Below are 55,706 nucleotides of genomic sequence, written 5' to 3'. Positions count from 1 at the left end.
CGATGGCACAAGAAAAGCAACCATTCGTCGATTTAATCCAAATAAAGGCTTGTTGGGCGCGCTGAAATTTGCCAGTCAAGGACACCAAGATATTGCAGTCTTGCATGAAGGTAAGCCGATATTAATCGTGTTTCCTAGTATCCAGCGAGTACTGCTGACAGTCAGTGCCAATGAGTTGGAGAAATTGTGTAAGAACGATAACTTGGCTGTCGTGTGTAAGGCTGTTCCTGATAATCCTCAATGGAAAGAAAAAGCCAAAGTCACCATTATGTCATGCTTGTGGCAAATGGCTATTTGGACTGCATCAGGCCGTCTGATTTATCCGATGACGCCGCAAACTGTTTTTACACTCAAGCGGTGGCCAAACTTAACCCGTTTAGCACATGTTCCGGAATCTATGCGTCTGTCGGCATTTCTGACAAAAACGTCTGTTAATCTGAACATCCTCTATAAAGTTATGCCTTTAGAAATGCCTGATATTTTAAATTATTTATCGGCAACATATATGACAGGCTTTTTGGCAACAGATACAGAGTTTGCAACTGATGCGAACAATACGCCTTCGTTGAATGAACAGATTGATGTGAATAGCAAAGACGTACCTGAAACAGCAATGAGCAAAGAGGCTCAAAAAATTGCCGGTCCGTCGAAAGAACAACCTCGCGGCCTGTTGCAACGCCTGATGCGTAAGTTGCTGGGCAAATCGTAAAGGACACGTCATGAAAGAAAATAAAATTATCTTTACCGGTCCTGTTGGCGTAGGTAAAACCACCGCAATTTCAGCTTTATCTGATGAACCACCGGTTCAAACAGATGCATCCGCATCCGATATGACACTTGTCCGCAAGGGGTACACGACTGTGGCGATGGACTACGGTGTCATTCATTTGGATGAGGAAACCAAGGTTCATCTGTATGGTACGCCTGGTCAGGAGCGTTTTAATTTCATGTGGGAAATTCTGAGCCAAGGCAGTATGGGCTTGGTGCTTCTTTTGGATAATACAAGAAGCAATCCATTGAAAGACCTGCAATTCTTCTTGGATGCATTTCGGGAGTTGCTGAAAAAAGCGCCTCTGGTTGTAGGGGTAACAAAGATGGATATCCGATCCTTACCAAGCGTGGATGTTTATCAAAAATATTTAGCACAGAATAATTTTAATGTACCGGTTTTTGAGATTGATGCGCGTCGAGAAGACGATGTAAAACAATTGGTTACTGCCATGTTGTTCTCAATTGACCCCGGATTAGAGGTATAAGATGGAAGCGACACTTTCTTTACAAGCAAATTTATATCCTAAGATTACACCGGCGGGTGCGTATTATGCTGTTTCAAATGATACGCCCAGTGCCAGCAGAACTTTATTGTATGGCCTGTTGCGTGCAGAGCCGTCTGAAACCATCAGCAGCGAAAAAATCTTGGCATGGGCGGATACCAGCGACATCAATACCGCTTTGAACCTACTGTATCGCCTCCAACGCTTGGAATTTTTGTATGGTGATGAAGAAATCAGCACAGACGATATCCATTTGACTGACGAGCAATTGCCTACATTGTTGGAACAGTTGTCTAATTCTGGCAAAGCTTTATTGGCTGATGAAAACGGTTTGTATTTTGCCAATGCTAATTTCCATCACGAGGCTGCGGAAGAGTTGGGCCTTTTGGCGAGTGAAGTGGCCAAAATGGAAGACAAACACCGTCTTTTGATTCGCAATAACCTGCATATCAATAATAGTGCATGGGGTATTTGTGATCCTTCAGGCCAAAGTGAATTGACCTTTTTCCCCCTGTATATTGGCATGACCAAGCTGATTTTGGTAATTGGCGGAATGCCTGACTTAAATAAAGAGGCTTTTGTTACTTTGGTTAAAGTGCTGTACCACCGATACGGCAGCCGTTGATTTTTGCCTGACCGATATTTATTTTAGAATGGAGCGACTATGCAACAACTATTAATCTCTGTATTAAGCGATTTGAACAATACCTCTGCTGATATCACTGCTTCTGCAGTTATTTCTACAGATGGCCTGCCGATCGCAACCATGCTGCCTTCCCACCTGAATGCAGACCGTGTAGGTGCGATGTCGGCAACGCTTTTGGCATTGGGTAATCGTTCCGTACATGAGTTGGCTTGCGGTGAGTTGGATCAGGTAATGGTTAAAGGTAAAAATGGCTATATTCTGTTGAGTCAAGCAGGTGAAAATGCAGTGTTGGTATTGATGGCAAAAGAAAGCGGTAAATTGGGCTTGATTTTGTTGGATGCGAAACGTGCGGCCAAACAAATTGCTGAAATCTTATAAAGTTTTATAAATTAAAAAGATATAAAATATTTTTGTTTTTATATAGATTGTTGCTTGACAAGTTTCTGATATTTTCTATATAATTCCATCTTTAATTCCCCGATAGCTCAGTCGGTAGAGCGACGGACTGTTAATCCGCAGGTCCCTGGTTCGAGCCCAGGTCGGGGAGCCAAATTTTAAAACCACCATCTTGTATGGTGGTTTTTATTTTATCTATTTATTGGTATTTTAAACATATTAATAATGCGTGGTGAGATGGTTGCAGTTAATGCTTCAATTTTCAGACGGCCTACCAGCATATTTAAATATCTCATTTATTTTTTAAGCTATACATAATATTTATAGAAGAAATAATATCTTATTGTTATCTATGGAAAACGCACATACATTACATTCTTCACCACGCTTTCGGTTCGCATTAAAAAATGCGGCATGGCATTTGTTGATTAGTCTGATTTTGGCAGGATTGGCCGCTTTGTTGGTATTTGGAGTTTGGTATCCTTATCCGTATGCCGAACTGACAGGCGGATTGGCTTTATATAAACTGGTCATTTCAGTAGATATTGTTTGCGGCCCGTTGCTGACTTTGATTCTTGCCAGCCCGAGCAAGAAACTTAAAGAGAGGATTATTGATTTTTCCTTAATCGGCATGATTCAGCTGGTTGCTTTAATTTATGGTTTGTACAACGTATCTTTGGCGCGTCCAGTGGTTTCCGCATTCGAAACCGATAGGATAAATGTGGTAACTGCTGCAGAAATTGATGTCAATGACTTGAGCCATGCTCCGAAGGATTTGCAGGGTTTATCTTGGTTTGGCGTGCGTCGTGTTGGGTTACGTGAAGCAATGAGTCCAGATGAGGCTAACCAAAGTCTTGATTTGTCTTTGAAAGGTATTGAACCGAGTATGAGGCCTTCTTGGTGGTTGCCAGATTCGCAACAGGAACGTGAGAAAATTCGTAAGGTAATGAAACCGTTGTCTGTCTTGGTAAAAGCCCGTGGCATGAGTGAGGAATCAATTTTTAAACAGGCTTCATTGGAAAACAATGGGAAAGAGTTGTATTTCTTGCCGTTTACCAGTGCGCGAAGTAAAGAATGGGTTGTGATATTGAATGATCAGGCAGATTTCTTGGGTTATGCGCCGATTGATGGTTTTATCAAGTAAGAAAAGGCCGTCTGAAAGCTGGTAAGTGATGGTATAGACTGTTTTTAAAAGAAAATATGCTGTCAGACTTTGCCTTTCTTTCGTCAAACTGATAAACTGTTTGCCATTATTGTTGACCGAGGCATAAAATTTTCATGAAAGACGCAGAGCAGAGTAGTTGTTATACCGCTTCTTTCCCTTTATCTATGCCCGAAATTTGGCAGTCTGTCCGTTTTAAGCGGAACGGCTGCCTTTTTGTATTTTAAAGGAACGCTATCATTATGGATTTCAGTTGGTTGGCCGAGCCGCATACTTGGATAGGCTTTGCCACGCTTCTGGTTTTGGAAGTTGTTTTAGGTATTGATAACCTTGTTTTCGTAGCGATTTTGGCAAACAAGGTTAAACCGTCGCAACGTGATAAGGCACGGATAACGGGCTTGGGTTTGGCCGTAGTTATTCGGATTTTTATGCTGGGCTTTATGGCGCACATCATGACGCTGACTCGACCTTTGTTTGAGTTGGGCGGCTTGGAGATTTCCGGTAAAGACATGATTATGTTTGCCGGCGGTATTTTCCTGCTTTATAAAGCGACTACTGAGCTGCACGAACGCCTTGAGGGCCACAATCAATTTGCGGTTGCTGAAGGACAGAAGAAGCATTCTTCTTTTTGGGGCGTTGTGGCGCAAATCTTGATTTTGGATGCAGTTTTCTCTATCGATTCTGTTATTACGGCAGTGGCGATGGTGGATCATATTGTGGTGGCAATGGGTGCGGTTGTTGTGGCGATGACGGTGATGATTTCTGCCAGCAAACCGTTGACTGCCTTTGTGGACAAGCATCCGACCGTTGTGATGTTGTGTTTGGGTTTCTTGTTGATGATTGGTTTCAGCCTGATTGCGGAAGCCTTCCATTTCCATATTCCGAAAGGCTATTTGTATGCGGCGATCGGTTTCTCGATTTTGATCGAGCTGTTTAATCAGGTTTCGCAAAAGAATGCCCGCAAAAATGACTACATCAGTACTTCTTGGCGTAAGCGCACCGCTGAAAATGTGTTGGGTATGATGGGTATCCGCGAAAGCATTTTGGCAAAAGCAGGAGATAACGGCGGCGATGACGAGCATTTTGAAGAAAACGAAAAATCCATGATTCGCAGCGTGCTGACTTTGGCGGAGCGTCCGATTATGGGCGTGATGATTCCGCGTCGGGAAATCGAGAAATTGGATATTTCCCAAAGTCGGGAAGAACAAAATGCGCAGTTGAAAAATACGCCGTATAGCCGTTTGTTGGTTGTTGGTAAGGCAGGTGTAGATGAGCCTTTGGGCTATATCAGTAAAAAAGATTTACTGAACCAGCTGCTTGAATCGGGAGAAATCAATATTCAGACGGCCTTGCGCCAACCATTGATTTTGCCGGACAGTACGACGGCGTTGAATGCGATTGAATTGTTCCGTCAAAGCAGCGCGGATTATGCCTTGGTGGTGGATGAGTTTGGTGCGGTGTTAGGCATGGTAACCATGAAAGATTTATTGGAAACCATTGCCGGTGAGTTCCCCGAAGAGTTTGAGCGTGAGGAAGAAGAAGCTGCTCCAGCCAGTCAGGATGAAACGCTGTCTGTGGATGGTGCATTGGAGTATGTGGAATTGGCTTCACAGTTAAATCTGCCTGCTCAAGAGGAAGACGCGGACTTTCATACCGTTGCCGGTTTGATTATGGAAGAATTGCAAAGTATTCCTGATGTGGGCGATTTTATCAATTACCATGGCTGGCGTTTTGAAGTGGTTGAAAAAGACGGACAACGGATTGCCCGTGTGAAAATCAACCGTTTGCCAGAAGAGGAATAAGTGAAGAGTTAGTATGGTAAAGGCCGTCTGAAAATGTTCAGACGGCCTTTTTATTTATCCGACTTTAGTTGCCGTAATGTCCCGAGCCTAAAATTCGGTGTGAATGTGCGCCCGTCGCATGGTAGGGATTGCTTGGAACTTGATTGCACCAACAGGCTGCAAGCCAGGCAAAAGCGGCGGCTTCGACCCATTGCGGGTCAAGATGGAGCTTGGCTGTACTGTGCAATTTGGTGTCGGGAGAAAACAGGGTTTCCAAGTCTTGCATCAATACCGGATTGCGGATGCCGCCGCCGCAGATATAAAGATGATGAATCTCCGGAGTAGCTTGTTTGGTCGCGTCAAAAATGGTTTGTGCGGTATAAAAGACCAATGTGCGTATCACATCTTCCGGCTTTTCATTACCTTTCAGACGGCCTTGAAGCCAGTTTAGGGAAAACAACTCTCGGCCTGTACTTTTCGGATAGGGGCGGCTGAAGTAAGGATGGTCGAGCAGGGAAGCGAGCAGGTCAGGGAGGATTTCGCCTTGTGCGGCTTTTTCCCCGTTTTTGTCGTAAGGCTGTTGCCAGATATGTTGCATCCATGCATCCATCAACATATTGCCGGGGCCGGTATCGAAACCGAAAGAAGGGCTGTCGGGCGGGAGGATACTGATATTGGAAATGCCGCCAATGTTGAGTACGGCACGGGTTTCATTCGCATCTCGAAACAGCGCTTCGTGAAAAGCGGGGACGAGGGGCGCACCTTGGCCGTTGCAGGCAAGGTCGCGGCTGCGGAAGTCGCCGACAGTGAAAATGCCGGTCAGTTCAGCTAACAGGGAGAGGTTGACCAGTTGAATGCTGTAACCGTGTTCAGGTGCATGGCGGATGGTTTGTCCGTGGCAGCCGATTGCGGCAATGTCTTTGGCCGACAGGTTTTGCTCTGCCAACAGTTGTTGGACGGTTTGGGCGTATAGGCGGCTGAGTGTTTGTGCCAGAATATTGCTTCTGTGCAATTCATTTTCGCCTATGTCTTGCAGTGCCAACAATTCTTGGCGCAGGCCGTCTGAATAGGGTAGAAAGCTGTGGGCGACAGCACGTTGCCATTGCTTGCCCTGCATTTGAATCAGTACGGCATCGGCACCGTCCATGCTGGTTCCGGACATGATGCCGATATAGTATTGGGGTTGCATTTCGGTTACAGAAAGAGAAGGTAAAATGACATTTTAACGCCTTTTGACGTTTTTACGGGAATTTCGGCATTTAATGTAAATAGTTGGTGCAAGAAAGATTACAAAGAGGTTAAAATAACGTGACTCAACATGTTTTCCAAAAGGAAACTTTCCATGGCTCAAACTCAGTCGAGTGCGAACTTGAAGCTGATTAATACGGCTTTTGCCGCCATGCTTGTGGGCATGGTCGGCTATTTTATTTATTGGGGCTTGGGTTATACCCATTACAACCACTCAGTCCTGTTTATTCTTGCTACCTTTTTCGGCGTCTTTATGGCGTTTAATGTGGGTGGTAACGATATTGCCAACTCTTTCGGTACAAGTGTCGGCTCCGGCACATTGACCATTCCGCAAGCTTTGCTGATTGCGGCAGTATTTGAAGTCAGCGGCGCAGTGATTGCCGGTGGCGAGGTAACAGATACCATCCGTAAGGGTATTGTCGATTTGAATGGCATGCATCTGGATCCGATGCAGTTTGTCTTTATTATGATGTCTGCGCTTTTGGCTGCGGCATTGTGGCTGCTTTTCGCATCACGCAAAGGTCTGCCGGTTTCCACTACACATGCCATTATCGGCGGTATCGTCGGTAGTGCCTTGTGTATGGCGGCATTGAACGGTGTGGATTCCGTTGCGCTGATTCAATGGGACAAGTTGGGCGAAATTGCCTTGTCTTGGATTTTGTCTCCGGTATTGGGTGGTATCGTTTCCTATCTGTTGTTTTCACGAATTAAGAAAAACGTTTTGGACTACAACTCTTGGGCCGATAATACGCTCAAAGGCATCAAGCTGGAGAAGAAAGCCTATAAAGAAGAACACCGCCTGTTTTTTGAAGCCTTGAGTGAATCTGAAAAAGTCGAATACGCCACCAAAATGGCGCACGATGCCCAAATTTATGATGAGCCGGACTTTGATCCTGAAGAATTGCAGTCTGAGTATTATCGCGGTCTGCACCGCTTTGACAGCCGTAAGGGCGAAGTAGATTCTTACAAAGCCCTGCACTCTTGGGTGCCGTTTATCGCTTCTGTCGGCGGCATGATGATTGCGGCCATGTTGATTTTCAAAGGTCTGAAAAATCTGCATTTGGGCATGAGCAACGTCAACAGCTTCCTGACCATTTTCATGATCGGTGCGGCTATTTGGATGGGTACGTTTGTATTTGCCAAAAGTTTAAAACGCAAAGATTTGGATAAATCGACTTTCCAAATGTTCTCATGGATGCAGGTATTTACCGCTTGCGGTTTCGCATTCAGCCATGGTGCGAACGATATTGCCAATGCGATTGGTCCGTTTGCCGCGATTATGGATGTGTTGCGTACCAACAGCATTACCGCTCAAAACGCCGTGCCGCCAATTGCCATGTTGACTTTCGGTATCGCTTTGATCGTCGGCTTATGGTTTGTCGGTAAAGAAGTGATTAAAACCGTAGGCACCAGCTTGGCAGAAATGCATCCCGCGTCAGGTTTTTCTGCAGAGCTTTCTGCCGCCGCCGTCGTGATGGCCGCATCATTTATGGGCTTACCTGTTTCTAGTACCCATATCTTGGTGGGTGCAGTTTTGGGTATCGGCTTGGTTAACCGCAATGCCAACTGGAAGTTGATGAAACCGATCGGCCTTGCTTGGGTTATTACCTTGCCTGCCGCTGCCGTTTTGTCTGTTGTCAGCTATTTGGTTTTACAAGCCGTGTTTTAATTGGCTATTTGATTTCAAAAGGCCGTCTGAAAGATAGATTTCAGACGGCCTTTATTTATTTTTGTAAGGGGTAGATTTGAGTTTGTTTTAGCGATGTATAAATCATGCTGTTCAATGTTTGAACTGATACAAGAGTAATCAAGGTAATAGAGAAATACCTTATTGGGAATATTTTAGAAAAGATTTTGGTTCGTAGTGAGGGCAAATAAAGCTATTTTTAATCAGCCCACTATAAGGTTAAGGTAATAAAAAAGCCCCAATTCATCGACGTTAAAGATGTCGTATTGAATTGGGGTCTCTATTTATTTAGTGCAAGCCTTAGCAGGCCGTCTGAACATTATTCAGCAGCTTCGTTGGTCTCAGCTTGTGCAGGAGCCGCTTCTGCTTCAGCGGTAGCCTTAGCGGCTTGGCGTTCGGCTTGTGCAGCCAATGCCTGTTGAACGGCTGGGTGCTGTTGGGCGATGGTTTGTTCTTCTGCGCTGACTTCGCCTTTGAAGCGGTTGTTCAAGTCAAAACGTTTACCGCCGCGAGCCAGGGCTTTCAGATAGCGCGGACGGCGGCAGTGGTTGGCCAGTACGCGTGCAATCAGTGCAGGGTCGTATTGGGGTAGGGCGGCAACCAAGTCTTGGTCGATGCCGACGGCCAACGGTTTGAATCGTTTGAATACATCATATTTGCCGTAAATGTGGTCGGCAATCATGTCTGTCTGTTTTTTCTTGCTCATAGTTTGGACGGCAGATTTCAGCGCAGCGCCCAAAGCGGTTTCTTGTGCCATTGCGGTTGTATTCCTCTAATATAAATCCGTATTTTCGTCATACGGCAATAAGGTGCTATTGTAGTATAAAGACTGTGATTTGGCTAAATTTTTCTGAGAATATTCAGAAATAAACGGTTATTTTTCCAATTTGGCAATGTCTGGTGTATTAACCTGAACATCGGCATTTTGCGCGCGATGGCGTAAGGCGTGGTCAATCAATACCAAGGCCAGCATGGCTTCTGCAATCGGAGCGGCGCGTAATCCGACGCAGGGGTCGTGGCGGCCGTGTGTGGCAAGTTCGACAGGGTTGCCTTCTATATCAATACTGCGGCGCGGTGTGGCGATGGAACTGGTCGGTTTGATGGCAATATTCACATGAATGTCTTGTCCGGTGCTGATGCCGCCCAAGATGCCGCCTGAGTGGTTGGACAGGAAACCTTGAGGCGTGAGCTCATCGCCATGCTCACTGCCGCGTTGCGTTACGCTATTAAAACCTGCACCGATTTCTACGCCTTTGACGGCATTGATGCCCATCATGGCGTAGGCAATTTCTGCATCGAGGCGGTCAAAAACCGGTTCGCCCAAGCCGACAGGGACGTTAACCGCTTCGATATGCAGTTTTGCGCCGACGGAATCCAATGCTTTGCGCACGCTGTCCATATAGTTTTCCAAGTCCTCAATTTGGCTTTGGTTGGCGGCAAAAAAAGGATTTTGGGAAATATATTCGTAACCTTCAAACTGGATTTCTTTTTCACCGACTTGGGTGACGTAGGCGGTAATTTCCGTGCCGAATTTTTCTTTCAGCCATTTTTTAGCGACTGCTCCGGCAGCAACGCGGGCAGCGGTTTCGCGGGCGGAACTTCTACCGCCGCCGCGATAGTCGCGTGTACCGTATTTGTGCCAGTAGGTGTAATCGGCGTGACCAGGGCGGAAACTGGTGGCGATATTGCCATAGTCTTTGCTGCGTTGGTCGGTATTACGGATCAGGAGGGCGATGGGGGTGCCGGTGGTTTTGCCTTCGAATACGCCGGAGAGGATTTCGACTTGGTCGGCTTCGCGGCGTTGGGTAACGTGGCGGCTGGTGCCGGGTTTGCGGCGGTCAAGGTCAAACTGGATATCCGCTTCGCTCAATTCTAATCCGGGCGGGCAGCCGTCAATGATGCAGCCCAAGCCTGCGCCGTGGCTTTCGCCGAAAGTGGTAACGGTAAAGATTTGTCCGAAAGTATTGCCTGCCATAGGGATACTCTTTTGAAATTGGATTTGGAAATTTTTTGTTTGGATAATTCTCAGGCCGTCTGAACAGACGTGAGAACGAAATCAAAGATTCTCGTTTCACTGTTCAGACGGCCTTTTGAATTGACTGCTTAGTTCAATTTACCGTGGCACTGTTTGTATTTCAGGCCGCTGCCGCAAGGGCAAGGATCGTTGCGGTGAACAATCAGGCCGTTTTGTGCAAGCGCTTCAGGGCTGAAGTCGGTACCGTCAGGATCGAATGCTTCGGTTACCAAATCGGTTTGCGATTGGCCGAGCAATTCTTCCATATCGGGCGCGTCGGAGTGGACGGTTTGAACATCGCTGACGCTTTGTGCGGCAGTGTGGTCGTATTCACTGTTGCGCTCGATTTGAACGGCAGTCAGCAAAGCGGCAATGTTTTGTTTGATGCTGCGCCACAGGTTTTCAAACATGATGAAAGCTTCACGTTTGTATTCTTGTTTCGGATTTTTCTGAGCATAGCTGCGCAGATGGATGCCTTGGCGCAGGTAGTCCATGGCGGCGAGGTGTTCGCGCCATTGGTTGTCGATAACTTGCAGCATAACGTTGCGTTCGAAATCCGACATGGCTTGTTTGCCGACCAATTCAACTTTCTCGGCATATTCGTCTTCGATGCGTTTGATGAGGCGCTCTTTAATGTCTTGGTTGTCCAAAGTACTGTCTTCTTTCAGCCAGCCTTTAATATCGACATGCAGGCGGAAATCGGCGGCAAGTTGGTGCTCAAGTGCCGGAATGTCCCATTGCTCTTCCATGCTGTCAGGCGGGATGTGGTAGTCAACCAAGTCGCTGATAACGTCGGCGCGGATTTCGCGGGTCAAATCGCTGACGTCTTTGCTGGTCAGGATTTCGTTGCGTTGATGGTAAATCACTTTACGTTGGTCGTTGGCAACGTCATCGTATTCCAAAACCTGTTTACGCATATCGAAGTTGCGGCCTTCGACTTTACGTTGCGCGCCTTCGATTTGACGGGTCAGCAGGCCGTGTTCGATGGCAACGCCGCGCTCGGGTGCCAGGCGGTTGAGGATGGCGGCGGCACGGTCGAGTGCAAAGAGGCGCAGCAATGGGTCTTCAAATGACAGGTAGAAACGGCTGGAGCCTGGGTCGCCCTGACGGCCTGCACGACCGCGCAATTGGTTGTCGATACGGCGGCTTTCGTGGCGTTCCGTACCGATAATGTGCAAACCGCCTGCGGCCACAACTTGGTCGTGTTCGGTTTGCCAGCCGCTTTCAAGGGCGGAAATTTGCGCTTGTTTTTGCTGTTCGCTCAGGGTTTCATCGGCGTGGATGGCTTCGATTTGATGTTTGAGGTTGCCGCCCAAGACAATGTCGGTACCGCGGCCTGCCATGTTGGTGGCAACGGTAATCGCGCCGACTTTACCGGCTTGGGCCACAATCAATGCCTCGCGCTCGTGTTCTTTGGCGTTCAGAACGTTGTGCGGCAGACCGGCTTCGTGTAACAAACGGGAAACCAGTTCGGAGTTTTCGATGCTGGTGGTACCGACCAAAACCGGTTGGCCGTTTTTGTGGCATTCGGCGATGTCTTTGACAACGGCTTCAAATTTTTCTTCGGCCGAGCGGAAGATTTGGTCGTTGAAGTCTTTGCGTTGTACCGGACGGTTGGTCGGGATGATGACGGTTTCGAGGTTGTAAATGCTTTGGAACTCGAAGGCTTCGGTGTCGGCCGTACCGGTCATGCCGGACAGTTTGCTGTACAGGCGGAAGTAGTTTTGGAAGGTAATGGAGGCAAGCGTTTGGTTTTCGCGTTTGATTTCTACGCCTTCTTTGGCTTCAACGGCTTGGTGCAAGCCTTCGGACCAACGGCGGCCGGCCATCAGACGGCCTGTGAACTCGTCCACAATCACGATTTCGCCGTCTTGAATGACGTAGTGTTGGTCTTTGTGGAACAGAGTGTGCGCACGCAATGCCGCCATGAGGTGGTGCATCAGGGAAATATTGGCGGCAGAGTAGAGCGAGTCGTTTTCCTGTAACAAGCCCATTTGGGTCAGGATTTGCTCGGCGTGTTCGTGACCGGCTTCGCTCAGAATAACTTGGTGTGCTTTTTCGTCCACCCAGTAATCGCCTTCGCCTTCTTCGGTTTCTTGGCGGATAAGGTGGGCCGGAACGGCATCCATTACGCGGTAGAGCTGGATGTTGTCATCTGCCTGGCCGGAAATAATCAGCGGCGTACGCGCTTCGTCGATCAGAATGGAGTCCACTTCGTCGACAACGGCAAAGTTCAATTCGCGCTGAACTTTGTCGTATTGGTCGGTAACCATATTGTCGCGCAGGTAGTCGAAGCCGAATTCGTTGTTGGTGCCGTAAGTAATGTCGGCACCGTAAGCGGTTTGGCGTTCGAAAGGTTGCAAATCGGCTACGATCACGCCGACGCTCAAGCCTAAGAAATTGTACAATGGCTCCATAATGCCTGCGTCACGGGAGGCGAGGTAGTCGTTGACGGTAACGACGTGTACACCTTTTCCTGACAATGCATTCAGGTAAACGGCAAGGGTGGCCACCAATGTCTTACCTTCACCGGTACGCATTTCGGCGATTTTGCCGTTGTGCAGGACCATACCGCCGATCAGCTGTACATCGAAGTGGCGCATGCCCAATACGCGGCGGGATGCCTCGCGGCAGACGGCAAAGGCTTCAACCAAAATATCATCTAGCGTTTGTCCGTCAGCGAGGCGTTGTTTGAATTCGGCGGTTTTGGCCTGTAAATCTGCGTCGCTCAACGCTTTCATCTGTTCTTCGAGTGCATTGATTTTAGCAACGGATTTACGATATTGTTTCAGCAGGCGGTCGTTGCGGCTGCCGAAGATTTTCTTAGCAATGTTTGTCAGCATGAATAATTCCTGCGCCTTGATATAATAGTGGGCGAAATTGGGATTTTAACACAAGCGCTTGTATAACGCGGTAATGCTGTTTGAAATAAAGGCGGTTTTGCTGTATTTCAATTGTAATTGTTTGGTTAATTTACTGAGAGGCCGTCTGAAACATATGGATTTAGCACAATTAGGCAAGCGCGATCATTTATTGGCGGGCTTGTTGCAACAATCGCAACAATGGCGGAAATTGGATGCAAAAATCAAAACGGTTTTGCCGGTCAACCTGCATCCGCATTTTCAGACGGCCTGCGTAGAAGACGGAAGGCTGGTTTTGCTGGCCGCCAACAATATGGCTGCTTCGCGTTTGAAAATGATCCTGCCCGCCATGTTGCCCAAGTTGCAAGCATTGCATGACGGAATACGGGAAGTGGTGGTCAGGGTAATTCCCAAGCCTCCGACTCAGCCGAAAACCAATAGTTTGCGATTGAGCGAGGCAGCTTTAGACAGTTTCGATGAGGCGGCAGCCAAATTGGAAGGCAAACATCCCGAATTGGCGGCGGCATTGGCAGAATTGGTGCGCAAGCACAGCAGTTAAAATCATCCCAGATGAGATTAATGTTAATAAATGTTAAAAATTATATCGTTCGGCTGATAGCATCTAATACTAAAGAAATACGACCTAAAAAGTATCTGTTTTCTTTTAGGTAAACTGATGTAAACTTGGCTTGAAACTTTGATTTCGTGTGAAGTTTGTAGCAAAATAACGCCTGAATTTCACATCACGCTATGCGGATAAATTTTAGTTTGGCGTTTGCCTTTTATTAATATATTCGCGTAGTGCTATTAATAGAACTTAACAAAACTCTCATCATTAGGAGATACATCAATGAAAGCTTATCTGGCTCTGATTTCCGCTGCCGTTATCGGCTTGGCTGCATGCTCTCAAGAAGCTGCAAAACCTGCTGAAGCCCCTGCTGCTTCTGCCGCTTCCGAAGCTGCGCCTGCAGAAACTACTGCGCCTGCTGATGCAGCCCCTGCTTCTGAAGCCGCTCCGGCAGACGCAGCCGCTGCTCCTGCAGCCGGCAACTGCGTGACTACTGTTGAAGCCAACGACGCTATGCAGTTCAATACTAAAGAAATCCAAGTAAGCAAAGCTTGTAAAGAATTCACCATCACCCTGAAACACACCGGTACCCAACCTAAAGCCAGCATGGGTCACAACATTGTGATCGGTAAAACTGAAGACATGGACGGTATTTTCAAAGATGGCGTTGGCGCAGCTGACACTGACTACGTTAAACCTGACGACGCACGCGTTGTTGCCCACACCAAACTGATCGGTGGCGGTGAAGAATCTTCTTTGACTCTGGATCCTGCCAAACTGGCTGACGGCGAATACAAATTCGCTTGTACCTTCCCAGGTCACGGCGCTTTGATGAACGGTAAAGTTACTTTGGTTGACTAATCCGCCTAAAGCTCGAAAACAGACAGCCTGCCTTGCGCAGGCTGTTTTGTTATAATCTGGAAACATTAATTTAAGAATAAATCCTATGAATCCGTTTGAAACCAAAAGTGTTACTTTTGCCGAACCCATTGAAATGCTGTACGCCTGTCATGGCAAAGTGCGCCGTTTCTGCAGCCAGGTTGCCATGTTGTCGGACTATATTGCCGAAAACGGCTGCAATCAAATCGTTTTGCAAACCATCCGCCAGATTGCCCAATATTTTAATGTCGCCGCGCCATTGCACCATGAAGACGAAGAAGAAAATTTCTTCCCGCTTCTATTGCAATATGCGCCGCAAGCTCAAGAAAGCGTTGACGAGCTTTTGCGCCAACATATCAGCCTGCACAACAACTGGGCGGCAGTATCCGCCGAATTTACCAAACTCGAAGTAGACAACGCCTATGTCCCCGATGCGGAAGCGTTCAAACGCTTTGTCGCAGGATATGATGTCCATCTGGCGATTGAAGAGCCGCTGTTTGATATGGGCAAAACCTTTATCCCCAAAGAAAAACTGACCGAAATCGGCGAAATTATGGCTGCACGCCGCCGCAAATAAGGCCGTCTGAAACAATCGTCTCAAGGATATATTATGCTGACCCCAAAAAGTTGCGATTTGTTCAATATTCCCTTTTTCCAATTTTCCCAGCTTAAAAAATACCAGCCTGAAAGTATTCCGCAAATCAAGGCAGACTATAAAGAAAACTGGCAGGTATGGCAGCAGCTGATCCAGCAGGTTGCCGCCGAATTGGGTGCGCCGTTTGCGCCGCCGCATATCGAACGCTGGTGTAACGGCTGGCAGGTCCGCGCCCATTTCTTTGCCTATTTCAAATACGAACAATATAAAAATTCCGCAGCAATTTTATCGATTTTGCTCAACCGCCGCCGTTTGAGCGTCAGCTTGGATTGGCACTGCTATAAAGCCGATGTTTCCCCCATTGCGCTACCTGATTACAACCGCTGGCTGGATAATTTTGATACCGAGAAATACGCTTCCTTCGATATGTGGCACGGCGCGGAAAGCGAATATGACGATTATCGAACCGTCGCCCAACAAAGCGACGGCGATAGAAAGCTTCGAGACGACAAAGATTTCTTCTGTATCGGCAAACACATCGAACGCGATGATTTGGGCAAGCAGGATGTCGCGAAATGGATAGTGGAAACAGTGGAAGAATTACTGCCGCTGTATGAAGCTTGCCATGGAAAATAACTCAGAATACTGAAAGGCAGGCTGCCCATTCAGTATCTTCAAATAAACTCAAGGCCGTCTGAAAATCATATTCAGAACGTTTCAGACGGCCTGTTTTTCAAAGTAAACACAATGACCGAAACCCAATCCCTAGAACTCGCCAAAGCGTTGATTTCCCGCCCGTCCGTTACGCCGGATGACCAAAATTGCCAACAGCTGCTGGCCGAACGCCTGCAAAAAATTGGTTTTGCCGTAGAAGAGCTTCATTTTGGCGACACCAAAAACATCTGGTTGCGCCGCGGTACGCAGGCTCCGGTGTTCTGCTTTGCCGGGCACACCGACGTCGTGCCGACAGGCCCTGTTGAAAAATGGGATTCGCCACCGTTTGAACCGACCGAGCGTGAAGGCCGTCTGTATGGTCGCGGCGCGGCAGATATGAAAACCAGCATTGCCTGTTTCGTTACCGCCTGCGAGCGTTTCGTTGCCGAACATCCCGACCACCAAGGCAGCATTGCGCTCCTGATTACTTCGGACGAAGAGGGCGACGCGCTGGACGGCACGACCAAAGTCGTCGATGTGTTGAAAGCGCGCGGCGAGTTGATTGATTACTGTATCGTCGGCGAACCGACTGCCGTGGATAAATTGGGCGATATGTTGAAAAACGGCCGCCGCGGCTCGTTGTCGGGCAATCTGACCGTCAAAGGCAAGCAAGGCCATATTGCCTATCCGCATTTGGCCATCAATCCCGTGCATACTTTTGCCCCGGCATTGCTGGAGCTGACACAGGAAGTCTGGGACGGGGGCAACGAATATTTCCCGCCGACCAGTTTCCAAATTTCCAATATCAACGGCGGCACAGGCGCGACCAATGTGATTCCGGGTGAGCTGAACGTTAAATTCAATTTCCGCTTTTCTACCGAGTCCACCGAAGTAGGACTGAAACAACGCGTCCACGCCATTTTGGACAAACACGGCGTGCAATACGATTTGCAGTGGTCTTGCTCAGGCCAACCTTTCCTGACTCAGGCAGGAAAACTGACCGACGTGGCACGCGAAGCCATTGCCGAGATTTGTGGCGTTGAGGCCGAATTGTCCACCACCGGCGGCACTTCGGACGGACGCTTTATCAAAGCCATTGCCAAAGAACTCATCGAATTAGGCCCGTCTAACGCGACCATCCATCAAATCAACGAAAACGTACGTTTGGAAGATATTCCGAAGCTGTCGGCAGTATATGAAGGTATGTTGAAACGCTTGTTGAAGTGAAAAGGCCGTACCGTAGGCTTTGAAAAACGATAGGGCGATACGATTCTTTTGCTCTTTCGGTTATCTCTTAAGTTATCGATAATTGGACAAGGCAAAATATGATTACTCTGCCTTCTTTAAATGCACTTCCAGCAAAGTGGAATGAAATCCGCGAGCAGTTGGAAACTGACTTTCCCGCCACTCTCGAAGCCTTGCTGCACGAGCGGTTTACGGAACATGAAACCAAGCAGTTTGAGCAGGATTTTATTGACTGTATCGGTTGTACGCCTGAAGAATATGTCCGTATCCGTCGAGCTGTCCGACTGTTGGAAACGCGTTATCCTGATAGTTCGAACGAACTGACTGCCGCCGTGCTTGCCACGCCTTTGGGTGAGATGTTGGCGGTGTTCGGCAGTAAGGGTTTGTGTCTGCTGGAATTTGTCGGGCAGAAACAGCTAGAACAGGAAATCATGGCTGTCCAAAAAGCTTTACGCGGGCAGTTTATTTTTCAAGAAAATGAGCAAACGCAACTTTTGCGCCAAGAATTGGATTTATACTTTCAAGGCCGTCTGAAAGTTTTTGCGACGCCTTTGGAAACGATAGGCACAGCCTTTCAGCAGCAGGTATGGAATGCGTTGCTGACTATTCCTTACGGCGAAACGCGCAGCTACAAGGAGCAGGCGCAACAGTTGGGTAATCCTAAAGCCATTCGCGCCGTTGCTGCTGCAAACGGGCAAAACAAGGTGTCTATCCTGATTCCCTGCCACCGTGTTATCGGCAGCGATGGCAAGCTGACCGGCTATGCAGGCGGTTTGAACCGCAAACAATCGTTGCTTGCCTTGGAGCGAGGCGAGGTTCAGACGGCCTTGTTTTGAGTTTTGATAGAGGATAAGGGGCTGCACTATTAGCAGGCTTCGCATTCTGAAAAATTGAGCAGCAGAAGGTCGGTGGAAGCCCGACGAAATCTGCATGGAGAAAAATGTTGGGCAACGCCCACGCTAGAAAAGAGAAATACGACATGAGCCTGAAAAACCGCCATTTTCTAAAACTTTTGGATTTTACTCCGGAAGAAATTACTGCCTATCTCGACCTTGCCGCTGAATTGAAAGCCGCTAAAAAAGCGGGGCGCGAGGTGCAGCGGATGAAGGGAAAAAACATCGCCCTGATTTTCGAGAAAACATCGACCCGTACCCGTTGCGCGTTTGAAGTGGCCGCACGCGACCAAGGGGCGGGGGTCACTTATCTGGAGCCTTCTGCCAGCCAAATCGGGCATAAGGAAAGTATTAAGGATACGGCGCGTGTTTTGGGGCGGATGTTTGACGGCATTGAATATCGCGGTTTTGGGCAGGATGTAGTGGAAGAGCTGGCTAAGTATGCAGGCGTGCCTGTGTTCAACGGTTTGACCAACGAGTTTCACCCGACTCAAATGCTCGCTGATGCGCTGACGATGCGCGAGCATAGCGATAAGCCTTTGAACCAAATTGCGTTTGCTTATGTCGGTGATGCGCGTTACAACATGGCCAATTCGTTGCTGGTGTTGGCTGCGAAACTGGGCATGGACGTGCGTATCGGTGCGCCGAAAAGTTTGTGGCCGTCTGAAAACATTATCGAGACGGTGCAGGCTGTTGCCAAAGAGACCGGCGGACGGATTCTGTTGACGGAGAATGTGAAAGAAGCCGTGAAAGGCGTGGATTTTATCCATACCGATGTGTGGGTCAGCATGGGCGAGCCTAAAGAGGCTTGGCAGGAACGTATCGATTTGCTGAAAGGTTACCGCGTTACGCCTGAGCTGATGGCGGCGGCGGAAAATCCGCAAGTCAAGTTTATGCACTGTCTGCCTGCTTTCCATAATCGCGAAACCAAAGTCGGCGAATGGATTTATGAGACATTCGGCCTGAATGGTGTGGAAGTAACGGAAGAAGTCTTTGAAAGCGAAGCCAGCATTGTGTTTGATCAGGCAGAAAACCGGATGCATACGATTAAAGCGGTGATGGTAGCGGCATTGGGCGATTGATTGTTACGCTCAACATTGCTTACTGCTTCATTTAATAGAGATTAAATAAAGGCCGTCTGAAAGAAAGACTTTCAGACGGCCTTGTCGTTTGATTGGAGTTTATTGCCAAATCAGGACTTTGGGTTCGGGCGTTACTTGATAGCCTTCTTGACGCAATAGTTCGATTAAGCCTTTTTCGCTGGGTAAATGGGCAATACCGACGGCAAAGAGGGTGCTTTGTTTGGCGGATTGCTTGCGGATTTCAGGCAGCCATGCCAAGTTGCGGCGGATCAGGAGGTCGTTTTTCAGCCAATTGGACATGGCTTTGGCGTATTTGGTATCAACAAGTTTGAGGGTGCGCTGTTCGGTTTCTTCCAAAAGTGGGATGAGTTCTTCAAAGCGGCCGTCTGAATAGGCTTGATGGAGTTTTTTGATATCTTCGGTTTCTTCTTTATTGGTTTTGATACTGGCTTTCAGAAAGTTGAGCATGGTTTCTTCAGGCTGGGCTTTGAAAATCGCGGTAACATCGTCCAAATTTTCCAATGAACCACGCGGCTTATTGATGTCGGCGGCTGCGTTGGTCAGCAACATATCTGCACCGTTTTCTGAGCTATACCCTTGGGGAAATGTGCTGCCGGCAAAAATGAATGCCGCCCACGGATGGAGTTTGTCGGCAATTTGGGCGATGGGTTGGCTTTCTTCATTTTGTGAATAGATTTCTTGTAAAAGACGGAAATCTGTTTTGCCAAGCTTGCGGCTGAGCGGTTCGGTACTCATGACTTCTTTGAAGTATTTTTGATACATTTTTTTTGTTTCCGGACTGCTGTCCGGCAATGCGTCAACTTCTGTGGTCAGTTGGTCGGTGGATTGCAACAGTTTGAGGGCATCGGAAGACAAGGTCTGATTGGTTTGCCCCATGTGGATGGTGCCGAGCAGATAGGAATCGGGCTGGCCTTCTTTGCTGATTTTCCAAACATTGCTGGTGAGTTTGGGCTGTTGCCAGTTAAGTTCGGCGGGTTTGCTGTCGGATGAGGTTGCGGCGGGTTTGCAGGCGCCCAGGGCGAGGGCGGTCAATGGCACAAGCAGGCAGGCGAGCAGTTTTTTCATGTTTTTCCTTTTGGTGTGTGCGGTAAGGGCGGTTTAGAAATCGAGCAGGTTTTGAACCGGTTGTTCGCCCGTGTCGGGCTTTTCTGTTTTGCGGTTGCGGATTTTGGTTTTCCTGAGGGCTAGGAGGTGCATGACTTGATGTTTTTGGCTGTCGGTCATCTGGTGCCAATACAAGCGCTCTTCCCGGCTGCGCAGGCAGCCTTTGCAATAGCCTTTGGCATTGGCTTCGCAAACGCCGATGCAGGGGCTGGGAATGGGGAAGAAATCGGGTTGATCCATTGTGTTGCTTTTGATGTGAAAAAAGGCCGTCTGAAATATAACACATACTTTCAGACGGCCTAAGTGTTTATACGGTTTGTGAGTATTTGGCTTTGGTTTCTTTATGGCGCAGATGATAGTCGAACACCATGGCGATGTTGCGGATCAGGAAACGTCCCTTCGGTGTAACGGTCAGGCCGTGCGGTTTGAGGCGGACCAGGCCGAGGGTTTCCAGTTGCTTCATATCTTCCAGTTCGGTTGCAAAATAGCGGCTAAACGGAATGCCGAACACGCTTTCATAAATTTGATAATCAAGCGAGAAGCGGCACATTAAATCCTGAATGATGTTGCGGCGCAGAATGTCGTCTTGATTGAGCTGGTAGCCGCGCATAATCGGCAGATGTCCGGCATCGAGTGCGGCGTAATAGGCATCGATGTCGCGTTCGTTTTGGGAGTAGGTGCTGCCGATTTTGCCGATAGAGGACACGCCGATCGCTACCAAATCGCAGTCGGCATAGGTCGAGTAGCCTTGGAAGTTGCGTTGCAGGAAGCCTTCTTTGAGGGCGATGGAGAGTTCGTCGTCAGGTTTGGCAAAGTGGTCCATACCGATGAAAACATAGCCGCGCTCGGTCAGGGTTTGAACGCAATATTGCAGCATATCGAGTTTTTCCTCGCTGCCGGGTACGACATTGGTGTCGATACGGCGTTGCGGTTTGAAGATATGCGGCAGATGGGCGTAGTGGTAAAGGGCGAGGCGGTCGGGATCGAGGGACAAGACCGTGTCGATGGTGATTTTGATGCTTTCGGTGTTTTGGTGCGGCAGGCCGTAAATCAAATCGACGCTGACCGATTTAAACCCGGCTTCACGCGCGGCATCAATCACTTCTTTGGTTTCTTCGTAACTTTGGATGCGGTTGACGGCTTCCTGCACTTTAGGGTCAAAGTCTTGAATACCGACACTCATGCGGTTGAAACCGAGTTTGCCCAATTTGAGGACGGTTTCGCGGCTGACTTTGCGCGGGTCGATTTCGATGGAGTATTCGCCGTTGGGAATCAGCTGGAAATATTTACGAATCATGTCGAAGACGCGTTCGAGTTGGTCGTCGCTCAGGAATGTGGGCGTGCCGCCGCCAAAGTGGAGTTGCGCGAGCTGGTATCTTCCGCCCAAATGCGGTGCCAGTAATTCCATTTCTTTTTCCAGATACTGGATATAGGCATCGGCACGGCTTTTGTCTTTGGTAATGATTTTGTTGCAGCCGCAGTAGTAGCAGATGGTATTGCAGAAGGGAATGTGGATGTAGAGCGAAAGGGGTTTGTTGAGCGCGCCCATGTTGCGCAGGTTTAAAGCTTGGATATATTCGGCTTCTTTAAAGCTTTCATGGAAGCGGTCGGCGGTCGGATAGGATGTATAACGCGGACCGCTTGATGGCAAGCTGGCAATCAATTCGCGGTCGAATTCCGGTAATTCATTGTTTGTGTTGGTGTTATTTGAGATGGGGATGATTTTCATGGTCGGGGCTTGTAGTATGAAGTAAGGAAATTAGGGAAAATTTTAGTCAAAATTTCGATAGTTTGGTAGAATGCCTCATAATGATATGCCGACTTTGACATGGGTCAATAGTTATTCGGCTTAATCAGGGATTGAGAGAACTAAGCAAATTAAAGGTGCGTTATGGCTACACACAATGCAACACATCAAATGAAAACCTTGTGTTCCACATGTTCTTTACGCGAGCTGTGTTTGCCTGTCGGATTAATGCCTAACGAATTTTTACAATTGGATGCGGTGATCCGTCAAAGCCGCCGTCTGAAAAAAGGCGAGTACTTATTTCGTGCCGGCGAGCCGTTTACCTCTTTGTTTGCCATCCGTGCGGGCTTCTTTAAGACAACAGTCGCCAGCCAAGATGGACGAGATCAGGTAACCGGCTTTTTTATGTCGGGCGAGCTGATTGGTATGGATGGGATTTGTTCCCATATTCACAGCTGTGATGCTGTGGCTTTGGAAGACAGCGAGGTATGCGAGCTTCCGTTTACACATATTGAAGAACTCGGTCAGGATATTCCCAGCCTCCGTTCTCACTTTTTCCGCTTGATGAGCCGTGAAATTGTCCGAGATCAGGGCGTGATGTTGCTTTTGGGCAATATGCGCGCCGAAGAGCGCTTGGCCGCATTCTTGCTCAATCTGTCTCAGCGTCTCTATTCCCGAGGTTTTGCCGCCAACGATTTTATCCTGCGGATGTCGCGTGAGGAAATCGGTAGCTATTTAGGGCTGAAACTGGAAACGGTCAGCCGCACCTTATCCAAATTCCATCATGAAGGCTTGATTTCGGTTGAACACAAGCACATCAAAATCCTAGATGCGACGACTTTGAAGAAAATGGTTTCCGGTTGTTCGCACGCTATCTGAATCTGAGGCCGTCTGAAATTATTCAGACGGCCTTTTTAACAAAAGTTAAAGAATAAATGTTAAGTTACGCAAGTGATAGTTAGATGTTAAATTGAAAAATCTTCAACGACCGGCGTGTACAGAATGCGGTCAACCGCTTCACGGGTCAGTTTCGGCGCAAACATCTGTATAAAATCATAGGCATAGCCACGCAGGTAGGTGTCGGTGCGTAAGGCTATCCAAGTGGGCGACGGCTCAAATAAGTGCGCCGCATCTATCAGCTGCAAGTCTTGATCGACAACGGGATCGTACGCCATTTTGGCCATCAAACCCACGCCTAAGCCTAAGCGTACATACGTTTTCAATACATCCGTATCGGCAGCCGATAAAGCAACATCAGGTTGCTCGATATGCGCTTTATTAAAGGTACGCGCAATGCTGCTGCCGGAGTTGAACGCAAATTCGTAAGTAACCAGCGGAAAAGAAGCCAAATCTTCAAGGCTTAAAGGATTGCGGCAGTCTAAAAGAGGGTGGTCATGCGGGACAATGACGGCATGGTTCCATTCATAGCAGGGCAGCTTGCCCAACTCAGGATGATCATCAATCTGTTCGGTAATAATTGCCAAATCCGCTTCGCCACTGCTGACCATTTGCGCAATCGCAGAAGGGCTTCCTTGTTTGATGGTCAAATTGACTTTAGGATAGTTTTTGACAAATTCCGCAACGATTTTGGGCAAAGCATAACGCGCCTGGGTATGCGTTGTCGCGATGGTCAGCGAGCCGCTGTCGTGATCGGTAAACTCGCTGCCGATATTTTTAATGTTTTGTACATCACGCAAAATCCGTTCCGAAATCTCTAATACGGCTTTGCCCGGTTGCGAAACGGAAACCACACGTTTGCCGCTGCGGATAAAAATTTGGATACCCAATTCTTCTTCAAGCAGGCGGATTTGTTTGGAAATGCCGGGCTGGGATGTGAAAAGCGCATCGGCGGCTTCAGAGACATTCAGATTGTGTCGGTAAACCTCAAGGGCATAACGTAATTGTTGCAGTTTCATGGTGGCAGTACCGGATACGTTGTTATTGTGGATTTTGTGCGACAAACGGCATGTAATTTAACATATTTTGTCCAGTTTTGCCCCGAGTTTTGAAAATGTTTGTTTTTAATGAAAATATCTTTTAATGATATGAAAACAGAAAATTCAGGAAAGAAGAGGGAAGAGGATTTTGTTGTTTTTGTACAACTTTAGGTGGATGAATTGTCTGATTTTGCCCTAAATTAATGACACAAGATTGATTTTTCGGCATGATTAACTACTAGGAAGCAGGCACTTCATGATTGTTTGAAGGCATCGAGTATTGACAGTTTGCCTTGCGCTTCTTTATAGTGCAACCTGATATATCCGATTTGCCGCTGTTTTGATACTGCGGCCTGTATATTGGTACTTTGCAGCGGTTGCTTTCCTAGTCCGCCGCATAACAATTTGATGAGGGAATAAAATGACCAAACAGCTGAAATTAAGCGCATTGTTCGTTGCCTTGGTTGCCTCTGGCACCGCTATGGCCAGCGAAGCGCACACCAAACACGGTTACACCGTAAGCAGCAAATCTCAAGAAATCGTCCGTAACAACTACGGCGAATGCTGGAAAAACAGCTACTTCGACAAAGCTACTCAAGGCCGTGTTGAATGTGGTGATCGTGAAGCAGTTGCTCCTGTACAACAAGCTCCTGAGTATGTTGATGAAACTGTTTCCCTGTCTACTAAAACTCTGTTCGGCTTCGACAAAGACAACCTGCGTCCTGAAGCTCAAGAAAACCTGGACTCTTTGGCTCAACGCCTGAGCAACGAAAGCGTACAAACTGTACGTGTTGAAGGTCACACTGACTTCATGGGTTCTGAGCAATACAACCAAGCTCTGTCTGAGCGTCGTGCTAACGTAGTAGCTAACTACTTGGTAGGTCGTGGCGTTGCTTCTAGCAAAATCTCTGCAGTAGGTCTGGGCGAATCTCAAGCTCGCATGACTGCTGCTTGTGAAGCTGAAGTTGCTAAATTGGGCAAAAAAGTTTCTAAAGCTAAGAAACGTGCTGATCTTATTGCTTGTATCGAACCTGACCGCCGCGTTGATGTTAAAATCCGTAGCGTTGTTACTCGTCAAGTTGCTCCAGGCCAAACTATCGAAGGTCAAGGCGAATTGCCTGCTACTGATGAAGGTTGGATCCCAGCTCCTTACAATGGCGTTCACGGTTACGCTAAACCTTAATCGGTTTGTGAAAAATGCCCTGCAATGTGCAGGGCATTTTTTTATGGTTTATATTTGAAGATTTGGGGAATTCATGATTCAAAATAAAAGGCCGTCTGAAAGATTTATTTTCAGACGGCCTTTTATTAAGACAGATTAGTTTGGCTTCGGCCATTTCCATACGCAAACAGCGGCGAGTATTGTGCAAATCAAAAAGATGATACTGGATAAGCCATGCCAAACTCCGAATGTTCCGCCAACTAGGGACAGCAGCCAGTTATCTAGTCCGTACTTGTGTGCCTCGATAACCGGCGTAACCAAAAGATGGTTGCAGGCTAAGAGTAGCCAAAGCACCAAGATCCACCAAGAAAGTGAGGCCAGTTGCTTTCTGAAAAAGGCATAGGCTGCGCCAAAAATAACTAAGCCACATAGTGCTGTAATCGCAAACAAAATACCGGCAATTTCGCCTGCCAGCATCTTAGGTAGGAGATGGAATAGGATGGGGGCGACAATGTAGCCGGCTGTCAGTTGCATGCCTAGCCAAATGGTAGTAGCGGTTTGAGTGATTTTGTAGGGTAGACTCATCTGGTTTCTCTTTGGGAAATTCTGTTTTAGTTGTGATGGTGTAACAAAAGGCCGTCTGAAAACGTTTTCAGACGGCCTTGAGTTTATTTAGATGTATTGTACGGAAATAATATCATATTCACGCACGCCGCCGGGGGCCTGAACTTCTGCAACGTCGCCTTCTTCTTTTCCGATCAAGGCTCGGGCAATAGGGGAGCCAACGTAGATTTTGCGTTCTTTAATATCTGCTTCATCTTCGCCGACAATTTGGTAGGTTACTTGTTCTTCGGTTTCCAAATCTTCCAGTGTTACTGTTGTGCCGAATACGATTTTGCCTTCGGCATGGATTTCGGCAGGATTGATGATGTGGGCCATAGAGAGTTTGTGTTCCAGCTCGGCAATACGGCCTTCGATAAAGCCTTGGCGCTCTTTGGCGGCTTCATATTCGGCATTTTCAGACAAATCACCGTGTGAACGTGCTTCTGCAATGGCTTCAATAATTTCTGGACGAGCCACGCTTTTGAGGTGTTGAAGTTCTTGTTTCAGTAATTCTGCACCGCGGACGGTCAAAGGGATTTTTTGCATAAGATTCTCCATGAAAGCATGATGATGCTTTTAAAATATTATCCGGCCACGCACAGTAGCCGGATTGGAAATAAAAATACAAGCCGCCAAAGCTTGGCGGCTTGATGAATAAATAAGTAATGCCTGTATTCTACCAAATTCTGCCGAAACCGCAATGATTAAAACAGGTTTTCAGTAAAGTGTTGTTTTCTGTCTATTTTGTTTTTTCAGACGGCCTGCAAACTAAATGTTGAAGTATTTCAAAGCTGCACTTGAAAAACGGTTTCGTAAATGAATGGTTTTGATTAAAATGTCCGTTAATAATCCTTAAGGATTAGTCTGCTTTAATTATATAAAGAGAATATATGGAAACAAAACCAACTTCCCAAAATGAACAACAGGCTAACCGCCGTTATTTGACTGTTTGGCGATGGCATTTTTATGCCGGACTTTTGGTCGCGCCGTTTTTAACCCTGCTGGCTGTTACAGGGTTGGGAATGCTGCTATTTGCCAATATCACCGGTAAAGAAGGCGAACGCATACATGTTACGCCGCAGGCAGTGGTGCAGCCTTTGTCGGCTCAGGCTGAAGCCGCCAGACAGTTTGTGAATCCGGAAACTGCTTCTGTGGTGCAGTATATTGCGCCGCGCGCAGATGATATGGTGGCCGTATTCCGCGTGAACAACGACGATAAAGCCACTATGGTTGCCGTTGATCCTTATACGGCAAAAGTCGTGAATACGATGCCGCGCGGTCAAGGCTGGTATCACACGATGGACGAAATCCACGGCGATATGATGATGGGTGCGACTGGTGACTACCTGTTGGAAACTGCTGCGTCGCTGACCATCATCATGATTGTGACCGGTATTTATTTGTGGTGGGTAAAACAGCGTAGTCTGAAGGCCGTCCTTTTGCCTAAAGCAGGCAAAGGCCGTTCTTGGTGGCGCAACCTGCACGGTGCGGTTGGCTCTTGGGTTTCTTTGATTTTATTGCTGTTCTGTTTGTCTGGTATTGCTTGGGCAGGTATTTGGGGTGGTAAAGTGGTTCAGGCATGGAGTCAATTCCCAGCCGGCAAATGGGGTGTGGAGCCTAACCCGGTATCTTCCGTACCAACCCATGGCGATGTGTTGAATGATGGCAAATCCAAAGAAGTGCCGTGGATTTTAGAGCTGACGCCTATGCCGGTTTCCGGTACGACACTGGGCGAAAACGGCATTAATCCAAGCGAACCGATGACGTTGGAGACGGTTGACCGCTTTGCACGCGAAATTGGCTTCAAAGGCCGCTATCAGTTGAACCTGCCTAAAGGCGAAACCGGCGTATGGACGCTGTCGCAAGACTCAATGAGCTACGATATGATTAGTCCGACTGCGGATCGTACGGTACACATTGATCAATACAGTGGCAAAATCCTGGCGGATATTCATTTTGACGATTACAACTGGTTTGGCAAGTTCATGGCAGCAAGCATTGCTTTGCATATGGGTACGCTGGGTTGGTGGAGCGTGTTGGCGAATGTTGTGTTCTGTCTGGCGATTATTTTTATCTGTGTCAGCGGTTGTGTGATGTGGTGGAAACGCCGTCCTTCGGAAGCGCGTGGTCTGGTTCCTCCTGCACAGAAAATCAAATTGCCGGTATGGTGGGCAATGGCTGTGCCACTTTTGATTTTGGCTGTGATTTTCCCAACGGCCATTGCTGCAATCGTTGTTATTTGGATTTTGGATACACTGTTATTATCACGTATTCCAGCATTAGCAGGATGGTTTAAATAACCGCCCGATGTAATTCAAGGCCGTCTGAATCTTTTGTTTCAGACGGCCTTTTTTATAGAGGTCAAAAGTAGGGGGTTATGATTCTGTTTAAGTTTATGCGTGAGATGGGAATTGTGATTGGCTTACAGGATTGTGTAAGAAAGACGAGGAGATCTTGTATAAAAACAAAAAACCCACTTCATTGAAGTGGGTTTTTGATAAAGTTGATTAGCCTTTGCGAGCAGGCAATTTTTCTTTAATACGGGCTGCTTTACCGGTCAGGCCACGCAAGTAGTACAGTTTAGCGCGACGTACGTCACCGCGGCGTTTAACTTCGATTTTTTCTACGGTAGGGGAGTACAGTTGGAAAGTACGTTCTACACCTTCGCCGCTAGAGATTTTGCGAACGATAAAGTTGCTGTTCAGACCACGGTTGCGGCGGGCGATAACCACACCTTCGTATGCTTGCAGACGGCTGCGAGAACCCTCAACCACGCGTACAGATACGACAACGGTGTCGCCCGGAGCGAATTCAGGGATTTCTTTGTTCAAGCGAGCGATTTCTTCTTGCTCTAATTGTTGAATCAAGTTCATTTGTTTTTCCTAAGTTATGATTGGATTTCCTGTTGCTCTTGCAAGATTTCTTTTAAGAGGCGGGATTCCTTTGGGATTAAACTGCGCTTTTCCAATAAATCAGGTCGGCGCTCTAAAGTGCGTCGCAGCGATTGTTTCAATCGCCACTCGGCAATCAAGCCATGATTTCCTGAGCGTAAGACCTCAGGAACCATCATGCCTTGGAATTCTACGGGTTTGGTGTAATGAGGACAGTCTAAAAGGCCGTCTGAAAACGAGTCTTGTTCGGCTGACTGTATATCGCCCAATACACCCGGTACCAATCTTAAGACGGCATCCATCAACATCATGGCGGGTAATTCACCACCCGAGACAACAAAGTCGCCAATGCTGATTTCTTCGTCCACACTGCTTTGCAGCAGTCTTTCATCTATGCCTTCATAGCGTCCGCATAGAAGAATGAGATGGGGCAGTTCGGCAAGTTCTGCAGCCTTTTTGTGTGTCAGCGGCTGACCTTGCGGACTGAGATAAATTACTTTGGCAGGTTTTTGCGAGTTTGCTTTGGCTTCTTCGATTGCCGCTTGAAGCGGTGGTGCCATCATAATCATTCCCGGGCCGCCTCCGAAGGGGCGATCATCGATATAGCCAAGTTTGTTGTCGGCAAATTTTCGGGGATTAATGGCTTGAAACTGCCAAAGGTTTTGTTTTCTTGCCCTGCCTGTAACGCCATATTCGACAATACTGTCGAACATCTCTGGAAAAATGGTGATGGCTTGAATCAGCATCAGTAGTCCAAACCCCAGTCGGCGATAATGGTTTTGCTGTCGGTATCGACAGATTCGATATAGTTGGAGACGAAGGGAATCAGGATTTGTCCGTGTTCGCCTTTAATCATCAAAACATCATTCGCGCCGGTTTCCATCAGGTTGCTGACTTTGCCGAGGACGATGTTTTCTTTGTTGATGACGGTCATGCCGACTAAATCTGCCCAGTAGTATTCGTCTTCCTCAGTAGGGGCGAATGACTCTCTGGGAATTTCGATGGTATAGCCGCGCAAGGCAAATGCTTGATCGCGATCGTCTATCCCTTCAAATTTGACCTGAAGTTCACCATTGACAATTTTACCTGCCTCAAGCGTGACATTCAGGGTTTTGCCATCCTTGCACAACTGCCACTCTGGGTAGTCCAGCAGGCTGTCGGTGTATTCGGTATTGGCGGCAATTTTAAGCCAGCCTTTAATGCCGAATACGCCTTTGATGTAGCCCATGGCTACCCGTTTTTGAGTGTCTGTCATGGTCGTTTCAGCTGATTAAGCAGCGATTTTTTGCTCTTTAATCAGTTTGGCAACTGCATCGCTAACTTTCGCGCCTTGAGCAACCCAGTGGTTGATGCGGTCTGCGTCGAAACGTACGCGTTCTTGTTTTTCGTTGGCAACGGGGTTGTAGAAACCTACGCGCTCGATGAAGCGGCCGTCACGACGGTTGCGAGAGTCAGTTACGACTACGTTGAAGAAAGGGCGGTGTTTTGAGCCGCCGCGAGCCAAACGGATAACTACCATTTTGAGTCCTTTTGAAAAATGCGGATATATAGAAACCGCTAATTTTAGGATATTTCACACGGGTTATGCAAGTTTTTATTTGTTTTTGTTGCTGTTTTGCCATGCGTTCAAATCGAGGCTTGCTTGATACAGTCCGCGGTCGGTTTCCGACGGAGTAACGGTAAATCCTGATTTTTCAGCGAGTTTGAGCATCGGTGTGTTTTCTTTGAGGATTTCCGCATTCATGGTTTGATAACCTTGCTGTGTGGCAGTTTGGATAATGAGGCCCATCATTTTGCCGGCCAAGCCGGTTTTGCGGGCTTCGGCGGCCAATGTAATGCCGAATTCGCATTCGTTGCGATTGATGCGGCTGTAACGGCTGACTGCGACGATACGGCCGTCTGAAGCGAAGGCGGCCCATGCGCATTCGTTATGGAAATCGGGGCGGGTCAGCCGTGCGAGTGTGGGCTGCGGCAATTCGTTGGTGTGGGTCATGAAGCGCGTATAGCGGTCGGCCGCAGGTAATTGGCGGACAAATTTTTGTTTGGCTTCGGCATCTTCAGGCTCTAGTGCGCGAATGTGCAGGGTGTTGCCGTCGGGCAGGACGAATGTGTCGGTTTGGTTCGGGTAGGGGGCGAGTACGTTTTGTATTTCGGGTGTTTCGGTTTTAGGGTGCAGCAGTTCGGACGCGGCTTCTCCGGTGTTGCGTAGAAACTCGGCTGCGGCCGGATTTTTTTGTTGGAGGTAGGCGGCGGCACTTTGCATTTTAGCAGCAGCCTGTTCTAAGGTTTGGACGGCTTTTTTAGGAATTTTGGTTGTTGGTGCAACAGGTTTTTCCACGATTTCTGGAATGATGGTGCTGCTGTATTGTCTACCGTTGTAGTTGAGGATAATGTCGCCGATATGCTGGTCGTTATGGATAAGCGTGTTTAGGGAATGCAGAAATTGATTGAGAACGGAAGTGTTGTCGAGTTCCGCAAATTGGCTTAAACGCTGGATATCGAGCGTGGTGAAAGGAGGTAATGCGGCTTCGGTTTTGCCGTTGTAATGGGCGGTAAGGATGTTGCCGTAAATGGCATGGCGGCCGAACCGGAATTGGACGGCATTGAGTTTTTGGGTTTGGCACGGAGGCAGGTATAGGGCTTCCGCAATCAGTTCGGTTTGGCCGGATGCAATGGCTTTATCGATACTTTTGCTTTTAGGTGTTTTCAGACGGCCTGTTTTGGCTGGTGCAGGGGTATTTTGCACTTGTTGCAAGTAGGCGGTTTGATTGCGGAAATAAAGTGTCAGCAAGGCTTCTTCCGGGGTGTTGAACCGGGTCAGGCCGTCTGAAAAACGATGGCTGATGAGAATGGGCTTGCTGGTTTTTTGTGCTAAGTTATTCAGTGTTTGATGAATGCCGTACGCATCCGGTGTGTCCGGCGAAATAATGCCGAGCAGGGCTTGGGTGTGCGGATTTTGCAATTGTTCGAGTGCCAGGCGGTGGATGCGTGCGGGCGTGGGGTCGCTGCCGATGCAGCCTTGCTGGATGGATGGTGCGTCGGTTGGAAGGTTGAGGGTCAATTGGCAGACATCGGCGGTGCTGCGCAGCCATTCTATCGGCGTATCGGACAAAATAGTGGGATGGGTAATGATGGGAATGCCGGAAAGATGGGCTTTTAAGGCTGCTTCGAGTTCGTTGATATTGAATACCGGCAGGAAGTTGCAATGGCGGCCGAGGCTGTGTAGGACGGCTTTGTCTGTGTCGTCGGTGTAATGTGTGGACAACAGGATAAGCGGGGTGTGGCGTGCAAAGTGTCGGATGGCGCTGAACAGCTCGCGTTGGTTTTCGGCCGGATTGTAGTGGATGACGGCAACTTTGGTATGACGGTTGTGGCCGAAGCGGTTGAGCCAGTCGGCGGATGTAGTGGGGCTTAGATCATAGTTGAGGCTGATGTGGCGCGATACGCCTTGATGCATTGTGTTCAGCAGATGGTTGATGTTGCGGCTGACAGTGCTGTGGCCGGTGAGTAATGCGATATGGCCGGCCGGATAGTCGGCTTGGGTGCCGATATTGAGATTGAGTGAGGGAAGTTGGACGCCTGCGCTGTTACACACGCTGATGTTTAATTCGTCGCCGTGATATTTTTGAATGATGGAACGGGCATTTTTGCAGGATTCGGGCGGTAGGTTTTCCCAATCTTGGATCAGGATAATGTGGCGCAGGCCTTTTTTGCGGCAGGCTTTGAACAGCGAGTCGTAATGGTCGGGCGGGATAACGGCAACAACCAAATCGGCTTGGCCCGGGATTTTGCTCAGGCTGGAGTAGGAGGGAATGCCTGCGACACTACTGTGTCGAAGATTGACGGGGGTGATTTTGCCTTGGTATGAGGAACCGAGCAGATGGCTGAAAATGCGTTCACCAAGGCTGTGCGGACGTTCGCTGGCGCCGACAAGGATGATGTGTTCGGGCATGAAGAAGTAGCCGGTTTGGACGGTTGCATTCATGATGGTTCCTTATTTGTGTTTTGGGCCGTCTGAAGAGTTTCAGACGGCCTTATTTTTAGGCTTCTTTTTTGTCTCCGGCTTTCTTTTTGGGAAGGATGAAACGCATCCTCAGGCCGTTGGGTTTGATATTTTCAGCAATGATTTTGCCGCAGTGCTGCTCCATGATGTGTTGCGTCAAGGCAAGTCCCAAGCCGGTACCGGGCTTGTGTGCGCTGGAGTCGGCACGATAAAAGGCGGTAAAAATATGCGGAAGCTGCATTTCATCGACACCCGGGCCGTTGTCGGTAATATCGATAATCCAGTGTTTGCCGTCTTGTCCGATATGGGCCTGAATGGTGCTGCCTTCCGGACTGTAGTTGATGGCATTGCGGATAACGTTGTCAAAGGCGCGGTACAGATAGCCTTCGTTGGCACTGATCACGGCATTTTCAGGGATTTTAGGGTCAATGCTCAGGGTAACGCTTTGATTGTTTTGGTGGGCAATGCTTTGGTTGTCCTCAATCAAGTTGGTCAGGAACGGAACGAGTTTGAGGTTTTCTTTTTCCAAAGGAATATTGGAGGTCTCCAGGCGGGAGAGGGTCAATAATTCACCTACCAAAGTATCCATGCGCACCAATTCGCCTTCAAGCCGTTTGAGGTATTGCTCTTGTTTTTGCGGCTGAGATTGAATCAGGCCGACAATCGCCTGCATACGCGCCAGCGGCGAGCGCATTTCATGAGAAACGTGGTGGAGCAAATGACGCTCTTTGGCAACAAGTTTTTCAAGCTTCTCGGCCATTTTGTCGAACTGCACGGCAAGGTGGGACAATTCGTCATCACGGTCGTCAACTTGCTGGGAAATGCGGGTTTCGAGTTCGCCGTTGGCTACCCTGTCCATGCCGCCGCCAAGAATTTTAATGGGCTTGGTGATGTTGTTGGCAAGGATATATGCCATCAAGAGGCCGACGATGATGATGAAAGACAGAATGATAAATTCGTGCCAAATCGGCGAGAGCGGCAGGCCGGGAATGAAAAGCGGGCTGGGCAGGCGCTGGGCTTGATGGTTGTCCCAGCCTTTAATGAAGAAGAGGTATTCTTCGCCGAAACGGTCGTATTCGATGTGGGCTAAATCGGATTCGGGATTGTTGATGGCAAAGATGCGGGCGCGTTCGATGGACAGGCTGTCGATGTTGCGGCCTAAAATATCTTTTTTATCGTCGCCGGTAATCACATAAACGGCATTGGAAACCGGATTGTTTTTCCATTCCGAAAGAATTTCGCGCGCACCGCTGTCTCCGCGCGAGTTGAACGCGGAGATGATGCTGCTCATCAATGTGGTTTCGATGGTGCGGCGTTGGTTGAATTGGTTTTCGGCGAGGGTGTTTTGTACCAGCCAAAATGAAAAACTCGCCACAAAGATTGCGCAGACGATGACTGCGCAAAATGTGGCGAAGATGCGTTGAAACAGTTTCATTGATCTGTTTAATCTTTAGTTTTTAACAAACAGGTAGCCTAAGCCGCGTACAGTTTGAATCAGGGAGGCATCGCCCAATTTGTGGCGGATGCTGGAGATGTGTACGTCGATGCTGCGATCAAATTTAGCCAGTTTGCGGTCGAGTGCCTCGATGGACAGAGTTTCTTTGCTGACAACTTGTCCGGCGTGGCGCATCAAAACTTCGAGCAGGTTGAATTCGGTGCTGGTCAACTCGAGTGGAGTGTCTTTGATGCTGGCTTGGCGTTTGGCCGGGTACAAAACGACGTCGCTGACGGAAATGCTGTTAGGCGCGTTGTTTTGTTCGTTGCTGTGTTGTGCGCGGCGCAGGATGGCGTTGATGCGGGCCAAGAGTTCGCGCGGTGTGCATGGTTTCGGAACATAATCGTCCGCACCCATTTCCAGACCGATGATGCGGTCGATGTCGTCGCCTTTCGCGGTCAGCATGATGATGGGCACGGTGCTTTGGGTACGTACGTTTTTCAGTACGTCCAAACCGTTCATTTTAGGCATCATGGAGTCTAATACGATGACATCGTATTGTCCGGTCAGAATTTCTTGAACGCCGGCTTCGCCGTCAGGAACGCTGTGAACGTTGAGGCCTTCGGCAGTCAGGTATTCGGTCAGCAATTCGGTCAAGAGGGCATCGTCATCTACGAGTAATACGCGACTCATGGAATTTCCTTTTCGTGATTGTATGCGCCGTGGCACTAAATAGGCGGTGCGGCGATTAAAATAGAGTTGTATTCAATCTTAACATGCAATCTGCTTTTGTTGATAGCGTAATTTTCTGTGCTTTTGCGCTTTTTTGCATAGAAACTTGTCGCTCTTTACATTTTCAGACGGCCTGTAAGGACAAACTGACAATTGAGTGTGTTTTGTTTAGGGTTTGTCACATGATTTGGCAGTTTGGTGTTTCGGTGCGTTGATGAAATCTTTGCAATCGGACAAAAGTTTGGGCAGCAGTGGGGCGAATACCGGATGGCTGCGTATTTTGTCGGCGTAGAAATACATCATATACGGGTAATAATATTGCACTGCCTGCATCCATTGCGCACCTTCTTCTTTTTTGCCTTGTCGGTAGAGGTAGAGGCCGACTTGATAGGCGCTGGAGTAGGGGCGGTAGGTCAGGGCTTTGAGTGCGGCTTCTTCTGCCCACGGGCGGATGTAGGCATCGGTCGGGTCGGCACGTTTGCTCAAACTTAAATCGGCGTAATAGGCAAGCATGGGGCTTTCTTTGGAGAGCTGCTGCAAGCCGTCGATTTTGTTTTGAACTGTTTGCGGATCGTCGGTTTTCCCTACACGGCTATATTGGGTCAGATTTTGATATTCCCAGCTGAGGTTTGCCATGCCGATTAAAATCGATAAAGCGGCTATGCCGCCTGCCCACTGTCTGATTCGGCTAGATAAAGGGCCGTCTGAAACATCTTTCGGATAAGAAGGTGTCAGCGACAGAATCAGGCTGAATACGGTGAGGAAGTAGATATACCAAAGTGGGTATTCGAGCATGCTGTGGCAGAGGCTGACGGAGGCGGCAGTCAGTAAAAACAGGGAAGCCGGCGTTTGGTTGCGGCCCAACAGTCGCCATACGGCTGCAAGCAGGGTTAAGGTTGCGAGCAAGGTGCCGGCAATGCCCATTTCGGACAATAACTGCATGACGATATTGTGCGAATGGGTAAACAGTACGCCGAGGATATTGTTGGGGAAGTATTGTTGCTGGGCATTGATCAGGAAGGTTTGCTGGGCAAAGCTGTTCCAGCCGTGGCCGAACCAAGGTGCGGATTGAAAGGCAATCCATGCTTTGCTCCATTCGATTTGGCGCATGGAGCCTTCAAAACCGCTGGTGCCTGCGCGTTCGACAGCGGTTTCGTATTTGATGTTGCCAAACAAATCCAACAGGCTGCCCATGCCGAATTGGAAAGCGGCGGCCAGGATTGCAGTCAGAAGGAAAATGCACAGTGCGCGTTTGTGTTGGAAACGGGTACGCCAAAACCATAACGGCGTAATCAGGAATAGGGCGGCAATGTAGCCTAAGATGGTGCGCGAGTTGACAAGGCCGAGGGTCGCAGTCAAAGCCAATACGAACAGAAAACCTGCTGCATTGGACATTTTGCGCGCCGTCCATAAATAGGATGCCGCCAAAATGCCCCACATTAAATAATGTCCCAAATGGTTGCGCTGGCCGAGTTGGCCGTTTACGGTGCCATTGCTTCGGGCAATGATGCCGTTCAACCACTCTACGTTGGACCAGCCTTTAAATTGCAGCCAGACGATGGCGGCCTGTATGGATGCACCTATCAATAAAGACCAAGCAAAGATGCTGACGACGCGTTCCTGTCCGTAAGCTGCTACCCAGCCGCGAACCGACCATGCGCCCAGTGCCAAAATGACAAAGGTCCAGGCGGTAATATCGCTCATACCGGGGTAGGTAGAATGCATGAGGCGCGCTTGGAGCGACCAAAATGCGGCCATGGCAAACAAACCGATACTGAGTGCAGGAAGGCGGATATTTAGCAGGCCTTTATGTGCGCTAATCAATGTCAGTACCAATGAGCCGCTCAGTGAGATGGCTTCCAAATAAAAGCTGGGCAGTGGGCCGACTCGGTAGAGTGAGAGAAAAGGGACGGCGCAAATCCAAAGAAAACTGAGCCATAAAGGCCAAAAGGTTTTCACTGAAGATTCAGTCAGGCCGTCTGAAAGTGTGTGGTAGGTCATTTTGATGTGTGTTTTTGTTGTTTGATAAATGCAAGGCAGCCGAGGAAAAAGGCAATGCACAATAATACGGAAATAGCGGCGCAAATCCGGCTGGCGAGAGCCGTGTCTGCCAGGCGCATACAGGCTTCGGCAAAGTAAATCAGAATCAGCATGGAGCTGTATTGGTAAGTGTAGATGCGTTTTTTCAAAATGCCGGTCAACGGCAGGCACAAAGGCAGGGCTTTCAGTGCCAGCCATGAGCCGCCTTCGCGCAATGGTGCGATCCATAATTCCCATGATAAGGAAAGTAAAATCAAAAGGATAAGACTTATGGAAGTTGCAAGATAAGGTAACGGGGAGCGAGTATTGTTCACAATATAAAGGGCGTAAGCCGTACTGGAAAACTTGAAATTATACCGCTAAAAATGCGGGGGCAGCCAAGAATATTGCTTAAGGATATTCAAGAAAGAATTTATTGTTTTTCTTTAAATTAATGAAACTTTATCCTGTTTTATAGTCTTATTAATATATTTTTCTAATAATAATTGTGCTATTATTATAAATGCTTTATCTCAGGAGGATAGAAAACCATGAATCGCGTTGCTGATGTTATCCGTGATGATATTAAAGTAATGACAGCCTATCAGGTTGCTGATTTACCGGAAGGTTTTATTAAGTTGGATGCCATGGAGTGTCCGCATCATCCTTTCGCCGGGTATGAATCTTTATTGTCAGAATGGGCGGACTTGGCAAAGCAGGCACCGATTCATTTGTATCCCCATACTGCCAAGAGTGGTATTTATGAAGAATTGAGGGAAGTTTTCGGTATTCCCGATAAAGCGGAAATCGCGTTGGGTAACGGCTCCGACGAGCTTATCCAGTTTTTGACTATGCTGGTTGCCAAACCAAATGCGCGTGTATTGGGTATTGAGCCAAGTTTCGTTATGTATCGTCATAATGCCGCGCTTTATGGCATGGAATATGTCGGTGTTCCCTTAAATCCGGATTTCTCTTTAAATCTCCCTGCCGTTTTGTCCGCGATTGAGCAACATCAGCCGTCATTAATTTTTATTGCTTATCCCAATAATCCTACCGGCGTATGTTTTAAACGAGAAGAAGTAGAGGCGGTCATTCGTGCGGCAACCGGCATTGTGGTTGTCGATGAGGCATATGGTGCGTTTCATCATGACAGTTTCCTTCCGTGGGCGGGCGAAGTCGAAAACCTGGTCGTAATGCGCACCATCAGTAAAATCGGCTTTGCCGGCTTGCGGATGGGGTATGCGGCGGCAAGTCCAAGCATTATGGGTGAACTGGCCAAAATCCTTCCGCCTTACAATATGAATCAATTAAGCTTGGCGGCGGCGAAATTCTCATTGAAGCATCATCCAATCATTCAGCAAAACATTGATACATTAAAAAACGAGCGTTCGCGCGTGATGAATGAATTGTTGAAATTAAACCGTTTGGAAGTTTTTCCGAGCGAAGCCAACTTTATTACCGTTCGCGTGCCTGATGCGAACGAGCTGTTTGAAACATTGAAGCAAAACCGCATACTGATTAAAAAACTGCATGGCAGCCATCCGCTTTTGGATCAGTGTGTCCGCATAACCATAGGCTCGGCAGCGCAAAATGATGCCGTCTTGGCGGTTATTAAAAACCTTTACTCCAATCTTTGATTCCAAGGAAACTACCATTATGAACAAAGCTCAACTGCATTTGACCAATTTTCTGTTACTGGTTGAAGAAGCCGGCTCATTAACCAAGCTTGCACGTGCTTGCGGTTATGAAAACTCCGCCTCTTTGTCTCAGCTCAAACGCCGTTTGGAACAACAAGCAGGTGATGAGTCTGCACGCGGCATTCGTCCGAGCTTGGCTGCAAAGTTGGAATCCGGTATGCATAAACGCAAAGGCTGGCTGAACCGTGACCACAGCAAAGACCAAGAAAAAGCAGCGGCGGTTGAAGCGGCGCGTTTGGAAAAACAAACTGTCGAAGCAGCCGAAGCTGGTGTTTCAACCGAAGGCCGTTTTGTTACCGTTACCCGCAATACCTGTGAAACCCAAATCACCGTCAGCCTCAATCTTGACGGTACCGGCAAATATCGTCTGGATACCGGCGTTCCTTTCCTTGAACATATGCTTGCCCAAGTAGCGCGCCATGGTTTGATTGACTTGGATATTACCTGCAAAGGCGATTTGCACATTGACGACCATCATACGGTTGAAGACATCGGTATCGTATTGGGTCAAGCCTTGAAACAAGCGCTTGGCAATAAAGCCGGCATTACCCGCTATGGCCATGCCTATGTTCCGCTGGATGAGGCGTTGAGCCGTGTGGTCATCGACCTTTCCGGCCGCCCCGGTTTGGTATACAACATCGACTTTACCCGCGCCCTGATCGGCCGTTTTGATGTTGATTTGTTTGAAGAGTTTTTCCACGGCCTCGTGAACCACAGCATGATGACCTTGCACATTGATAACTTGAGAGGCGGTAATGCACATCATCAAGCCGAGACTGTTTTCAAAGCCTTCGGCCGCGCCTTGCGCATGGCGGTTGAATACGATCCGCGCATGATGGGTCAAACGCCTTCTACCAAAGGCACGCTGAGCGAAGAATCTGTTCAAGAAGAAGCAGAATCTGCATCTGAAGAATAAGGCATCATGTGAATGAATAAAGGCCGTCTGAAACCGATTGGGATTTCAGACGGCCTTTTATTATTCGTTTTGTATAGTGGCAATATTTTGTTTTAAACCATCTTTTGCTACAATCATTCTTATTATTATATTAATCATTAAATGGTTCAGACGGCCTGAGGAGAAACAATGAAAGTAGCGATTGTCGATTATGGAATGGGAAACCTGCATTCAGTGTTGAAATCCGTTCAGGCGGCGCAGGTCTTGTCCAAGCAAAATGCCGAGGTTTATCTGACTTCGCGGCCTGAAGAAGTGATGGTGGCGGATAAGGTTATCTTTCCGGGGCAGGGCGCCATGCCGGACTGTATGTCTGCGCTGAAGGCCAGCGGTTTGGGCGAGGCGGTTTCAGACGGCCTGAAAAACAAGCCGTTTTTTGGAATTTGCGTAGGTGCGCAATTATTATTTGAACACAGCGAAGAAGGCGATACAGATGGTTTGGGCTGGTTTGAAGGCCAAGTCAAACGGTTTTTGCCCAATCAGACCGATGCGCAAGGAGGTCGTCTGAAAGTGCCGCATATGGGTTGGAATACAGTACGTCAAACCCGTCCGCATCCTTTGTTTCAAGACATTGGGCAGGACGAGTATTTCTATTTTGTTCACAGCTATTATTTTGCGCCGAAAAATGAAGAGATTGTTTTAGGCGTCAGCGAATATCCGAATGAATTTGCCTGCATTGTCGGTCAAGACAATGTGTTTGCCACACAGTTTCACACGGAAAAAAGCCATCAGGCAGGATTATTGCTGCTGCGGAATTTTTTAAATTGGCAGATTTGAGGTTTTTAACATAAATCTGCTAAAAATCGCTAATTTGTGTAAAATATACTGAAACTGAATAGAGGAGAAAAAAATGCTGTTGATACCTGCCATTGATTTAAAAGAAGGACGTTGTGTCCGCTTGAAACAAGGTTTGATGGAGCAGGCGACGGTGTTTTCCGATTCGCCGGCAGAGACGGCTTTGCATTGGCGCAACCAAGGCGCACGCCGTTTGCATTTGGTTGATTTGAACGGCGCATTCGCAGGCGTTCCTCAAAATTTTCCGGCAATTAAAGAAATTTTGGCCGCCGTAGCCAAAGATATTCCGGTACAGCTTGGCGGCGGTATCCGTGATTTGGGAACCATTGAAAAGTATTTGGATTTGGGTTTGACTGATGTGATTATCGGCACGGCTGCGGTAAAAAATCCTGAATTTGTGCGCGAAGCATGCAAGGAATTTCCGGGGCAGATTATTGTCGGCTTGGATGCCAAAGACGGTATGGTGGCGATAGACGGTTGGGCAACGGTAACGGAACATCATGTTGTCGATTTGGCCCAACGTTTTGAAGACGATGGCGTCAACAGCATTATTTACACCGATATCGGCCGCGACGGCATGATGAGCGGCGTGAATATCGAAGCTACCGTCAAATTGGCCCAATCCGTGAATATTCCGATTATCGCTTCCGGCGGTTTGACGAATTTGGATGATATCCGCGCATTGTGTGCCGTCGAAAAAGAGGGCGTGAGCGGAGCGATTACCGGCCGTGCAATTTATGAGGGAAGCATTGATTTTGCACAGGCGCAAAAACTGGCCGATTCTTTGGCTTAAGTGTGTCGGATTATGCGGATAAGACCTTGCAGGCCATTAAAACGCAGCGGCTGACGCAGCACACAAAAATGCACTCAAAGGGATTGCCTGTATAGGTCATGGGTTTGTATCCGTTTGAAATAATTATAAAAATAACCCAATCGATATTTTATTAAGGGATTAGTATGCTTGAAGCGTTTGTTTTGGGTTTTTGGATTATCTGGTCATCTGACCGAGAAGTGTATCCGCTAAGCGAAAGTTTGTGGTTTACACTGATTGCAGTGATATTGCGGCAGCTGACGGCGTTTGATTTGCCGATTATCGATACCTATTGGATGATTTTCAACGGGATAATATGGGCATTTGTCGGGTTGATTTTCGCCATTGTCGGCCGTATCGACAGCAATTTTATTATTTCCTGCGTGTTGGCGATGATGGCCGGTATCGGTTATTTTCAACTGTTGCAACATTTGCCGGATTGGTTGGGCAAATTTTTGGCCTGACGGTTTCAGACGGCCTGATAACGGATAAGAGGTATTGGGTATGGCATTGGCAAAACGAATTATTCCTTGTCTGGATGTAAAAGACGGCCGCGTGGTAAAAGGCGTCAACTTTTTGGGTTTGCGCGATGCAGGCAATCCGGTTGACGTTGCCAAACGCTACAACGATGAAGGTGCGGATGAGTTGACCTTTTTGGACATCACCGCTTCCAGCGACAATCGCGATACTATTTTGCACGTTATCGAGGCGGTCGCTTCGCAAGTTTTTATTCCGTTGACAGTCGGCGGCGGTGTGCGTACGGTTGCCGATATCCGCCGCCTGCTCAATGCCGGTGCCGATAAGGCCAGCATCAATACGGCTGCCGTAACCAATCCTGATCTGGTCAACGAAGCGGCCGGTTTTTTTGGTTCTCAGGCGATTGTCGTTGCCGTGGATGCCAAAGCGGTCAACCCTGAAAACACCCGTTGGGAAATCTTTACCCACGGCGGACGTAATCCGACCAGTTTGGACGCGGTGGAATGGGCTGTCGAAATGCAGCGGCGCGGCGCAGGCGAGATTTTGCTGACCAGCATGGACCGGGACGGTACCAAGCAAGGTTTCAACCTGTCTTTGACACGCGCGGTCAGCGAAGCGGTCGATATTCCGGTCATTGCTTCCGGCGGCGTCGGTTCGGTTCAACACTTGGTGGACGGCATTAAAGAAGGTAAGGCCGATGCGGTATTGGCCGCCAGTATTTTCCACTTTGGCGAAGCGAGTATCCGCGAAGCAAAACTGGCCATGCGCGAAGCAGGAATCGAAGTGCGTTTGTGATTGCTACCCAAAGGCCGTCTGAAAAATATGGGAGAAAAACGCGAATGTCGAATATAAACGAAACGCTGCTGAATGCCGTAAAATTTGATGAAAAAGGTTTGGTTTGCGCCATTGCCCAAGATTGGCAGACACGCCGTGTGCTGATGGTTGCCTGGATGAACTCCGAAGCCCTGCAAAAAACCGTAGAAACCGGTTTTGCCCACTATTACAGCCGTTCCCGCCAAAAACAATGGATGAAGGGCGAAGAGTCCGGGCATACGCAAAAAGTACACGAATTGCGCCTGGATTGCGATGGCGACGCTGTGGTTATGTTGATTGAACAAAACGGCGGCATTGCCTGTCATACCGGGCGCGAAAGCTGCTTTTACAAAGTTTGGCAAGAGGGTGCATGGCAGACAGTAGATGCTGTGTTGAAAAACGAAGAAGCGATTTACGGACATAAACATCCTTAAGGCCGTCTGAAAGAAATAAGAGAAACCGACCATGACCGATACTATCCTTACCCAAATCCAAAACGTCATCGATTCGCGCAAAGGCGGCGATCCCGATGCTTCTTACGTTGCCCAACTGTTGCACAAAGGCGAAGACAAGATTTTGAAAAAAGTTATCGAGGAAGCGGGTGAAACCTTGATGGCCTCTAAAGATGGCGGCGGCAAACATTTGGTTTACGAAGTGGCGGATTTGTGGTTTCACACCATGGTTTTATTGGCGCATCACGGATTGCGCGTCGAAGATGTGGTCAACGAGCTTGCGCGCCGTCAAGGTTTATCGGGATTGGTGGAAAAAGCTTCTCGCAAAGAATCTTGAATTTATATTACAATCCCGTATTTGACCTGTTTCAGAATCCGTCTCTTGGGGCAAAAACGATTTCACTTTGTTTGGCGAAACCCGTTGCACCCGTTTTCAGACGGCCATTGGAGCCATTATGGATAATTGTATTTTCTGCAAAATCGCAACAAAAGATATTCCGGCACAAACCGTTTACGAAGACGATGAGATGCTTTGTTTCAAAGACATCCGCCCTGCCGCGCCGGTACATCTGCTGCTGATTCCGAAAGTACACTTCGATTCACTGGCACACGCCACTGCCGAACATCAAACCCTGTTGGGTAAAATGATGTTGAAAGTCCCTCAAATCGCCCAAGAGGCAGGTTTGACCGACGGTTTTAAAACCCTGATCAACACAGGTAAAGGCGGCGGACAAGAAGTCTTCCACCTGCATATCCATATCATGGGTACGCCCGCATAATTATTATCTCTTTTTAAATTAAACAAATTCAAGGATTTATCATGGGTAGCTTCTCTCTTTGGCACTGGATTATCGTACTGATTATCGTCGTTTTGGTATTCGGTACCAAAAAATTGCGCAACGTCGGCAAAGACCTCGGCGGCGCAGTGCATGACTTCAAACAAGGCCTGAACGAAGGTACAGACGGCAAAGATGCCAAAAAAGACGAAGTCATCGAACACAAAAAAGACGAAGACAAAGCATAATCCATGTTTGATTTCGGTTTGGGCGAATTGCTGCTGGTCGGCGTTGTTGCCCTGATAGTGTTAGGCCCCGAACGTCTGCCGCAAGCCGCGCGCACGGCCGGGCGTTTGGTCGGTAAATTGCAAGGCTTCGTCAACAACGTCAAGCAGGAACTTAATACTCAGGCTGAGTTGGACGAATTGCGCAAAGTCAAGCAGGAATTTGAAGCCGCCGCTTCGGAGTTTCGCGACGGTATCAAAGACTTGGGCGATGATGCACAAAAAAATCTGAATGATATTTCAGACGGCCTCAAGCCTTGGGAGCGCCTGCCCGAACAAAAAACGCCTGCCGATTTTGGCGTGGACGAGTTCGGTAATCCTCTGCCTGATTTGGCTTCAAGCAGCACTGAAAATGAAAGTGCGGCCCAAGTTCCTGAAGAGGGTGGGGTAGTGCAAACCCAAGAGCCTGCCGGGGCTGAAAATGCCGAGTCCGAGCAAGACCGCGCTTGGCGTGAGTATTTGACCGCATCGGTTTCCCCAGCTCCGGCGGTTGAAGTCAGCTATGTCGAAGCTCCTGCCGCCGATGTTCCTCCGCTGCATACGACATCTCTGCGTAAGCAGGCGATGAGCCGCAAGCGCGATATGCGTCCGAAATTCCACGCCAAACCCAAACTGCGCGTCCGTAAGTAAAAAGTGAGTCAACCGGTGTCCGAACCTCAACACGAACAACCCGTCCAACCGCTTATCGAGCATCTTCTCGAGCTGCGCCGCCGCATGATGTGGATCGTCATCGGCATCGTCGTCTGCTTCTTGGGCATGATGCCGTTTGCCCAGCAGCTCTATACTTTTGTTGCCGAACCATTGATGGCCAATCTGCCTAAAGATACCAGCATGATTGCGACCGATGTGATCGCGCCGTTTTTTGTGCCGGTGAAGGTTACCTTGATGGCGGCGTTTCTGCTGTCCTTGCCGCACACGCTGTATCAAGTCTGGGCGTTTGTCGCCCCGGCCTTATACCAAAACGAAAAGCGTTTGATTACGCCGCTGGTGTTGTCCAGCGTAACGCTTTTCTTCGTCGGTATGGCGTTTGCCTATTTTCTGGTGTTTCCCGTTATTTTCAAATTCTTGGCCGGTGTAACCCCTGTCGGCGTCAATATGGCGACCGATATCGACAAATACCTGTCCTTTATTTTGGGCATGTTTGTCGCATTCGGTACGACGTTTGAAGTGCCCGTTGTTGTGGTGTTGCTTGCCAAAATGGGCATTGTTTCGACCGCTCAGCTTAAGAACGCCCGTCCGTATGTTATCGTGGTTGCGTTTATCGTGGCCGCAATCATTACGCCGCCTGACGTAATTTCTCAAACCCTGCTTGCCGTTCCGCTGATTCTGCTCTACGAAGCAGGCATTTGGTTCAGCCGTTTTGCCAAGGCCAAAACGCAGCAGGAAGATGGGGATACACCGCAACCGCCGGCGGAAATTTGAGAATAAAGGCCGTCTGAAGGATTTTTCAGACGGCCTTTGTGTTTATGATAGTTTTAAATTTTAAGGAACAACATGATGAATGTTCAGGATATCGTACAAAAACGTTACAGCACCAAATCTTTTGATGCCTCCAAAAAAATTTCAGCCGAAGATTTTGCCCAAATCGAAGCAGCACTGCGCTACAGTCCTTCCAGCGTCAATATCCAACCTTGGCATTTTGTGATTACGGATAATGAAGCAGGGAAAGCACGGGTAGCCAAATCTGCAGAAAATTTTCCGTACAACCTGCCCAAAATCATCAACGCTTCACATGTAATCGTATTTGCGGCGCGGGTGCATGCCGATGATGACTATTTGGCAGGCGTGTTGGAACAGGAAGATAAAGACGGACGTTTTGCTACGGCCGAAAATAAGCAAATGGGCGATAATGCGCGCCGCACTTTCTTGGGTATCCACCGCGACCAAATGCAAGACGAAACCCAATGGTTGTCGAGACAAGTTCATATTAATTTGGGCTTTACCCTGTTTGCCGCCGCGGCCTTGGGGGTGGATGCCGTTCCGTTGGAAGGGGTGGATATGACTGTTTTGGATCAAGAATTTGGTTTGGCTGAAAAAGGTTATCGTGCTGTTGCCGTTGTTGCATTGGGCTATCGCGCCGAAGATGATTTTAATGCCAAATTGCCGAAATCACGTTTGGAAAACGAGGTAATTTTTACTAAGGTATAACTGAGGGGCTTGGTTTCAGATCATTGAAAAAAGCCATCTGTTTCTATCTTATTGAGAAGCGTAATGTCAGGCCGTCTGAAAATAAACTACTTTTCAGACGGCCTTTTTATTGTTCTTGTTTTTCTTTGTCCTCCTTATTTTCAAGCATCTTACAAAAAGGGTTTGGAAAAATAGGTGTTTATATTTTGGCTGGATTCAGCCGTACGATTTCATGGGTAAATGTGTTATCGTATTCATATATGTTAAAAAACATTAATAAATTTGTATTTTTCTTACAGAGAAAGGCTTCAAAATGGATGGTTGGACTCAAACGCTGAGTGCCGGCACTTTGCTCGGTATTGCGGCGGCGGCAATTTTGCTGATTTTGATTTTAATTGTGAAACTGCGTGTTCATGCTTTGCTGACGTTGGTATTGGTCAGCCTGCTGACTGCTATCGTAACAGGCCTGCCTATGGGCAGTATTGTCAATGATGTGTTGGTCAAAAACTTTGGCGGCACGCTCGGCAGCGTGGCGTTGCTGGTCGGTTTGGGCGCAATGCTCGGCCGTTTGGTGGAAACTTCCGGCGGTGCCCAATCTTTGGCGGATGCGCTGATTCGGATTTTTGGCGAAAAACGTGCGCCGTTTGCCTTAGGCGTGGCTTCTTTGATTTTCGGTTTTCCGATTTTCTTTGATGCCGGTTTGGTGGTGATGTTGCCGATTGTGTTTGCAACGGCACGTCGCATGAAGCAAACTGTTTTGCCCTATGCGTTGGCATCTATTGGCGCATTTTCCGTCATGCACGTCTTCCTGCCGCCACATCCCGGCCCGATTGCCGCTTCTGAATTTTATGGTGCAAACATCGGTCAACTGCTGATTTTGGGTTTGCCGGTTACCTTGATTACTTGGTATTTCAGCGGCTATTTATTGGGTAAAGTTTTGGGTCGCAGCATTCATGTGCCCGTTCCTGATCTGCTTAGCGGCGGTACGCAAGATAACGACCAACCGAAAGCGCCTGCAAAAGCATCTACAGTCATCGGCATTATGCTGATTCCTATGTTGTTGATTTTCTTGAATACTGGTTTGTCTACTCTGATCAGCGAGAAAATGGTCAGTGCGGATGAAGGCTGGGTGCAGTTTGCACGAATGCTCGGTTCGACACCGATTGCTTTGCTGATTTCTGTTTTGGTAGCCCTGTATGTATTGGGCAGCAAACGTGGCGAAAAAGCCAGTGCTTTGGAGAAAACCATTGATGGCGCATTGGGCCCGGTTTGTTCGGTTATTTTGATTACCGGCGCAGGCGGTATGTTCGGCGGCGTGTTGCGTGCTTCCGGTATCGGTAAGGCTTTGGCCGACAGCATGGCTGACTTGGGTATTCCTGTTTTACTGGGCTGTTTCTTGGTGGCTTTGGCTTTGCGTATTGCGCAAGGTTCTGCGACCGTTGCCCTGACTACCGCTGCCGCATTGATGGCACCGGCCGTTGCGGCGGCAGGTTTCAGCGATTGGCAGATTACTTGCGTGGTATTGGCGACGGCGGCGGGTTCCGTCGGTTGCAGCCACTTTAACGACTCAGGCTTCTGGCTTGTCGGCCGTCTGTTGGATATGGATGTGCCGACGACCTTGAAGACATGGACGGTTAACCAAACGCTTATCGCACTCATCGGTTTTGCTTTATCGTCAGTGTTGTTTATTTTGGTTTAATCGAAAACGGCCGGCGGATAGTGTTTTTGAGATAACACAATCTGCCTGTTTTCAAATACCGTTAAAATCCAGATAAACAAGGAGTAGAAAAATGACGACACATTTTGTCATGATGGGCGTGTGCGGTTGCGGTAAAACCACGGCCGCACTCTCGTTGCAAAAATATCTTGATCAATGTCCCTATGCCGAAGGCGATGATTTCCATACCCAAGCCAACCGCGACAAAATGGGTGCCGGTATTCCGTTGACGGACGAAGACCGCTATCCTTGGCTGGGCAATTTGCGTGACTGGATGACAGAGCAGGCAAAAAACGGGGAAAAATATTCCATCGTTACTTGTTCCGCACTCAAGCATCACTATCGCGATATTCTGCGTGGTGCGGAAGGGAAGGTGGCTTTTATCCATCTGACTCCGCCTCAAGCAATCAATCTCGAACGTATGCTGTCGCGTCAGGGGCATTATATGAAAGCCGGAATGCTGGATTCGCAGCTGGAGATTTTGGAAGAGCTGGGTGCGGATGAGTACGGCGTTAAAATCGACAATCCGGGTTCGCCTGAAGCCGTTGAGGCAGATATTGTGAACTGGGTGAAAGCGAAAGGTTTAATTTAGTAATGATCAGAAATGGAAAGGCCGTCTGAAAGATTTCAGACGGCCTTTTTTGATGGGATTTAGAATGTTTTTTGCGAGTCAAGCAATAAGGTAACCGGCCCGTCATTGCAAAGGGAGACCTGCATATGGGTTTGGAATCTGCCGGTTTCGACAGTCAATCCATGTTCGCGTAGAAGTTGCGCGGTGTATTGATAAAGCTTATCCGCTTGTTCTGCGGGCGCTGCATTGGAGAAAGAAGGGCGGCGGCCGCTGCGCGCATCAGCGTAAAGGGTAAACTGGGAAACCAGTAATATCGAGCCGCCGACATCTTTGAGCGATAAATTCAATTTACCGTTTTCGTCCTCAAAGATACGTAGGTTGGAGGTTTTATCCGCAATGTATTTGGCGTCTGCTTCTGTGTCGGAGTGGGTAACGCCGAGCAATATCATAAATCCGTTGTTGATTTCGCCGCAGGTTTCGCAGGAGTTTTCGGACAAAACGTCAACTTTAGCTTGGGTAACTTTTTGGATAACAGCGCGCATAATGTTTTGTGAATACAAGGATTTGTAAAAAAGGGCGTAAGATACGCCCTCTGGGTTCAAATATAGTTTCAGACGGCCTGAAACCATTGAATTAATTTACGGATTAATGCCGTTTTCTTTTAAGATACGTTCGATCTGATTCTCGACTTTTTGTCGTTTAACAGCTTGGGCAATCTGATTGCGTACCAGTTCGAAAGGTTCGGCATTAGGATTACGCTCTACGGCGCTGAGTTTAAACAGATAAAAACGGTTTTCCATCTGAATCGGCTCATGGGTTACATCGCCTCGGTTCATGTCGGCAAAAGCGGTAGCCAGTTGAGGAGAAAGCTGCTGTGGAGAGATGAAGCCGTCAAACTCTTGTTCGGGGTTGGGATAGCGTTTCATCAGTTCTTCAAATGACAAGCCTTTGAGCAACAGTTCTTGCGCGGCGCGTACTTCGTCGGCTGAAGCAAAGCTGACTTGTTGCAGCTTGATAATGCGTGTTTGCTGGTCGTAGAAACGGCGCAACTCGGCATCATCAACTGCGGTTTGACGTTCTAGATAAGCAGCGTATTGGTTGGCATAAAACTCAGCCTCAACGTTTTTAAGCTGATTCTGCACTTCCGCATCTTTGTCCAAACCAGCTTTGATGGCTTCATTTTTCAAAATTTCCAAAGTCTGCAAACGTGTAACCACATCTTTGCGGATTGCCTGACCATCGGGTTTGGCAGTCTGGTTGGGATGTTGATCGGTCTGTCTCAATACTTCGGCGACCATGCTGTCGATGCGCGCGGGATCGATTTCAGGTGCTTTGGCGGTTGCTAAGCTCACGGTTGACAAGGCGAGGATAGCCAAAACGGCAGTTTTGGGCTTGATGTTCATGTGAGTTCCTTATTGCCCGCCGTTATCACGGCGGGCACGTTATATTATTTGTTGACTTTGATGCTGGCTTTTTTCAGTAATGATTGAATGGCCGCATCAACACGGGCTGCCTGTAAGTCGCTGCCAATCTCGTTTTTAGCGGCTTCGTAAGAAGGTACGGTAACGTTACGACGGTCATTGACGTAGAAAACGGCGTACAGATTACCGTTTTGCAGCGGCGTTGTAGTGTGTGCACCTTTTTTCAGGTCTTTGACAGCAGCGTAAAGCGGAGGCGCTGATTCTTGCAAATCTTTAAGCGGAACATAAGCTTTAGGGATGCCGCCGGCTTTTTTGGCCGCTTCGTCAATTGAGTATTGGTTCAATACTGAAACAAAGCTTTTTTTCGCATCCAAATCGGCAATGGCTTTTTGGGCATTGCTGTTGCTGTCGGTTAAGATTTCGCCCAGTTGGACTTCCTGAGTACCTTTATAGAAGTTGCTGAAATCATTGTAAGCGGCTTTGACGTCTTTTTCTTGAACAGGAAATTGGCGGATGATGTGTGCTGCGAAAGCTTGGCCTAATAAATCTTTTTCGAAAACTGCCCATTCGGTTTTGAATGTGGCTTTTTTATCTGCGCCTTGCTTGGCGGCATCGGCACGCGCTTGCTCCAATGCAGCTTTGAATTCTGCGCTTTGATCCAGTTTTAATTTTTTGGCTTCTTGGGTAACAACAGTGCTGATAACTTGACGTTCAGTCAGCATTTGACGCAATTCAGGCGTATCTTGAATGTTAGGATTGCCGGCGCGTACGGAAGCAACTTGGTCATCGATAACGCTGCTGTCGATGGCTTGACCGTTGACGGTAACCAAAGTTTGGGCAAACAGGGTGCCGGAAGTCAGGGCGAGCATCAAGGCTGAAGCAAAGTAGGTTTTTTTCATCGTATTTCTCTTCTAAATTAATGATTGGAAATCAAAGTTTGGGCGGTAATCTTAATGGAAGTATTCATCCGGCGTGGTTGCTTTGATGCTGAGCGCATGAATCAGGCCGTCTGAAAACAAGTCTTGTAAAAGCTGCTTAATCATACGTTGCCGTTGGAGGCGGCCGATATTTTCAAATGCGTTGCTGACCACCAATATCGCATAATGCCCGCCGCCTTTATTACCGGCATGGCCGGCATGCAGATGGCTTTCATCCTCAAAATCGAAGAACTCAGGTTCAAGTGTCCGCAGGCGTTCCTCGATAATTTGACGCATATTGCTCATTTGAACACGGCTTTAAAGGGTTTGATCAATACTTCTGCGTATACGCCGGCATCGACGTAAGGGTCTTGTTCAGCCCATTCTTGTGCAGCGTCCAAAGATTCAAATTGAGCCACGATCAGGCTGCCGGAAACGCGCTCCGGATTATCTGGTAGAGGATTGGGGCCGGCAGTCAGCAGACGGCCTTGCGCTTTCAATTCTTCTAAGCGTGCCAAATGCGCGGGGCGTGCCGCCATGCGTGCTTCGTGGACATCTTCGGCATCAGTGGCCAAAAGCATGAAATATTCCATTATTGATCCTCCTTAGGCTGGAAACGCATCAGATACATACCCTGTGCGATGGAAAAAATGATTGTAAAACCCAATGTGCCAAACAGTTTGTAATTGACCCATTGGTCTGGAAAATATGTAAAGACAAAGAGGTTTGCCGCACCCATAAAAATTAGGAAGCTAATCCATGCATAAGTCAGGCGCGTCCATACAAAATCAGGGAGCTGCATTTCTTTGCCCATGACGGCTTTAAGCCCGTTTTTACCGGCAAGATGGCTGAACAGCATGACGATGGCGCCGATCCAAAACAGAACGGTCGGTTTCCACATGATAAAGCGGTTGTCTTTCAACAGAATCGTTGCGCCGCCAAAAAAGACAATCAAAATCAGGCTGACCCATTGCATGGTATCCAGTTTGCGGTGTTTCCAAAAGGTCAGCGCAGCTTGGGCAATGCCGACTATAACCGCAACAGTCGTTGCGGCAATCATGTCTTTGGTAATGATGTATGTGATGAAAAATAAGAATACGGCAAATAAGTCGCTCAAAATCTTCATATGTTAATGATGAAACTAATTGAGTAAATGCTAATCATACAGGGAGATGTGTTTTTTTGCACCTTTCCACATAACTTCAATACCACATATATTTATATGAAATATTTGTTTTGGGTTGATGAAATTTGTAAAAAAGAAACACAAGCATGTAAAAGTAATAGATTTACTATGGAATTTTAGCCTGAATAGCCTCTATTGCTTGGCAAGAATGGGTTAAAAATATATCATGATGTAATATCTAGTAAATATATGGTTAAATGCGCGCACATTGGTTAGTACCATAATTTCCGAACAGGGGATCCGTTTTGAAAAAACATCACAATATTAAATTAATTACAGCTTCTATCGCTTTAATGACATCGCTCGGTGCTTCAGCAGGTTTGGGTGGCTTGAACGTTCAATCTCATTTGGGTGAGCCTTTTACAGGCAGTATCACTGTGACTGGCGAGGAAGCTCAGGCTCTGCTTAATGGCGGTAAGGCCACTATTTCAAATGGCAATTTGCGCGCGGCGGTACGCAAATCAGGCGATAAGGCAGTCGTTACGATTCGTTCTTCCAAAGCCATCAAAGATCCTGTTTTGGTTTTCCAAGTAGGTGTCGGCGCGCAATCGCGTGAATACACCGCTATTATCGATCCGGCCGGATATGATTCTAAAGATGCTGCATCTGTTCGTACCCGTCCGGCTGCTGAATCTCAATCCTCCGAGCCGACACGCAATGCCCAACAGCCTGTAACTAAAAACAATAAAGCAGCAGGTAATCAGGCAGCTCAAGCGCGTAAGGATGTGCAGCGTAAGGCTGAGAAAAAACAAGTTCAGACGGCCTCTGCTAAAAACGACACTGCCTCACGTTTAGGCAGACAGCATTTGGTGCGTACGGGTGAAACCCTGATGGCCATTGCGTCGAGCATCCGTCCGCAAGGTATGACCTTGGATCAAACCATCCAGGCTTTGGTAAATGCCAACCCGGATGTGTTTATTGATAATAATGCCAACCGTATGTTGGCAGGTAAAGTACTGAATATTCCAAACCGTAGCGAATTGCAACGCTTGGCTGCTTCTGCGCCTGTTAAAACCAATACAGCAACAGAAAAAGCCAATGAAACCGCTAATACAACAGAAGCTAAAACAGAAAAACCTGTTGTTCAGCCTGATGCTCAAACTGAAGCCCAGGTTAAAGATGCTGGCGTAAATACACAGCAACAGGAAGAAGTAAAACAAGCTTCAGCTGAACAAACAGAACAAGCGGCATCTGTAGCGGTTAATGAAAACGCCGCATCGACTGTTCCTGCGTCCGATATTCAAGAAGCTATGGCTTCCGATGCTCAAGAGAATGTAGTCGCTTCTGAGCCTGTTGCAACCACGGATTCTGTCGCGGAGCAAACAGAAAGCGGATCAGACGGCAATTTATGGAAATGGTTGTTGGCAGGCGGTGCAGCCCTTATTGCTGCTTGGTTGTTGTTGAAAGCTGCCGGTAAACGCAAAGATGAGCCAGAAGCAGCGCCTGTGAGCCGTAAGGATGAAGAGAAGGCCGTACAGAAAAATGTTGCTGCTTCAGCTGCTGCGGCTACTTCAACTAAAGTAACGCCGTCTGAAAAAATTCAAGACGGTCTGTTTATCGAAGACGATTTCGAAGATGATGTGATCATCAATGAAGTAGAAGAATCTTCCACTATTAATGATGTCAAACTTGATTTGGGTAAGATTGACAATAGTCAGACAGGCATTCTTTCAGGTGCAGTAACGCATGATGTCGAGACAGAGCAACGTCGCTATGCTGATTGGGATAGTATCGAATCAACAGAAAGCGTGTACGAGCCTGAACCAGAAAATCCATATCAGCCGGTATCTGTTGTTATGCCGGAACGTAAAGAAGAGCAGGCAAATACATTTACTGAGTTTGATTTTGCGACAGAGACAAAAGTCTTCGAGTCAAGAAATGAAGAGCCGCTCGAGTTTACGGTAGATACCCCTGAAGATTCAGACGGCCATGTGCTGCCATTCGATATCAAGCAAGATCAAGACTTGCAAATTCAAGAAACCAAAGAAGAAGTAGAGAGAGAAGAAGCTGCTTCTGAGTTTGTGATTGAAGAAGGTGCATTGGAATGGGGAACTGAAGATGTTTCAGTGGCTGCCGATAAAAGCAATAGTGAAAGAGGCTTTGTTTCAGAATCAGTCGGAATGACTACGCCGTTTGAGGCTAAATATGATTTGGCTAAGATGTATATCGAAATCGGTGATCCTGAAGCGGCTCGAGAAACATTGCAAGGGCTGATTGAAGAGGCTGAAGGCGATATTCTGCATAAAGCCCAAAAACTGATGAAAGAACTTGGCGCATAAGTGCCAGTTAAGTGAAGATGCCGTTTCAGACGGCATCTTTTTTATGGTAAATTAAAAAGCAAGATTTTGGCTGAGTCTATTATCAGTTGGGTAAGATTTCAGCTTTATGTGATGGTTGAAGATGAAGGCCGTCTGAAATAAATGAGAGGCGTGTGTTGATCACGCCTTTTTAATATTTGTTACTTAAGCGTAGGCAACAATATCAATTTACAAGAAGTATAAGAAATGACTGAACAAGCAAATACAATTGGGCATCTCGTGCAGCGTTGGGCTTTGACCCTCTCTTATGATGGAAGCCGTTTTTATGGTTGGCAAAAACAGGCCGGAGATTTGCCGACTGTTCAGACGGCCTTGGAGCGGGCGTTATCTTCAATAGCAGGGGAGCAAATTAATACTATTGTTGCAGGAAGGACAGATACGGGTGTGCATGCAACTGCACAGGTAGTGCATTTTGATACATCAGTGAGTCGTCCAGAGCAAGCATGGGTACGAGGTGTCAATGCACATTTGCCTGATGGTGTTGCTGTGTTGGTTGCTCAAAAAGTTGCACCTCATTTTCATGCCCGATTTGATGCTTATGGCCGCCATTATCGCTATTTATTGGAGTCCTCACCGGTTCGTTCTCCATTATTGGTTGGCAGAGTAGGGTGGACGCATTTGAAATTAGATTTAAATCTGATGAGGCAGGCTGCTGCCTTATTGGAGGGGGAGCATGACTTTTCTAGCTTTCGAGCGGCCGAATGTCAGGCGAAATCCCCTATAAAGACACTATATAGTACAAAGATTAGTGGAACTTCTCGCTATCTGTGCTTTGATTTGCATGGGAATGCATTCTTACATCATATGGTACGTAATATTATGGGGGCATTGGTGTATGTGGGTAGCGGCAGAATCAGTGTGGATGAGTTTGAGTCGGTTTTTCATGCAAAAAGTAGATTGAAGGCTCCACCAACTTTTATGTCTGATGGTCTGTATTTAACAGGTGTTGACTATCCTGATGAGTTTGGGGTGACACGACTATCTTTGCCCGAGTGGATGAGCGTTCTAGGTAATGATTTTCAGACGGCCTGACTGCGGATTGTTGGTATAAAAGCAACAAAATAGCGTGATTGATGTGTAAACTGATAAAGTGTTGTAAAAATGCAAATTTTGATTTTGAAGAAATTTATCATTGATTTTAAATAATAAATTTCTATTTTCTGGGTTGTCTCTGCCTTTGTTTGGTTTCTGCGGTAGTGGAGGTTGGTTGAATAAAGTTTGTTTTTTTAGAGAGGAGCAATTATAGTAACAGTCATGGAATCGCTGATTCCAGCGATAAAGTAAGCCTAAGCGGATTGTCCGGTCTGCTTAAGTTATTTCTTCACAATAGAAAAGGAATACAGCAATGAAAAAATCTCTGATTGCTCTGACTTTGGCAGCTCTGCCTGTTGCAGCTATGGCTGATGTGACTCTGTACGGTCAAGTTAAAGCCGGCGTTGAAATTTCTAAAGTAAAAGAAGGTAAGACTACTTCTAAAACTGCTACTGAGATTGCTGACTACGGTTCTCGCATCGGCTTCAAAGGCCACGAACACTTGGGTAGCAACTTGAATGCTATTTGGCAAGTTGAACAAAACACTTCTATCGCCGGTGGTGATTCTGGTTTCGCGACCCGTGAATCTTTCTTGGGCTTAGAAGGCGGTTTCGGTAAAGTTCGTGCTGGTAAATTGGATACTTCTCTGAAAAACAGCAGCGACAGCTTCGACCCTTGGGAATCTAGTAATGCTAACGCAGACGCTCTGCAATTGGGTAAA

The 55,706-nt window shown here is 47.7% G+C and carries 60 protein-coding genes and 1 tRNA gene (1 of these 61 cut by a window edge); 36 read left to right on the top strand and 25 right to left on the bottom strand.

Annotation, left to right across the window (positions count from 1 at the left end; genetic code table 11):
* From HMPREF2675_RS09455 to HMPREF2675_RS09425, 7 genes are all read left to right on the top strand, one after another.
* On the top strand, window positions 1–709 hold the 3' portion of the coding sequence (locus HMPREF2675_RS09455; RefSeq protein ID WP_070814869.1) for a response regulator. It extends 395 nt beyond the left edge of the window; the window shows 709 of its 1,104 coding nt (coding positions 396–1,104); its start codon lies off the left edge, out of view; its stop codon occupies window positions 707–709.
* 10 nt (window positions 710–719) lie between these two features.
* Complete coding sequence (locus HMPREF2675_RS09450; protein WP_003748733.1) at window positions 720–1,256, top strand: GTP-binding protein; 537 nt, start codon at window positions 720–722, stop codon at window positions 1,254–1,256.
* 1 nt (window position 1,257) lies between these two features.
* Window positions 1,258–1,899, top strand: coding sequence for a peptidase M23 (locus HMPREF2675_RS09445; RefSeq protein ID WP_070646666.1), 642 nt, complete (start codon window positions 1,258–1,260; stop codon window positions 1,897–1,899).
* Between the two features lie 39 nt (window positions 1,900–1,938).
* On the top strand, window positions 1,939–2,298 hold the full coding sequence (locus HMPREF2675_RS09440; RefSeq protein ID WP_070460119.1) for a roadblock/LC7 domain-containing protein: 360 nt from the start codon (window positions 1,939–1,941) through the stop codon (window positions 2,296–2,298).
* 96 nt (window positions 2,299–2,394) lie between these two features.
* Window positions 2,395–2,470, top strand: a tRNA-Asn gene (locus HMPREF2675_RS09435).
* 198 nt (window positions 2,471–2,668) lie between these two features.
* Window positions 2,669–3,460 carry a fimb protein gene (locus HMPREF2675_RS09430; RefSeq protein ID WP_070814868.1) on the top strand — a complete coding sequence of 264 codons (792 nt, stop codon included), beginning with the start codon at window positions 2,669–2,671 and terminating at the stop codon, window positions 3,458–3,460.
* A 260-nt stretch (window positions 3,461–3,720) separates the two neighbouring features.
* Window positions 3,721–5,280, top strand: coding sequence for a TerC family protein (locus tag HMPREF2675_RS09425; RefSeq protein WP_070814866.1), 1,560 nt, complete (start codon window positions 3,721–3,723; stop codon window positions 5,278–5,280).
* 64 nt (window positions 5,281–5,344) lie between these two features.
* Here HMPREF2675_RS09425 and HMPREF2675_RS09420 read toward each other — a convergent pair whose 3' ends face one another.
* On the bottom strand, window positions 5,345–6,448 hold the full coding sequence (locus HMPREF2675_RS09420) for an anhydro-N-acetylmuramic acid kinase (RefSeq protein ID WP_070814864.1): 1,104 nt from the start codon (window positions 6,446–6,448) through the stop codon (window positions 5,345–5,347).
* Between the two features lie 153 nt (window positions 6,449–6,601).
* On the opposite strand from HMPREF2675_RS09420, the gene HMPREF2675_RS09415 reads away from it, so the two are divergent.
* Window positions 6,602–8,176 carry an inorganic phosphate transporter gene (locus tag HMPREF2675_RS09415; RefSeq protein ID WP_070814862.1) on the top strand — a complete coding sequence of 525 codons (1,575 nt, stop codon included), beginning with the start codon at window positions 6,602–6,604 and terminating at the stop codon, window positions 8,174–8,176.
* Between the two features lie 337 nt (window positions 8,177–8,513).
* On the opposite strand, the gene HMPREF2675_RS09410 is transcribed toward HMPREF2675_RS09415, so the two are convergent.
* The 3 genes from HMPREF2675_RS09410 to secA form a co-directional block, all read right to left on the bottom strand.
* Complete coding sequence (locus HMPREF2675_RS09410; protein ID WP_049331130.1) at window positions 8,514–8,951, bottom strand: ProQ/FINO family protein; 438 nt, start codon at window positions 8,949–8,951, stop codon at window positions 8,514–8,516.
* A gap of 117 nt (window positions 8,952–9,068) precedes the next feature.
* Entirely contained in the window at window positions 9,069–10,169 is a 1,101-nt protein-coding gene (gene aroC / locus HMPREF2675_RS09405) for a chorismate synthase (RefSeq protein WP_070814860.1), read from the bottom strand.
* A gap of 128 nt (window positions 10,170–10,297) precedes the next feature.
* Window positions 10,298–13,051 (bottom strand): preprotein translocase subunit SecA, encoded by a 2,754-nt coding sequence (gene secA, locus HMPREF2675_RS09400; protein ID WP_070814859.1) that lies wholly within the window; start codon window positions 13,049–13,051, stop codon window positions 10,298–10,300.
* Between the two features lie 154 nt (window positions 13,052–13,205).
* On the opposite strand from secA, the gene HMPREF2675_RS09395 reads away from it, so the two are divergent.
* From HMPREF2675_RS09395 to HMPREF2675_RS09365, 7 genes are all read left to right on the top strand, one after another.
* The gene (locus HMPREF2675_RS09395; protein WP_070814857.1) at window positions 13,206–13,628 is read left to right on the top strand and encodes a DciA family protein; all 423 of its coding nucleotides are present in this window, start codon (window positions 13,206–13,208) and stop codon (window positions 13,626–13,628) included.
* Between the two features lie 291 nt (window positions 13,629–13,919).
* On the top strand, window positions 13,920–14,498 hold the full coding sequence (gene azu / locus HMPREF2675_RS09390; protein ID WP_070814855.1) for an azurin: 579 nt from the start codon (window positions 13,920–13,922) through the stop codon (window positions 14,496–14,498).
* Window positions 14,499–14,583: 85 nt separating this feature from the next.
* On the top strand, window positions 14,584–15,093 hold the full coding sequence (locus HMPREF2675_RS09385) for a hemerythrin domain-containing protein (protein WP_070814853.1): 510 nt from the start codon (window positions 14,584–14,586) through the stop codon (window positions 15,091–15,093).
* A 33-nt stretch (window positions 15,094–15,126) separates the two neighbouring features.
* Complete coding sequence (locus HMPREF2675_RS09380; RefSeq protein ID WP_003748707.1) at window positions 15,127–15,747, top strand: glucose-6-phosphate 1-dehydrogenase family protein; 621 nt, start codon at window positions 15,127–15,129, stop codon at window positions 15,745–15,747.
* Window positions 15,748–15,858: 111 nt separating this feature from the next.
* Window positions 15,859–16,992, top strand: coding sequence for a succinyl-diaminopimelate desuccinylase (gene dapE / locus HMPREF2675_RS09375; protein ID WP_070814851.1), 1,134 nt, complete (start codon window positions 15,859–15,861; stop codon window positions 16,990–16,992).
* A 98-nt stretch (window positions 16,993–17,090) separates the two neighbouring features.
* On the top strand, window positions 17,091–17,846 hold the full coding sequence (locus HMPREF2675_RS09370; RefSeq protein ID WP_070814849.1) for a methylated-DNA--[protein]-cysteine S-methyltransferase: 756 nt from the start codon (window positions 17,091–17,093) through the stop codon (window positions 17,844–17,846).
* A 143-nt stretch (window positions 17,847–17,989) separates the two neighbouring features.
* Window positions 17,990–18,985 (top strand): ornithine carbamoyltransferase, encoded by a 996-nt coding sequence (locus HMPREF2675_RS09365; RefSeq protein ID WP_070814847.1) that lies wholly within the window; start codon window positions 17,990–17,992, stop codon window positions 18,983–18,985.
* 99 nt (window positions 18,986–19,084) lie between these two features.
* Here the strand turns inward: HMPREF2675_RS09365 and HMPREF2675_RS09360 are convergent, their stop codons facing one another.
* The 3 genes from HMPREF2675_RS09360 to hemN form a co-directional block, all read right to left on the bottom strand.
* Window positions 19,085–20,071, bottom strand: coding sequence for a TraB/GumN family protein (locus HMPREF2675_RS09360; protein WP_070814846.1), 987 nt, complete (start codon window positions 20,069–20,071; stop codon window positions 19,085–19,087).
* Between the two features lie 33 nt (window positions 20,072–20,104).
* The gene (locus HMPREF2675_RS09355) at window positions 20,105–20,350 is read right to left on the bottom strand and encodes a DUF1289 domain-containing protein (protein WP_003748694.1); all 246 of its coding nucleotides are present in this window, start codon (window positions 20,348–20,350) and stop codon (window positions 20,105–20,107) included.
* A gap of 67 nt (window positions 20,351–20,417) precedes the next feature.
* Entirely contained in the window at window positions 20,418–21,839 is a 1,422-nt protein-coding gene (hemN, locus tag HMPREF2675_RS09350) for an oxygen-independent coproporphyrinogen III oxidase (protein WP_070814844.1), read from the bottom strand.
* Window positions 21,840–22,001: 162 nt separating this feature from the next.
* On the opposite strand from hemN, the gene fnr reads away from it, so the two are divergent.
* Window positions 22,002–22,736: a fumarate/nitrate reduction transcriptional regulator Fnr gene (gene fnr, locus HMPREF2675_RS09345; RefSeq protein WP_003748691.1), complete on the top strand. Its 735-nt coding sequence runs from the start codon at window positions 22,002–22,004 to the stop codon at window positions 22,734–22,736.
* A gap of 86 nt (window positions 22,737–22,822) precedes the next feature.
* Here the strand turns inward: fnr and HMPREF2675_RS09340 are convergent, their stop codons facing one another.
* Entirely contained in the window at window positions 22,823–23,773 is a 951-nt protein-coding gene (locus HMPREF2675_RS09340; RefSeq protein WP_070815021.1) for a CysB family HTH-type transcriptional regulator, read from the bottom strand.
* 442 nt (window positions 23,774–24,215) lie between these two features.
* Between HMPREF2675_RS09340 and HMPREF2675_RS09335 the strand changes: the two genes are divergently transcribed.
* Complete coding sequence (locus HMPREF2675_RS09335; RefSeq protein ID WP_070814842.1) at window positions 24,216–24,977, top strand: OmpA family protein; 762 nt, start codon at window positions 24,216–24,218, stop codon at window positions 24,975–24,977.
* Window positions 24,978–25,112: 135 nt separating this feature from the next.
* Here the strand turns inward: HMPREF2675_RS09335 and HMPREF2675_RS09330 are convergent, their stop codons facing one another.
* Together HMPREF2675_RS09330 and greA are read right to left on the bottom strand one after the other, a co-directional pair.
* Window positions 25,113–25,541: a DUF4149 domain-containing protein gene (locus tag HMPREF2675_RS09330; RefSeq protein ID WP_070814840.1), complete on the bottom strand. Its 429-nt coding sequence runs from the start codon at window positions 25,539–25,541 to the stop codon at window positions 25,113–25,115.
* 87 nt (window positions 25,542–25,628) lie between these two features.
* Window positions 25,629–26,105 (bottom strand): transcription elongation factor GreA, encoded by a 477-nt coding sequence (gene greA / locus HMPREF2675_RS09325; protein WP_049322768.1) that lies wholly within the window; start codon window positions 26,103–26,105, stop codon window positions 25,629–25,631.
* Between the two features lie 344 nt (window positions 26,106–26,449).
* Between greA and HMPREF2675_RS09320 the strand changes: the two genes are divergently transcribed.
* Entirely contained in the window at window positions 26,450–27,859 is a 1,410-nt protein-coding gene (locus tag HMPREF2675_RS09320; protein ID WP_070814838.1) for a PepSY-associated TM helix domain-containing protein, read from the top strand.
* A 207-nt stretch (window positions 27,860–28,066) separates the two neighbouring features.
* Here HMPREF2675_RS09320 and rplS read toward each other — a convergent pair whose 3' ends face one another.
* The 9 genes from rplS to HMPREF2675_RS09275 all read right to left on the bottom strand — a co-directional run bounded on the left by rplS (window position 28,067) and on the right by HMPREF2675_RS09275 (window position 36,974).
* A complete protein-coding gene (gene rplS / locus HMPREF2675_RS09315) occupies window positions 28,067–28,432 on the bottom strand; it encodes a 50S ribosomal protein L19 (protein WP_003679470.1) in 366 nt (121 codons plus the stop codon).
* A gap of 14 nt (window positions 28,433–28,446) precedes the next feature.
* The gene (trmD, locus tag HMPREF2675_RS09310) at window positions 28,447–29,196 is read right to left on the bottom strand and encodes a tRNA (guanosine(37)-N1)-methyltransferase TrmD (RefSeq protein WP_070814836.1); all 750 of its coding nucleotides are present in this window, start codon (window positions 29,194–29,196) and stop codon (window positions 28,447–28,449) included.
* The gene (rimM, locus tag HMPREF2675_RS09305) at window positions 29,196–29,705 is read right to left on the bottom strand and encodes a ribosome maturation factor RimM (protein WP_003748672.1); all 510 of its coding nucleotides are present in this window, start codon (window positions 29,703–29,705) and stop codon (window positions 29,196–29,198) included. The genes trmD and rimM overlap by 1 nt, the downstream gene beginning before the upstream one ends.
* 15 nt (window positions 29,706–29,720) lie before the next feature.
* A complete protein-coding gene (gene rpsP, locus HMPREF2675_RS09300; RefSeq protein ID WP_003684452.1) occupies window positions 29,721–29,969 on the bottom strand; it encodes a 30S ribosomal protein S16 in 249 nt (82 codons plus the stop codon).
* A 75-nt stretch (window positions 29,970–30,044) separates the two neighbouring features.
* Window positions 30,045–32,435, bottom strand: a complete 2,391-nt coding sequence (locus tag HMPREF2675_RS09295; protein ID WP_070814834.1) for a bifunctional acetate--CoA ligase family protein/GNAT family N-acetyltransferase — start codon at window positions 32,433–32,435, stop codon at window positions 30,045–30,047.
* 55 nt (window positions 32,436–32,490) lie between these two features.
* Entirely contained in the window at window positions 32,491–33,888 is a 1,398-nt protein-coding gene (locus HMPREF2675_RS09290) for a HAMP domain-containing sensor histidine kinase (RefSeq protein WP_070814832.1), read from the bottom strand.
* 15 nt (window positions 33,889–33,903) lie between these two features.
* On the bottom strand, window positions 33,904–34,581 hold the full coding sequence (misR, locus tag HMPREF2675_RS09285) for a two-component system response regulator MisR (RefSeq protein ID WP_070632537.1): 678 nt from the start codon (window positions 34,579–34,581) through the stop codon (window positions 33,904–33,906).
* 207 nt (window positions 34,582–34,788) lie between these two features.
* Entirely contained in the window at window positions 34,789–36,621 is a 1,833-nt protein-coding gene (locus HMPREF2675_RS09280) for a PglL family O-oligosaccharyltransferase (RefSeq protein WP_070814831.1), read from the bottom strand.
* Window positions 36,618–36,974 (bottom strand): DUF2069 domain-containing protein, encoded by a 357-nt coding sequence (locus HMPREF2675_RS09275; RefSeq protein WP_070615794.1) that lies wholly within the window; start codon window positions 36,972–36,974, stop codon window positions 36,618–36,620. Before HMPREF2675_RS09275 ends, HMPREF2675_RS09280 begins: the two co-directional genes overlap by 4 nt.
* 216 nt (window positions 36,975–37,190) lie before the next feature.
* On the opposite strand from HMPREF2675_RS09275, the gene hisC reads away from it, so the two are divergent.
* From hisC to HMPREF2675_RS09200, 15 genes are all read left to right on the top strand, one after another.
* On the top strand, window positions 37,191–38,276 hold the full coding sequence (hisC, locus tag HMPREF2675_RS09270) for a histidinol-phosphate transaminase (RefSeq protein ID WP_070814829.1): 1,086 nt from the start codon (window positions 37,191–37,193) through the stop codon (window positions 38,274–38,276).
* A 19-nt stretch (window positions 38,277–38,295) separates the two neighbouring features.
* On the top strand, window positions 38,296–39,252 hold the full coding sequence (gene hisB, locus HMPREF2675_RS09265) for an imidazoleglycerol-phosphate dehydratase HisB (RefSeq protein WP_070814827.1): 957 nt from the start codon (window positions 38,296–38,298) through the stop codon (window positions 39,250–39,252).
* Window positions 39,253–39,420: 168 nt separating this feature from the next.
* Window positions 39,421–40,065 (top strand): imidazole glycerol phosphate synthase subunit HisH, encoded by a 645-nt coding sequence (hisH, locus tag HMPREF2675_RS09260; RefSeq protein ID WP_070814826.1) that lies wholly within the window; start codon window positions 39,421–39,423, stop codon window positions 40,063–40,065.
* A gap of 73 nt (window positions 40,066–40,138) precedes the next feature.
* Window positions 40,139–40,876, top strand: a complete 738-nt coding sequence (gene hisA / locus HMPREF2675_RS09255; protein ID WP_070814824.1) for a 1-(5-phosphoribosyl)-5-[(5-phosphoribosylamino)methylideneamino]imidazole-4-carboxamide isomerase — start codon at window positions 40,139–40,141, stop codon at window positions 40,874–40,876.
* 164 nt (window positions 40,877–41,040) lie between these two features.
* Entirely contained in the window at window positions 41,041–41,358 is a 318-nt protein-coding gene (locus tag HMPREF2675_RS09250) for a multidrug transporter MatE (RefSeq protein WP_070814822.1), read from the top strand.
* A gap of 40 nt (window positions 41,359–41,398) precedes the next feature.
* Window positions 41,399–42,166: an imidazole glycerol phosphate synthase subunit HisF gene (gene hisF, locus HMPREF2675_RS09245; protein ID WP_070814820.1), complete on the top strand. Its 768-nt coding sequence runs from the start codon at window positions 41,399–41,401 to the stop codon at window positions 42,164–42,166.
* 53 nt (window positions 42,167–42,219) lie between these two features.
* Complete coding sequence (gene hisI / locus HMPREF2675_RS09240; RefSeq protein ID WP_141759978.1) at window positions 42,220–42,618, top strand: phosphoribosyl-AMP cyclohydrolase; 399 nt, start codon at window positions 42,220–42,222, stop codon at window positions 42,616–42,618.
* A gap of 31 nt (window positions 42,619–42,649) precedes the next feature.
* Complete coding sequence (locus HMPREF2675_RS09235; protein WP_070814817.1) at window positions 42,650–42,973, top strand: phosphoribosyl-ATP diphosphatase; 324 nt, start codon at window positions 42,650–42,652, stop codon at window positions 42,971–42,973.
* Window positions 42,974–43,091: 118 nt separating this feature from the next.
* Window positions 43,092–43,415: a histidine triad nucleotide-binding protein gene (locus HMPREF2675_RS09230; protein ID WP_004519654.1), complete on the top strand. Its 324-nt coding sequence runs from the start codon at window positions 43,092–43,094 to the stop codon at window positions 43,413–43,415.
* Window positions 43,416–43,456: 41 nt separating this feature from the next.
* Window positions 43,457–43,660 carry a Sec-independent protein translocase subunit TatA gene (gene tatA / locus HMPREF2675_RS09225; protein ID WP_003679438.1) on the top strand — a complete coding sequence of 68 codons (204 nt, stop codon included), beginning with the start codon at window positions 43,457–43,459 and terminating at the stop codon, window positions 43,658–43,660.
* 3 nt (window positions 43,661–43,663) lie between these two features.
* On the top strand, window positions 43,664–44,326 hold the full coding sequence (gene tatB / locus HMPREF2675_RS09220) for a Sec-independent protein translocase protein TatB (RefSeq protein WP_070814815.1): 663 nt from the start codon (window positions 43,664–43,666) through the stop codon (window positions 44,324–44,326).
* Window positions 44,327–44,341: 15 nt separating this feature from the next.
* The gene (tatC, locus tag HMPREF2675_RS09215) at window positions 44,342–45,118 is read left to right on the top strand and encodes a twin-arginine translocase subunit TatC (protein WP_070814813.1); all 777 of its coding nucleotides are present in this window, start codon (window positions 44,342–44,344) and stop codon (window positions 45,116–45,118) included.
* Between the two features lie 72 nt (window positions 45,119–45,190).
* Window positions 45,191–45,844 carry an oxygen-insensitive NAD(P)H nitroreductase gene (gene nfsB / locus HMPREF2675_RS09210; RefSeq protein WP_283127822.1) on the top strand — a complete coding sequence of 218 codons (654 nt, stop codon included), beginning with the start codon at window positions 45,191–45,193 and terminating at the stop codon, window positions 45,842–45,844.
* A gap of 292 nt (window positions 45,845–46,136) precedes the next feature.
* Complete coding sequence (locus HMPREF2675_RS09205) at window positions 46,137–47,522, top strand: GntP family permease (protein WP_070814810.1); 1,386 nt, start codon at window positions 46,137–46,139, stop codon at window positions 47,520–47,522.
* 91 nt (window positions 47,523–47,613) lie between these two features.
* The gene (locus HMPREF2675_RS09200) at window positions 47,614–48,132 is read left to right on the top strand and encodes a gluconokinase, GntK/IdnK-type (RefSeq protein ID WP_070814808.1); all 519 of its coding nucleotides are present in this window, start codon (window positions 47,614–47,616) and stop codon (window positions 48,130–48,132) included.
* Window positions 48,133–48,191: 59 nt separating this feature from the next.
* Here HMPREF2675_RS09200 and dtd read toward each other — a convergent pair whose 3' ends face one another.
* From dtd to HMPREF2675_RS09170, 6 genes are all read right to left on the bottom strand, one after another.
* Window positions 48,192–48,653, bottom strand: a complete 462-nt coding sequence (gene dtd / locus HMPREF2675_RS09195) for a D-aminoacyl-tRNA deacylase (RefSeq protein ID WP_070815020.1) — start codon at window positions 48,651–48,653, stop codon at window positions 48,192–48,194.
* Window positions 48,654–48,749: 96 nt separating this feature from the next.
* On the bottom strand, window positions 48,750–49,514 hold the full coding sequence (locus HMPREF2675_RS09190) for a peptidylprolyl isomerase (protein ID WP_070814806.1): 765 nt from the start codon (window positions 49,512–49,514) through the stop codon (window positions 48,750–48,752).
* A 44-nt stretch (window positions 49,515–49,558) separates the two neighbouring features.
* Window positions 49,559–50,431 carry a peptidylprolyl isomerase gene (locus HMPREF2675_RS09185; protein WP_070814804.1) on the bottom strand — a complete coding sequence of 291 codons (873 nt, stop codon included), beginning with the start codon at window positions 50,429–50,431 and terminating at the stop codon, window positions 49,559–49,561.
* A 51-nt stretch (window positions 50,432–50,482) separates the two neighbouring features.
* A complete protein-coding gene (locus tag HMPREF2675_RS09180) occupies window positions 50,483–50,755 on the bottom strand; it encodes a BolA family protein (RefSeq protein ID WP_070814802.1) in 273 nt (90 codons plus the stop codon).
* Complete coding sequence (locus tag HMPREF2675_RS09175; protein ID WP_004519663.1) at window positions 50,752–51,042, bottom strand: YciI family protein; 291 nt, start codon at window positions 51,040–51,042, stop codon at window positions 50,752–50,754. The genes HMPREF2675_RS09180 and HMPREF2675_RS09175 overlap by 4 nt, the downstream gene beginning before the upstream one ends.
* Window positions 51,042–51,575: a septation protein A gene (locus HMPREF2675_RS09170; protein WP_070814801.1), complete on the bottom strand. Its 534-nt coding sequence runs from the start codon at window positions 51,573–51,575 to the stop codon at window positions 51,042–51,044. The genes HMPREF2675_RS09175 and HMPREF2675_RS09170 overlap by 1 nt, the downstream gene beginning before the upstream one ends.
* A gap of 353 nt (window positions 51,576–51,928) precedes the next feature.
* Here HMPREF2675_RS09170 and HMPREF2675_RS09165 point away from each other — a divergent pair, with 353 nt between their 5' ends.
* From HMPREF2675_RS09165 to HMPREF2675_RS11645, 3 genes are all read left to right on the top strand, one after another.
* Window positions 51,929–53,914 carry a motility hub landmark protein FimV gene (locus HMPREF2675_RS09165; RefSeq protein WP_083323913.1) on the top strand — a complete coding sequence of 662 codons (1,986 nt, stop codon included), beginning with the start codon at window positions 51,929–51,931 and terminating at the stop codon, window positions 53,912–53,914.
* 225 nt (window positions 53,915–54,139) lie between these two features.
* The gene (gene truA, locus HMPREF2675_RS09160; protein ID WP_070814798.1) at window positions 54,140–54,985 is read left to right on the top strand and encodes a tRNA pseudouridine(38-40) synthase TruA; all 846 of its coding nucleotides are present in this window, start codon (window positions 54,140–54,142) and stop codon (window positions 54,983–54,985) included.
* Between the two features lie 313 nt (window positions 54,986–55,298).
* A partial coding sequence (locus HMPREF2675_RS11645; RefSeq protein ID WP_283127821.1) for a porin occupies window positions 55,299–55,706 on the top strand: 408 nt, incomplete at its 3' end.

The organism is Neisseria sp. HMSC061H08 (assembly GCF_001836795.1).
GTDB lineage: Bacteria > Pseudomonadota > Gammaproteobacteria > Burkholderiales > Neisseriaceae > Neisseria > Neisseria subflava_A.
The sequence above is the reverse complement of the archived record's forward strand: the minus strand, read 5'-3'. Positions and strand labels throughout refer to the sequence as shown.

Bases quoted from the DNA above. Each gene is read 5' to 3' on its own strand.
- HMPREF2675_RS09320 (WP_070814838.1), top strand. From the start codon at position 26,450: ATGGAAACAAAACCAACTTCCCAAAATGAACAACAGGCTAACCGCCGT.
- greA (WP_049322768.1), bottom strand. From the start codon at position 26,105: ATGCAAAAAATCCCTTTGACCGTCCGCGGTGCAGAATTACTGAAACAA.
- HMPREF2675_RS09235 (WP_070814817.1), top strand. From the start codon at position 42,650: ATGACCGATACTATCCTTACCCAAATCCAAAACGTCATCGATTCGCGC.
- rplS (WP_003679470.1), bottom strand. From the start codon at position 28,432: ATGAACTTGATTCAACAATTAGAGCAAGAAGAAATCGCTCGCTTGAAC.
- HMPREF2675_RS09190 (WP_070814806.1), bottom strand. From the start codon at position 49,514: ATGAACATCAAGCCCAAAACTGCCGTTTTGGCTATCCTCGCCTTGTCA.
- HMPREF2675_RS09440 (WP_070460119.1), top strand. From the start codon at position 1,939: ATGCAACAACTATTAATCTCTGTATTAAGCGATTTGAACAATACCTCT.
- hisF (WP_070814820.1), top strand. From the start codon at position 41,399: ATGGCATTGGCAAAACGAATTATTCCTTGTCTGGATGTAAAAGACGGC.
- HMPREF2675_RS09330 (WP_070814840.1), bottom strand. From the start codon at position 25,541: ATGAGTCTACCCTACAAAATCACTCAAACCGCTACTACCATTTGGCTA.
- hisC (WP_070814829.1), top strand. From the start codon at position 37,191: ATGAATCGCGTTGCTGATGTTATCCGTGATGATATTAAAGTAATGACA.
- HMPREF2675_RS09250 (WP_070814822.1), top strand. From the start codon at position 41,041: ATGCTTGAAGCGTTTGTTTTGGGTTTTTGGATTATCTGGTCATCTGAC.
- hisH (WP_070814826.1), top strand. From the start codon at position 39,421: ATGAAAGTAGCGATTGTCGATTATGGAATGGGAAACCTGCATTCAGTG.
- HMPREF2675_RS09355 (WP_003748694.1), bottom strand. From the start codon at position 20,350: ATGGATCAACCCGATTTCTTCCCCATTCCCAGCCCCTGCATCGGCGTT.
- HMPREF2675_RS09450 (WP_003748733.1), top strand. From the start codon at position 720: ATGAAAGAAAATAAAATTATCTTTACCGGTCCTGTTGGCGTAGGTAAA.
- aroC (WP_070814860.1), bottom strand. From the start codon at position 10,169: ATGGCAGGCAATACTTTCGGACAAATCTTTACCGTTACCACTTTCGGC.
- hisB (WP_070814827.1), top strand. From the start codon at position 38,296: ATGAACAAAGCTCAACTGCATTTGACCAATTTTCTGTTACTGGTTGAA.
- HMPREF2675_RS09280 (WP_070814831.1), bottom strand. From the start codon at position 36,621: ATGACCTACCACACACTTTCAGACGGCCTGACTGAATCTTCAGTGAAA.
- HMPREF2675_RS09365 (WP_070814847.1), top strand. From the start codon at position 17,990: ATGAGCCTGAAAAACCGCCATTTTCTAAAACTTTTGGATTTTACTCCG.
- HMPREF2675_RS09290 (WP_070814832.1), bottom strand. From the start codon at position 33,888: ATGAAACTGTTTCAACGCATCTTCGCCACATTTTGCGCAGTCATCGTC.
- truA (WP_070814798.1), top strand. From the start codon at position 54,140: ATGACTGAACAAGCAAATACAATTGGGCATCTCGTGCAGCGTTGGGCT.
- tatA (WP_003679438.1), top strand. From the start codon at position 43,457: ATGGGTAGCTTCTCTCTTTGGCACTGGATTATCGTACTGATTATCGTC.
- HMPREF2675_RS09380 (WP_003748707.1), top strand. From the start codon at position 15,127: ATGCTGACCCCAAAAAGTTGCGATTTGTTCAATATTCCCTTTTTCCAA.
- secA (WP_070814859.1), bottom strand. From the start codon at position 13,051: ATGCTGACAAACATTGCTAAGAAAATCTTCGGCAGCCGCAACGACCGC.
- dapE (WP_070814851.1), top strand. From the start codon at position 15,859: ATGACCGAAACCCAATCCCTAGAACTCGCCAAAGCGTTGATTTCCCGC.
- HMPREF2675_RS09385 (WP_070814853.1), top strand. From the start codon at position 14,584: ATGAATCCGTTTGAAACCAAAAGTGTTACTTTTGCCGAACCCATTGAA.
- HMPREF2675_RS09430 (WP_070814868.1), top strand. From the start codon at position 2,669: ATGGAAAACGCACATACATTACATTCTTCACCACGCTTTCGGTTCGCA.
- HMPREF2675_RS09370 (WP_070814849.1), top strand. From the start codon at position 17,091: ATGATTACTCTGCCTTCTTTAAATGCACTTCCAGCAAAGTGGAATGAA.
- HMPREF2675_RS09175 (WP_004519663.1), bottom strand. From the start codon at position 51,042: ATGGAATATTTCATGCTTTTGGCCACTGATGCCGAAGATGTCCACGAA.
- misR (WP_070632537.1), bottom strand. From the start codon at position 34,581: ATGAGTCGCGTATTACTCGTAGATGACGATGCCCTCTTGACCGAATTG.
- azu (WP_070814855.1), top strand. From the start codon at position 13,920: ATGAAAGCTTATCTGGCTCTGATTTCCGCTGCCGTTATCGGCTTGGCT.
- HMPREF2675_RS09425 (WP_070814866.1), top strand. From the start codon at position 3,721: ATGGATTTCAGTTGGTTGGCCGAGCCGCATACTTGGATAGGCTTTGCC.
- HMPREF2675_RS09165 (WP_083323913.1), top strand. From the start codon at position 51,929: ATGACATCGCTCGGTGCTTCAGCAGGTTTGGGTGGCTTGAACGTTCAA.
- tatB (WP_070814815.1), top strand. From the start codon at position 43,664: ATGTTTGATTTCGGTTTGGGCGAATTGCTGCTGGTCGGCGTTGTTGCC.
- nfsB (WP_283127822.1), top strand. From the start codon at position 45,191: ATGATGAATGTTCAGGATATCGTACAAAAACGTTACAGCACCAAATCT.
- HMPREF2675_RS09185 (WP_070814804.1), bottom strand. From the start codon at position 50,431: ATGAAAAAAACCTACTTTGCTTCAGCCTTGATGCTCGCCCTGACTTCC.
- HMPREF2675_RS09340 (WP_070815021.1), bottom strand. From the start codon at position 23,773: ATGAAACTGCAACAATTACGTTATGCCCTTGAGGTTTACCGACACAAT.
- rpsP (WP_003684452.1), bottom strand. From the start codon at position 29,969: ATGGTAGTTATCCGTTTGGCTCGCGGCGGCTCAAAACACCGCCCTTTC.
- HMPREF2675_RS09230 (WP_004519654.1), top strand. From the start codon at position 43,092: ATGGATAATTGTATTTTCTGCAAAATCGCAACAAAAGATATTCCGGCA.
- rimM (WP_003748672.1), bottom strand. From the start codon at position 29,705: ATGACAGACACTCAAAAACGGGTAGCCATGGGCTACATCAAAGGCGTA.
- HMPREF2675_RS09180 (WP_070814802.1), bottom strand. From the start codon at position 50,755: ATGAGCAATATGCGTCAAATTATCGAGGAACGCCTGCGGACACTTGAA.
- HMPREF2675_RS09200 (WP_070814808.1), top strand. From the start codon at position 47,614: ATGACGACACATTTTGTCATGATGGGCGTGTGCGGTTGCGGTAAAACC.
- dtd (WP_070815020.1), bottom strand. From the start codon at position 48,653: ATGCGCGCTGTTATCCAAAAAGTTACCCAAGCTAAAGTTGACGTTTTG.
- trmD (WP_070814836.1), bottom strand. From the start codon at position 29,196: ATGCTGATTCAAGCCATCACCATTTTTCCAGAGATGTTCGACAGTATT.
- HMPREF2675_RS09170 (WP_070814801.1), bottom strand. From the start codon at position 51,575: ATGAAGATTTTGAGCGACTTATTTGCCGTATTCTTATTTTTCATCACA.
- HMPREF2675_RS09420 (WP_070814864.1), bottom strand. From the start codon at position 6,448: ATGCAACCCCAATACTATATCGGCATCATGTCCGGAACCAGCATGGAC.
- HMPREF2675_RS09335 (WP_070814842.1), top strand. From the start codon at position 24,216: ATGACCAAACAGCTGAAATTAAGCGCATTGTTCGTTGCCTTGGTTGCC.
- HMPREF2675_RS09410 (WP_049331130.1), bottom strand. From the start codon at position 8,951: ATGGCACAAGAAACCGCTTTGGGCGCTGCGCTGAAATCTGCCGTCCAA.
- HMPREF2675_RS09295 (WP_070814834.1), bottom strand. From the start codon at position 32,435: ATGAATGCAACCGTCCAAACCGGCTACTTCTTCATGCCCGAACACATC.
- HMPREF2675_RS09205 (WP_070814810.1), top strand. From the start codon at position 46,137: ATGGATGGTTGGACTCAAACGCTGAGTGCCGGCACTTTGCTCGGTATT.
- HMPREF2675_RS09360 (WP_070814846.1), bottom strand. From the start codon at position 20,071: ATGAAAAAACTGCTCGCCTGCCTGCTTGTGCCATTGACCGCCCTCGCC.
- hemN (WP_070814844.1), bottom strand. From the start codon at position 21,839: ATGAAAATCATCCCCATCTCAAATAACACCAACACAAACAATGAATTA.
- HMPREF2675_RS09445 (WP_070646666.1), top strand. From the start codon at position 1,258: ATGGAAGCGACACTTTCTTTACAAGCAAATTTATATCCTAAGATTACA.
- fnr (WP_003748691.1), top strand. From the start codon at position 22,002: ATGGCTACACACAATGCAACACATCAAATGAAAACCTTGTGTTCCACA.
- HMPREF2675_RS09395 (WP_070814857.1), top strand. From the start codon at position 13,206: ATGGATTTAGCACAATTAGGCAAGCGCGATCATTTATTGGCGGGCTTG.
- HMPREF2675_RS09415 (WP_070814862.1), top strand. From the start codon at position 6,602: ATGGCTCAAACTCAGTCGAGTGCGAACTTGAAGCTGATTAATACGGCT.
- hisA (WP_070814824.1), top strand. From the start codon at position 40,139: ATGCTGTTGATACCTGCCATTGATTTAAAAGAAGGACGTTGTGTCCGC.